General features: G+C 59.1%; 57 protein-coding genes (1 of these 57 only partly in view). 32 read left to right on the top strand and 25 right to left on the bottom strand.

The window, feature by feature from the left end; all coding sequences use genetic code 11:
* Both ACRZ94_RS07965 and ACRZ94_RS07960 read left to right on the top strand, forming a co-directional pair.
* Nucleotides 1-331 carry the 3' portion of a superoxide dismutase gene (locus tag ACRZ94_RS07965; protein ID WP_480652060.1) on the top strand. It extends 269 nt beyond the left edge of the window, so the window shows 331 of its 600 coding nt (coding positions 270-600); its start codon lies off the left edge, out of view; it ends in the stop codon at nt 329-331.
* A gap of 281 nt (nt 332-612) precedes the next feature.
* The gene (locus tag ACRZ94_RS07960; protein ID WP_480652058.1) at nt 613-1,062 is read left to right on the top strand and encodes a host attachment family protein; all 450 of its coding nucleotides are present in this window, start codon (nt 613-615) and stop codon (nt 1,060-1,062) included.
* Between the two features lie 45 nt (nt 1,063-1,107).
* Here the strand turns inward: ACRZ94_RS07960 and ACRZ94_RS07955 are convergent, their stop codons facing one another.
* Nucleotides 1,108-1,659, bottom strand: coding sequence for an LOG family protein (locus ACRZ94_RS07955; RefSeq protein WP_480797072.1), 552 nt, complete (start codon nt 1,657-1,659; stop codon nt 1,108-1,110).
* Nucleotides 1,660-1,785: 126 nt separating this feature from the next.
* On the opposite strand from ACRZ94_RS07955, the gene ACRZ94_RS07950 reads away from it, so the two are divergent.
* A complete protein-coding gene (locus tag ACRZ94_RS07950) occupies nt 1,786-3,099 on the top strand; it encodes a LysM peptidoglycan-binding domain-containing protein (RefSeq protein ID WP_480797071.1) in 1,314 nt (437 codons plus the stop codon).
* Nucleotides 3,100-3,152: 53 nt separating this feature from the next.
* Here ACRZ94_RS07950 and ACRZ94_RS07945 read toward each other — a convergent pair whose 3' ends face one another.
* Together ACRZ94_RS07945 and ACRZ94_RS07940 are read right to left on the bottom strand one after the other, a co-directional pair.
* Nucleotides 3,153-6,968: an efflux RND transporter permease subunit gene (locus tag ACRZ94_RS07945; protein ID WP_480797070.1), complete on the bottom strand. Its 3,816-nt coding sequence runs from the start codon at nt 6,966-6,968 to the stop codon at nt 3,153-3,155.
* Nucleotides 6,965-8,197, bottom strand: coding sequence for an efflux RND transporter periplasmic adaptor subunit (locus ACRZ94_RS07940; protein WP_480652050.1), 1,233 nt, complete (start codon nt 8,195-8,197; stop codon nt 6,965-6,967). The genes ACRZ94_RS07945 and ACRZ94_RS07940 overlap by 4 nt, the downstream gene beginning before the upstream one ends.
* A gap of 225 nt (nt 8,198-8,422) precedes the next feature.
* Here ACRZ94_RS07940 and ACRZ94_RS07935 point away from each other — a divergent pair, with 225 nt between their 5' ends.
* From ACRZ94_RS07935 to ACRZ94_RS07915, 5 genes are all read left to right on the top strand, one after another.
* Nucleotides 8,423-9,094, top strand: coding sequence for a hypothetical protein (locus ACRZ94_RS07935; RefSeq protein WP_480652048.1), 672 nt, complete (start codon nt 8,423-8,425; stop codon nt 9,092-9,094).
* Between the two features lie 37 nt (nt 9,095-9,131).
* Complete coding sequence (locus ACRZ94_RS07930; protein ID WP_480652047.1) at nt 9,132-10,454, top strand: PQQ-like beta-propeller repeat protein; 1,323 nt, start codon at nt 9,132-9,134, stop codon at nt 10,452-10,454.
* 48 nt (nt 10,455-10,502) lie between these two features.
* The gene (gene der / locus ACRZ94_RS07925) at nt 10,503-11,966 is read left to right on the top strand and encodes a ribosome biogenesis GTPase Der (protein WP_480797069.1); all 1,464 of its coding nucleotides are present in this window, start codon (nt 10,503-10,505) and stop codon (nt 11,964-11,966) included.
* Between the two features lie 164 nt (nt 11,967-12,130).
* Nucleotides 12,131-13,117, top strand: coding sequence for a fatty acid desaturase (locus tag ACRZ94_RS07920; protein WP_480797068.1), 987 nt, complete (start codon nt 12,131-12,133; stop codon nt 13,115-13,117).
* A 66-nt stretch (nt 13,118-13,183) separates the two neighbouring features.
* Nucleotides 13,184-13,768, top strand: coding sequence for a helix-hairpin-helix domain-containing protein (locus tag ACRZ94_RS07915; RefSeq protein WP_480797067.1), 585 nt, complete (start codon nt 13,184-13,186; stop codon nt 13,766-13,768).
* 53 nt (nt 13,769-13,821) lie between these two features.
* Here ACRZ94_RS07915 and serS read toward each other — a convergent pair whose 3' ends face one another.
* Together serS and ACRZ94_RS07905 are read right to left on the bottom strand one after the other, a co-directional pair.
* The gene (gene serS, locus ACRZ94_RS07910) at nt 13,822-15,114 is read right to left on the bottom strand and encodes a serine--tRNA ligase (protein ID WP_480797066.1); all 1,293 of its coding nucleotides are present in this window, start codon (nt 15,112-15,114) and stop codon (nt 13,822-13,824) included.
* 72 nt (nt 15,115-15,186) lie between these two features.
* Nucleotides 15,187-16,851: a mechanosensitive ion channel family protein gene (locus tag ACRZ94_RS07905; protein ID WP_480797065.1), complete on the bottom strand. Its 1,665-nt coding sequence runs from the start codon at nt 16,849-16,851 to the stop codon at nt 15,187-15,189.
* A 204-nt stretch (nt 16,852-17,055) separates the two neighbouring features.
* Here ACRZ94_RS07905 and yajC point away from each other — a divergent pair, with 204 nt between their 5' ends.
* The 10 genes from yajC to ACRZ94_RS07855 all read left to right on the top strand — a co-directional run bounded on the left by yajC (nt 17,056) and on the right by ACRZ94_RS07855 (nt 24,044).
* Nucleotides 17,056-17,343, top strand: a complete 288-nt coding sequence (yajC, locus tag ACRZ94_RS07900; protein WP_170325331.1) for a preprotein translocase subunit YajC — start codon at nt 17,056-17,058, stop codon at nt 17,341-17,343.
* Nucleotides 17,344-17,376: 33 nt separating this feature from the next.
* Entirely contained in the window at nt 17,377-19,038 is a 1,662-nt protein-coding gene (gene secD, locus ACRZ94_RS07895; RefSeq protein ID WP_480652034.1) for a protein translocase subunit SecD, read from the top strand.
* A 2-nt stretch (nt 19,039-19,040) separates the two neighbouring features.
* Entirely contained in the window at nt 19,041-20,009 is a 969-nt protein-coding gene (secF, locus tag ACRZ94_RS07890) for a protein translocase subunit SecF (RefSeq protein ID WP_480652032.1), read from the top strand.
* Nucleotides 19,990-20,748, top strand: a complete 759-nt coding sequence (locus tag ACRZ94_RS07885; protein ID WP_480652030.1) for a TSUP family transporter — start codon at nt 19,990-19,992, stop codon at nt 20,746-20,748. Before secF ends, ACRZ94_RS07885 begins: the two co-directional genes overlap by 20 nt.
* Nucleotides 20,749-20,756: 8 nt before the next feature.
* The gene (locus ACRZ94_RS07880; RefSeq protein ID WP_480652028.1) at nt 20,757-21,110 is read left to right on the top strand and encodes an Mth938-like domain-containing protein; all 354 of its coding nucleotides are present in this window, start codon (nt 20,757-20,759) and stop codon (nt 21,108-21,110) included.
* A 144-nt stretch (nt 21,111-21,254) separates the two neighbouring features.
* On the top strand, nt 21,255-21,869 hold the full coding sequence (gene ccmA / locus ACRZ94_RS07875; protein WP_480797064.1) for a heme ABC exporter ATP-binding protein CcmA: 615 nt from the start codon (nt 21,255-21,257) through the stop codon (nt 21,867-21,869).
* Entirely contained in the window at nt 21,866-22,522 is a 657-nt protein-coding gene (ccmB, locus tag ACRZ94_RS07870) for a heme exporter protein CcmB (protein ID WP_480797063.1), read from the top strand. Before ccmA ends, ccmB begins: the two co-directional genes overlap by 4 nt.
* A gap of 61 nt (nt 22,523-22,583) precedes the next feature.
* Complete coding sequence (locus tag ACRZ94_RS07865; protein WP_480652022.1) at nt 22,584-23,357, top strand: heme ABC transporter permease; 774 nt, start codon at nt 22,584-22,586, stop codon at nt 23,355-23,357.
* Nucleotides 23,354-23,512, top strand: coding sequence for a heme exporter protein CcmD (gene ccmD, locus ACRZ94_RS07860; protein WP_480652020.1), 159 nt, complete (start codon nt 23,354-23,356; stop codon nt 23,510-23,512). The genes ACRZ94_RS07865 and ccmD overlap by 4 nt, the downstream gene beginning before the upstream one ends.
* Nucleotides 23,505-24,044, top strand: coding sequence for a DsbE family thiol:disulfide interchange protein (locus tag ACRZ94_RS07855; protein WP_480652018.1), 540 nt, complete (start codon nt 23,505-23,507; stop codon nt 24,042-24,044). Before ccmD ends, ACRZ94_RS07855 begins: the two co-directional genes overlap by 8 nt.
* Nucleotides 24,045-24,177: 133 nt before the next feature.
* Here ACRZ94_RS07855 and ACRZ94_RS07850 read toward each other — a convergent pair whose 3' ends face one another.
* Together ACRZ94_RS07850 and acnA are read right to left on the bottom strand one after the other, a co-directional pair.
* Complete coding sequence (locus ACRZ94_RS07850; protein ID WP_480797062.1) at nt 24,178-24,513, bottom strand: TM2 domain-containing protein; 336 nt, start codon at nt 24,511-24,513, stop codon at nt 24,178-24,180.
* A gap of 121 nt (nt 24,514-24,634) precedes the next feature.
* On the bottom strand, nt 24,635-27,325 hold the full coding sequence (acnA, locus tag ACRZ94_RS07845; protein ID WP_480797061.1) for an aconitate hydratase AcnA: 2,691 nt from the start codon (nt 27,323-27,325) through the stop codon (nt 24,635-24,637).
* 241 nt (nt 27,326-27,566) lie between these two features.
* Between acnA and ACRZ94_RS07840 the strand changes: the two genes are divergently transcribed.
* A complete protein-coding gene (locus tag ACRZ94_RS07840) occupies nt 27,567-28,268 on the top strand; it encodes a DUF1223 domain-containing protein (protein ID WP_480652013.1) in 702 nt (233 codons plus the stop codon).
* Here ACRZ94_RS07840 and ACRZ94_RS07835 read toward each other — a convergent pair whose 3' ends face one another.
* The 4 genes from ACRZ94_RS07835 to purB all read right to left on the bottom strand — a co-directional run bounded on the left by ACRZ94_RS07835 (nt 28,269) and on the right by purB (nt 32,471).
* Nucleotides 28,269-29,192 carry a lysophospholipid acyltransferase family protein gene (locus ACRZ94_RS07835; RefSeq protein WP_480652010.1) on the bottom strand — a complete coding sequence of 308 codons (924 nt, stop codon included), beginning with the start codon at nt 29,190-29,192 and terminating at the stop codon, nt 28,269-28,271.
* Nucleotides 29,193-29,273: 81 nt separating this feature from the next.
* On the bottom strand, nt 29,274-30,362 hold the full coding sequence (locus tag ACRZ94_RS07830) for a flagellar motor switch protein FliG (RefSeq protein ID WP_480797060.1): 1,089 nt from the start codon (nt 30,360-30,362) through the stop codon (nt 29,274-29,276).
* A 68-nt stretch (nt 30,363-30,430) separates the two neighbouring features.
* Nucleotides 30,431-30,973 (bottom strand): tetratricopeptide repeat protein, encoded by a 543-nt coding sequence (locus tag ACRZ94_RS07825; protein ID WP_480652006.1) that lies wholly within the window; start codon nt 30,971-30,973, stop codon nt 30,431-30,433.
* Between the two features lie 193 nt (nt 30,974-31,166).
* Nucleotides 31,167-32,471, bottom strand: a complete 1,305-nt coding sequence (gene purB, locus ACRZ94_RS07820; protein WP_480797059.1) for an adenylosuccinate lyase — start codon at nt 32,469-32,471, stop codon at nt 31,167-31,169.
* An 89-nt stretch (nt 32,472-32,560) separates the two neighbouring features.
* Here purB and ACRZ94_RS07815 point away from each other — a divergent pair, with 89 nt between their 5' ends.
* The 5 genes from ACRZ94_RS07815 to ACRZ94_RS07795 all read left to right on the top strand — a co-directional run bounded on the left by ACRZ94_RS07815 (nt 32,561) and on the right by ACRZ94_RS07795 (nt 35,053).
* Nucleotides 32,561-32,893 (top strand): hypothetical protein, encoded by a 333-nt coding sequence (locus tag ACRZ94_RS07815; RefSeq protein ID WP_480652002.1) that lies wholly within the window; start codon nt 32,561-32,563, stop codon nt 32,891-32,893.
* Nucleotides 32,890-33,312: a DUF6314 family protein gene (locus tag ACRZ94_RS07810; RefSeq protein ID WP_480797058.1), complete on the top strand. Its 423-nt coding sequence runs from the start codon at nt 32,890-32,892 to the stop codon at nt 33,310-33,312. Before ACRZ94_RS07815 ends, ACRZ94_RS07810 begins: the two co-directional genes overlap by 4 nt.
* Before the next feature lie 76 nt (nt 33,313-33,388).
* On the top strand, nt 33,389-33,976 hold the full coding sequence (locus tag ACRZ94_RS07805) for a biotin transporter BioY (RefSeq protein WP_480651998.1): 588 nt from the start codon (nt 33,389-33,391) through the stop codon (nt 33,974-33,976).
* Nucleotides 33,977-34,117: 141 nt separating this feature from the next.
* Nucleotides 34,118-34,678: a hypothetical protein gene (locus ACRZ94_RS07800; RefSeq protein WP_480651996.1), complete on the top strand. Its 561-nt coding sequence runs from the start codon at nt 34,118-34,120 to the stop codon at nt 34,676-34,678.
* A 12-nt stretch (nt 34,679-34,690) separates the two neighbouring features.
* Entirely contained in the window at nt 34,691-35,053 is a 363-nt protein-coding gene (locus ACRZ94_RS07795) for a hypothetical protein (RefSeq protein ID WP_480651994.1), read from the top strand.
* Nucleotides 35,054-35,057: 4 nt separating this feature from the next.
* On the opposite strand, the gene ACRZ94_RS07790 is transcribed toward ACRZ94_RS07795, so the two are convergent.
* A complete protein-coding gene (locus ACRZ94_RS07790) occupies nt 35,058-36,272 on the bottom strand; it encodes a bifunctional alpha/beta hydrolase/OsmC family protein (RefSeq protein ID WP_480797057.1) in 1,215 nt (404 codons plus the stop codon).
* A 235-nt stretch (nt 36,273-36,507) separates the two neighbouring features.
* Here ACRZ94_RS07790 and ACRZ94_RS07785 point away from each other — a divergent pair, with 235 nt between their 5' ends.
* Nucleotides 36,508-36,699, top strand: coding sequence for a hypothetical protein (locus ACRZ94_RS07785; protein ID WP_480797056.1), 192 nt, complete (start codon nt 36,508-36,510; stop codon nt 36,697-36,699).
* A 5-nt stretch (nt 36,700-36,704) separates the two neighbouring features.
* On the opposite strand, the gene dddP is transcribed toward ACRZ94_RS07785, so the two are convergent.
* A complete protein-coding gene (gene dddP, locus ACRZ94_RS07780; protein ID WP_480797055.1) occupies nt 36,705-38,048 on the bottom strand; it encodes a dimethylsulfonioproprionate lyase DddP in 1,344 nt (447 codons plus the stop codon).
* Between the two features lie 121 nt (nt 38,049-38,169).
* Between dddP and ACRZ94_RS07775 the strand changes: the two genes are divergently transcribed.
* A complete protein-coding gene (locus ACRZ94_RS07775) occupies nt 38,170-38,910 on the top strand; it encodes a heme-dependent oxidative N-demethylase family protein (RefSeq protein ID WP_480797054.1) in 741 nt (246 codons plus the stop codon).
* A 36-nt stretch (nt 38,911-38,946) separates the two neighbouring features.
* On the opposite strand, the gene ACRZ94_RS07770 is transcribed toward ACRZ94_RS07775, so the two are convergent.
* The 5 genes from ACRZ94_RS07770 to ACRZ94_RS07750 all read right to left on the bottom strand — a co-directional run bounded on the left by ACRZ94_RS07770 (nt 38,947) and on the right by ACRZ94_RS07750 (nt 43,419).
* Entirely contained in the window at nt 38,947-39,861 is a 915-nt protein-coding gene (locus ACRZ94_RS07770) for a hypothetical protein (protein WP_480797053.1), read from the bottom strand.
* 198 nt (nt 39,862-40,059) lie between these two features.
* A complete protein-coding gene (locus ACRZ94_RS07765; protein ID WP_480651982.1) occupies nt 40,060-40,848 on the bottom strand; it encodes a lytic murein transglycosylase in 789 nt (262 codons plus the stop codon).
* Nucleotides 40,849-40,914: 66 nt separating this feature from the next.
* The gene (locus ACRZ94_RS07760) at nt 40,915-41,544 is read right to left on the bottom strand and encodes an MSMEG_1061 family FMN-dependent PPOX-type flavoprotein (RefSeq protein WP_480651980.1); all 630 of its coding nucleotides are present in this window, start codon (nt 41,542-41,544) and stop codon (nt 40,915-40,917) included.
* A 99-nt stretch (nt 41,545-41,643) separates the two neighbouring features.
* On the bottom strand, nt 41,644-43,050 hold the full coding sequence (gene glnA, locus ACRZ94_RS07755; protein WP_170354533.1) for a type I glutamate--ammonia ligase: 1,407 nt from the start codon (nt 43,048-43,050) through the stop codon (nt 41,644-41,646).
* Between the two features lie 30 nt (nt 43,051-43,080).
* Complete coding sequence (locus tag ACRZ94_RS07750; protein ID WP_050602105.1) at nt 43,081-43,419, bottom strand: P-II family nitrogen regulator; 339 nt, start codon at nt 43,417-43,419, stop codon at nt 43,081-43,083.
* 168 nt (nt 43,420-43,587) lie between these two features.
* Between ACRZ94_RS07750 and ACRZ94_RS07745 the strand changes: the two genes are divergently transcribed.
* The 3 genes from ACRZ94_RS07745 to tig all read left to right on the top strand — a co-directional run bounded on the left by ACRZ94_RS07745 (nt 43,588) and on the right by tig (nt 48,196).
* Nucleotides 43,588-45,255 carry an NAD(P)H-hydrate dehydratase gene (locus ACRZ94_RS07745; RefSeq protein WP_480797052.1) on the top strand — a complete coding sequence of 556 codons (1,668 nt, stop codon included), beginning with the start codon at nt 43,588-43,590 and terminating at the stop codon, nt 45,253-45,255.
* 301 nt (nt 45,256-45,556) lie between these two features.
* Nucleotides 45,557-46,681 (top strand): porin, encoded by a 1,125-nt coding sequence (locus tag ACRZ94_RS07740; protein WP_480797051.1) that lies wholly within the window; start codon nt 45,557-45,559, stop codon nt 46,679-46,681.
* 183 nt (nt 46,682-46,864) lie between these two features.
* On the top strand, nt 46,865-48,196 hold the full coding sequence (gene tig / locus ACRZ94_RS07735; protein ID WP_480797050.1) for a trigger factor: 1,332 nt from the start codon (nt 46,865-46,867) through the stop codon (nt 48,194-48,196).
* Nucleotides 48,197-48,293: 97 nt separating this feature from the next.
* On the opposite strand, the gene ACRZ94_RS07730 is transcribed toward tig, so the two are convergent.
* The 6 genes from ACRZ94_RS07730 to rpsF form a co-directional block, all read right to left on the bottom strand.
* Nucleotides 48,294-49,142 (bottom strand): acyl-homoserine-lactone synthase, encoded by an 849-nt coding sequence (locus ACRZ94_RS07730; RefSeq protein ID WP_480797049.1) that lies wholly within the window; start codon nt 49,140-49,142, stop codon nt 48,294-48,296.
* A gap of 96 nt (nt 49,143-49,238) precedes the next feature.
* Nucleotides 49,239-49,940: a helix-turn-helix transcriptional regulator gene (locus tag ACRZ94_RS07725; protein WP_480651973.1), complete on the bottom strand. Its 702-nt coding sequence runs from the start codon at nt 49,938-49,940 to the stop codon at nt 49,239-49,241.
* A 236-nt stretch (nt 49,941-50,176) separates the two neighbouring features.
* On the bottom strand, nt 50,177-50,653 hold the full coding sequence (locus ACRZ94_RS07720; protein ID WP_480651971.1) for a transglycosylase SLT domain-containing protein: 477 nt from the start codon (nt 50,651-50,653) through the stop codon (nt 50,177-50,179).
* 153 nt (nt 50,654-50,806) lie between these two features.
* Nucleotides 50,807-51,430, bottom strand: a complete 624-nt coding sequence (rplI, locus tag ACRZ94_RS07715; RefSeq protein ID WP_480651969.1) for a 50S ribosomal protein L9 — start codon at nt 51,428-51,430, stop codon at nt 50,807-50,809.
* 12 nt (nt 51,431-51,442) lie between these two features.
* Nucleotides 51,443-51,670: a 30S ribosomal protein S18 gene (gene rpsR, locus ACRZ94_RS07710; protein WP_005982441.1), complete on the bottom strand. Its 228-nt coding sequence runs from the start codon at nt 51,668-51,670 to the stop codon at nt 51,443-51,445.
* Between the two features lie 27 nt (nt 51,671-51,697).
* Complete coding sequence (rpsF, locus tag ACRZ94_RS07705; RefSeq protein WP_155151103.1) at nt 51,698-52,051, bottom strand: 30S ribosomal protein S6; 354 nt, start codon at nt 52,049-52,051, stop codon at nt 51,698-51,700.
* Between the two features lie 285 nt (nt 52,052-52,336).
* Here rpsF and ACRZ94_RS07700 point away from each other — a divergent pair, with 285 nt between their 5' ends.
* Together ACRZ94_RS07700 and ACRZ94_RS07695 are read left to right on the top strand one after the other, a co-directional pair.
* Nucleotides 52,337-52,855: a hypothetical protein gene (locus ACRZ94_RS07700; protein WP_480651966.1), complete on the top strand. Its 519-nt coding sequence runs from the start codon at nt 52,337-52,339 to the stop codon at nt 52,853-52,855.
* A gap of 126 nt (nt 52,856-52,981) precedes the next feature.
* Nucleotides 52,982-53,554, top strand: a complete 573-nt coding sequence (locus tag ACRZ94_RS07695) for a YceI family protein (protein ID WP_480797048.1) — start codon at nt 52,982-52,984, stop codon at nt 53,552-53,554.
* Nucleotides 53,555-53,608: 54 nt separating this feature from the next.
* Here ACRZ94_RS07695 and ACRZ94_RS07690 read toward each other — a convergent pair whose 3' ends face one another.
* On the bottom strand, nt 53,609-54,835 hold the full coding sequence (locus ACRZ94_RS07690) for a cytochrome b/b6 domain-containing protein (protein WP_480797047.1): 1,227 nt from the start codon (nt 54,833-54,835) through the stop codon (nt 53,609-53,611).
* Between the two features lie 171 nt (nt 54,836-55,006).
* Here ACRZ94_RS07690 and fabD point away from each other — a divergent pair, with 171 nt between their 5' ends.
* On the top strand, nt 55,007-55,945 hold the full coding sequence (gene fabD / locus ACRZ94_RS07685; protein ID WP_480651960.1) for an ACP S-malonyltransferase: 939 nt from the start codon (nt 55,007-55,009) through the stop codon (nt 55,943-55,945).
* Nucleotides 55,946-55,986: the final 41 nt, after the last annotated feature.

Below are 55,986 nucleotides of genomic sequence, written 5' to 3'. Positions count from 1 at the left end.
CCCCGGCGCAAATGCCATGCCCGGTGAGCTGGAAAAGGCTCTGGTTGAAAGCTTTGGCTCGGTTGACGAATTCAAGTCGCAGTTCAGCGCCGCTGGTGCCGGTCAGTTCGGCTCGGGCTGGGCGTGGCTGGTCAAGAACGCGGACGGCTCGCTGGCTGTGACCAAGACCGAAAACGGCGTGAACCCGCTGTGCTTTGGTCAGACCGCTCTGCTGGGCTGTGACGTGTGGGAGCATTCCTATTACATCGATTTCCGCAATAAGCGTCCCGCCTACCTGACCAACTTCCTGGACAATCTGGTCAACTGGGAAAACGTTGCTTCGCGCATGTAATTCCTGAACCTATCAGGGTTTTTTGGGCCTGCTGGCGGCAACGCTGGCGGGCCCTTTTCTGTTTGCGCCGAGACCGGAGAAAACCCGCCTATTGCCGAAGTTTCAACCTGAGATGGGATTGTACCCGGCCCGGCAGTGCTTACCTTAGGTAGGGCGGAGGGAGAGAGCCGCCAATCAAAAGAATGCACTCAGGCAACGCGCCGGTTTGGTCCAGGCGCGTCACAGCACAGATGTGCCTGATGGAACAGGGATAGCCACAATAGTAACAACAGGAGAACATGATGGTCGCACTTGAACAGGGAACTTGGGTTGTCATTGCCGATGGCGAAAAGGCGCTGGTTGTCGAGAACATCACCGATGCAGAAGATCCAAACCTCGTGGTTGTTTCCGTGGAAGAGCACGACGCCCCGCTGCGTCCAACCGACAGGGCAGGGCGGCGCTTTGACGGCGGGCCAAGCCAGAAGTCAGCGGTGGAAGAACCGAACTGGAAGGCGCACGCGAAATCTCTGTTTGTGCAGGACGTTGCCAATCTATTGAACCGCAAGGGGCTGAAGGGGGCGTATAACCGTCTGGTGCTGGTCGCCAGCCCGCATGTTCTGGGCTTGCTTCGTCGCAGGCTGCACAGCGAAGTTCTGTCCAAGGTGGTGGCCGAGGTCGACAAGACCCTGACCAATCATCCGCTGAACAAGGTGGAATCCATGCTTAAGGCAAGGTTTGCGAAACCCGCTTAACCTGGCAGAACCATGGCGCGGGCGGCGCTTGCGGCCCGCAGCCTCTCAGGTCAGAAGACCCCGCAGCCGGGTCATCGCGCCCTTTGGGTTATCGACCCAGGTGACAAAGTCCCCCAGCGAGGCATCTGCAAAACCCCGGTCGATCACCTGATCCAGCAGCGTTTTCAGCCCGTCCCAATAGCCGTTCACATTCATCACCAGGATCGGTTTGTCGTGCAGGCCCAGTTGTCGCCAGGTCAGCGCCTCGAACAGCTCATCCAGCGACCCCGGGCCGCCGGGCAGGACCACGACAGCATCCGCATTCATGATCATCACCTTTTTGCGTTCGTGCATGGTTTCGGTGATCACAAAATGGGTCAGGTCGGTTTTCCCAACCTCACGTTGCAGAAGGTGAACCGGTATCACACCAAACGTATCGCCACCGGCGACTTGGGCGGCGCGGGCAACCTCGCCCATCAGGCCCACATCCCCTGCACCGTAGACCAGCCGCCAGCCTTCCTTCGCCAACAGCGTGCCAAAGGTGCGCGCGGCTTCGGGATATGCGGAATCGGCCCCATTTCGTGACCCGCAATACACACAAACGGATTTCTGAGACATTGTGATCGCGCTCCGGGGTTGTGCCTGAGGTTTTGACCCCTGATAGCGGGATTGATAGGTTGGCTCAACCGTCAGGCAGAATGTGTTTTAGCCAAAGCACTTGCGCTGTGAAGTGAAGGGGAAAAAATGGCCGAGTCGGGAAGTGGAAGGTCCGGAGGTGCGCTGTGGGGCGCAATTGCTGGTATCGTGGTCTTGGCCGTAGCGGGCGGGGTTTATCTGTTTGGCACCAACACAGAGGCACCGCAAACGACCGCCCCACAGGATGAAGTTGCTGATCAGGCCCCGCAGGAAAACACCGAGGACGTCACCGTTTCCGAAGACGCGGCCGAAACCCCGGATACCGCGTCAACGTCAGATACGGAAACTGCGGCAGCAGAACCCGAACCGCCCAAGGCGCCCGCGCTGGACCAGATTTTTGTCGAACCCGATGGCAATGCTGTCTTGTCCGGCTCGGCTGAGCCGGGATCGCAGGTTAATGTGCTGCTGGACGGCGAACCCGTACACCGTTTCACCGTAGATCCCAGCGGCAAATTTGCTGAATTCATCTCAATCCCATTTGCCAATGCCGCGCGGGGGCTGACGCTCGAGACACATGGCGAAGATCCAGTGCGCTCGGACGATTATGTGATCGCGGCTCTGCCAGAGCCTGAACCCGAGGTCGAGCCGACCCCCCCGATCGAAACGGCGGAGGCACAGCCCGAGCCCGCTCAGGATACCCCGGTTGAGGCCGAGGAGGGCGCGCCGCAGGACGAAACTGCTGAGGCTGCGGCTGAAGAGGCTCAGGCCCCTTCGACCGGCGCCGAAGAAACCCCGGCACCAGATGTGGTAGCGTCGGCTGAGCCTGAGGCTGCGCAAGAAGAAGAGAGCGCAAGCACAGGCCAGAACGTGGCGGTCCTGCGCTCGGGTGAGGATGGGGTTGAGCTGGTTCAGGCCCCGACGGCGCAGCCGCAAGACCCCGAAGAGGTCGCGCTGGATACAATTGGCTATTCCGACACGGGCGATGTTGAGCTGACGGGCCGTGTGCCGGACGGGTCCGTTGTTCGCCTGTATCTGGACAATAAGCTGGTGGCCGACCTGACCCCGGCTGAGGACGGCAAATGGCGGGGCGAATTGGATGGGGTTGATCCCGGTGTCTATACCCTGCGTGTGGACGAGGTCGGCGTGGATGGCACGGTGGTCAGCCGCCTTGAAACACCGTTCAAACGCGAGCCGGTTGAGGTTCTGCGCGCCGCCGAAGCCCCCGCTGAAACCGATCAGGTCAGCGATGCGCCGCCGCCGATCCGGTCCGTGACCGTGCAAGAGGGCGATACATTATGGGCGATCTCGCGCGACCGTTTTGGTGATGGCGTTTTGTATGTGCGTCTCTTTGAGGCCAACCGGGACGCGATCCGCGATCCCGATCTGATCTATCCCGGTCAGGTTTTCACGATCCCCGAGTAAGATCACGGTTCGGGCGGGTAAGAAAAAAGGCGGGCCAATCAGCCCGCCTTGTTTTATTCGGCCGCTTTCAGAGGAGAGGAGGGCGGACGCCCCGGTTCAGATTGCGCGCTAGACGAGAAGGCGTCGTCGGTCCAGAGAACCTCGTTGGCTTGTACCTGGCGCGCAGCTTTGCCGATGGCCATGTCCTGCGCGATCTGGCTGGACCGGCCCGAAGTCACGCTGGCCAACAGTCTTCCCAGCCAGATGATGTAGGTCGATAGCCAGACCCGCAGTGCCAGGAACGAAGGCGTTACGATCAGCGTCAGGATCGTCGCAACCCCCAGGCCAAAAACCACCGCCGTGGCCAGCTGTTTCCACCACAGCGCTGTCGGGCTGTTGATCGAATAACCGCCATTGATGAAGTCCAGCGACAGGCCGAACATCATTGGCGCCAGACCGGCCATCGTGGTCAGCGTGGTCAGCAGAACTGGGCGAATACGCGCCTCGGCCGTGCGGATAATCGCCTCGATCCGGGGCATATAGCGGCTGTATTCCTGATAGGTGTCGATCAGAACGATATTGTTGTTAACCACGATCCCCGCCAGCGCCACGATACCCGTGCCTGTCATGATGATCGAAAAGGGCTGGCCCATGATGATCATCCCGATCAGAACGCCGGTCGTCGACAGCACCACCGCCAGCAGAACCAGCACCGAGTTATAGAGCGAGTTGAACTGTGCCAGCAGGATCACGAACATCAGACCCAGGGCCCCCATGAACGCGCTGACCAGGAAGGCGCCAGATTCCTCCTGATCTTCCTGATCTCCGGTCCATTCCCAGCTGATCGCGTTCGAGAAAGGATCAGTGTTCAACCACTCGGTCAGAACAGCGATACGCTCATTCGCGTTGATCAACGCAAAACGCGCATCCCCATCGTCAATCGATGTGCGCAGATCGTCCAGCGATGGCGCGCCGGTCAATTGGAACAGCTCATAGTCGGTTCCGTCGGGCCCCGTGATCACTGCGCCCCTTGGCGTTGCGTCTTCTTCCAGCGTGCGGACAATGGCCAGACGCTGTTCTGTGCCGTCAGGGCCATCGACCACCACCTTTGACAGGCCCGGTTCAACATCGGCCTTGATGTCGTAATAGCGCTGCTGGTCGACCCGGTCGATCTCGGCCAGTTTGGCCACCGGTTGACGGGTGACAAAATTCGACAGGGGCACCAACCCGTCCGGTGTCCGCACCTTAAGCGAATCCAGGGTCGACAGCACGCGGTCTTCCTCGGGCAGGCGCACGCGGATTTCGACCTCTTCATCGGTGGTGTCGGGGCGCATCTCACCCAGCAGGATACCGCGCGTGACCAGCTGCACCATCGCGCCAACCGTCGCCACATCGGCGCCGAACCGCCCCGCCTTGGCGACATCCACGTCAATCTGCCAGTCGATGCCGGGCAGGGGCATCGTGTCTTCGATCTTGATCAGGCCCGGAGTTTCTTCAAACGCCGCACGTGCGGATTCGGCGGCGGCGGTCAATTCCTCCCACCCGTCGCCTTTGACGCGCAGATGTACAGGCTTGGCTGATGCCGGGCCCTGTTCCAGCGCGCGAATTTCGACCACAAATCCCGGCAGTTGGGCCAGCTCTGCGCTGAGCTGTTCCAGAACGTAATCACCATCATATTCCGGGTCGATGATCTGACGTTCGAACAACCCGAAAAAGGCGGGTTCCGACAGATTCGGGCGGTCTTCCCAAGGGGTGATTTCAAACTGAATGCGGCCTACGGTGTCTGACGGCGAACCTGCCCCGCCATCATTCTGATCCAGCCCGCCTTCACCGGCGAAAGCAAATACGTTCGTGACAGCCGGGTGGGCGCCGATCACTGCCTCGGCCGAGCGGACCATCGCGTCCTTTTCGGTCAGCGACAGGTTCCCTCGGGCGCGGACAAAGGCAGTGGCTTGTTCCGGTTCGGTCTCGACGAAGAATTCACTGCCGTTGTGGTTTGCGGTAAAGGGCTGGTACCCTAGGAAACTGATGCCCGTGTAAAACAGGAAAACATGGAGTACGAAGAGAAATACACCAGCAATCGTTACGAGAGGCATCACCGGATTGGCGACAAGCAGTTTTATCGTAGAACCAAACCAAGTGTGTTCGCGGGCCGAATGAACGCGCTCTTCGCGGTGGCGTTCGATCTTGGCCGCGCTCAGTGTGACCGAACCGGCAAAGCCACCGAGCACGAACAGCAGCGCGCCAAAGATCACCCCGCCCGAGCCGCCTTGCGGCAGCAGGTAGTCGGGGTTCAGCATCTGCATTGCGCCAAGGAAGATCATGTAAAGCGATGGCGGCACCAGCGCCGCGCGCACCCACCACGGGGTCAGGCTGCGCAGCCAGGTGGATGTGCGATCAAAGCTGCGGCTCAGGCGACCCGACACGCCGCCCACAACGGGCAGATAGATCAGGGCAACGATCAGCGAGGAAGACAGAACAAAGATCAGCGTGATCGGCAGCATCTTCATGAATTCACCGGGAACGCCCGGCCAGAACAGCATGGGCAGGAAGGCACACAGCGTCGTCGCAGTGGACGATACGATGGGCCAGAACATCCGCTGCGCTGCCTCGACATAGGCGTGCATGGGGCCGATGCCTTCTTTGATGCGTTTGTCGGCATATTCAACCACCACGATGGCGCCATCGACCAGCATTCCAACGGCCAGGATCAGGCCGAACATCACCATGTTCGAAATGGTCACACCCATGACCGCCAGAAACGCAAAGCTGAGAAGGAAAGAGGTTGGGATGGCAAAACCTACCAACAAGGCGGCGCGCGTCCCCAATGAGGCCAGAACGACGATCATCACCAGTGCGATGGCGGTCAGGACTGAGCCTTCAAGCTGTCGCACCATCGAGGCGACGATGCGGCTTTGATCGTTCGACGTTCCGACATCCACCGCCGCGCGCAGCTCGGCTGGCCATTTTTCCTGTGCGGTGGCAATGGTCTCTTTCACCTGCGCGACGGTGTCGATCAGGTTAAAGCCCTTGCGCTTGACCACCTGCAGGGCAACAGTGGCCTGATTGTCGAACCGCGCCGTGCCTTCGCGATCTTCGAACGTATAGTTGATCTGCGCCAGCTCACCCATGGTGACCACTCGGTCGCCATTGACCTTGACGGGCAGGCTATAGACGTCCTCGGCGGTTTTGAAAGACGAGGGGATCTTGACCGAGAAGGTGCCCTGCGCCGTATCAACCTCACCCGCTGCGATCAGCTGGTTGTTGTTTTGCACCACGCTGATCAGCTCATCCGCCGACACGTTGTAGGCCTCCAGCCGCAGCGGGTCGATGATCACCTCAAGCAGCTCGTCGCGATTGCCTGCGATACCGGCTTCAAGCACTGAATCCAGGGCCTCAAGGTCGTCCTGCAAGTCTTTGGCAAGCCGCGCCATTGTGCGTTCTGGTACCGCGCCTGTCAGGTTAACGATGACAATCGGAAACTCTGACAGATTCACTTCGTTGAGCGAATATTGCTCGGCCCCGTCGGGGAAGTCCGCCTGCGCGCTGTTCATGGCATCCCGCACGTCGGCGGTGATGGCGGTCTTGTCCCAGCCGAAATCGAATTCGAGCAGAATTCCGGCATAGCCTTCGGCCGCGGTGGCCACCATCTCTTTCAGGCCATCCAGATCAGCCAGCTCGGTTTCCATCGGCTTGATCAACAGGTTCTCGGAATCTTCTGCCGAGATGCCGGGGAACTGGACTGACACGAACAGGACCGGAACCTCGATATCCGGTTCACCTTCTTTCGGAAGGCCCACATAGGCAAACCCGCCAACCGTCAGCGAGATTGCAATGAAAGCCAGAACCATTCGGGCCCGTGTGGCGGCCCATGCAACCAATCCTGTCATTGTGCAGCTTCCCGATAGGTGGGTCGGACGGTCACGCCCTGCATGACAAATTCCTGTCCGACGACGATGACATTCACGGTTTCCGGCAACCCATCGATCCAGACACCTTCGGCGGTGTCGCGCAATAGGCGCACGGGCATGAAGTTCACGATGTTTCCGTCTCCGACCGTGCGCACGCCTACTTGGCCCTGGTTGTTCAGGGTCAGCGCAGACTGGGGCAACAGATGCGCCTTGGCCCCTGCCGCCGAGATACGGATATCTGCGGTCTGCCCGTCGCGGATAGAGAGGTCGGAGTTCGGAACAGTGATCTCAACCTCGAAGGTGCGGGTCGTTTCATCTGCCGACCGGCTGAGGAAGGTGACGCGCCCGCCGACCTCAAGCCCAGTGACCAGTCGGGCCGACGCCTCGGAACCGACGATGATCTTGTTCACATCGGTTTCGGGCACAAAACCCACCAGCTTGATCGGGTCCAGCTGAATGACCGTGGCACACAGCGAACCCGGCTGCATCAGACTGCCCAGTTCTGCGGTGTCACTTTCCAGCAGCCCGGTGAACGGGGCCTCGATGGTTTGACGCCCGACCTCGCGCTCGGCGGCGTGGACCTCGGCTTTCGCGGCTTCGATACCCGCGCGCGTGGCCTCCAGCCCCGCCTCGGCGGTTTTCACACCGGCTTCGGCCGAACGCATAGCTGCCTCGCTGGAAATCCGGCGGGTCTCTGACCCAAAGCCCGTTTCAGACAGCCGCTGCGCCGCGGTCAGGTTGATTTCGGCCTCAGCCACAAGCGCATGTGCCTCGTCAAGGCGGGCTTCAGCTTCGGGGATGCGGCTTTCGGCTTCCAACTGGGCTGCCTTGGCTTCGGCCAGGCTGGCAGGGCGGGTGCCGGGGTCAAGTTCGCACAGCAAGTCGCCGGGTTCGACAAAAGTCCCCTTGCGCTTGGGTTCAGAGATCACGGTCGACGTAGTTTCGGCCAGAACCTCGACCTGACGGTTGGCTTTGGTTTGCCCGCGCAGCAGCACCGCGCTGTCAATTTCACGCGCGACCGAGCGCAGCGCCACGACCCCGATACCGGTCTGATCCTCGGGCGAGTCGGCTGCGGCCTCGGCGGTTGACGTCGCGTCTGCCTCGGTATCTCCGCGTCCGGCAAAGGCGAACAGCGCGTCGCGCTCAAACACCAGCAAGAACAACGCTGCAATCACAAGCAGTGCATTCACGAGTGAAATCAATCGCATACAGGGTGTCTCCCAGAGTTTTTTGCCGATTTCTTAAGGGCGTATATGCCAGAAAGTGGGGCCAGACTTATATCATTTCTACACTAAACTGGATAGTTCGGATCACTTTTTTGCGCAAGATACGTCAGCTGCTTTGAAAATGTGCAAATTCCGGCCCTTGGCTTGGCAAAGGCGGCGGGGTATGACATTGCGCCATACGAACACGTCAAACCCCGGGGAGCAGGGATGAGCGACACCGACAGTTTTATTGAAGAGGTGACCGAAGAGGTCCGCCGCGATCGCCTTTTCCTGCTGCTGCGCCGCTGGGGTTGGGTTGGTGTTCTGGCCGTGGTCCTGATCGTCGGTGGTGCCGCGTTCAATGAGATTCGCAAGGCCCGCACGACCGGGCAGGCGCAGGCGCTGGGGGATGACATCCTGACCGCGCTGGCGCAGAACGACTCGGGTCAACGGGCGTCCAGCCTGGCCAGCATTGAAACTGTCTCGCCGGGCGGGGATGCGGTTGTGAACATGCTGCTCTCGTCCTCGCAGATTGAGGCGGGGTCGCGGGATGAGGCTGTGAACAGTCTGAACGCAATCGCCGTTCAGGGTGACCTGCCCGAGATTTACCGTGCCATCGCGGCCTTCAAAGCGCTGCTGCTGCAAAGCGACACACTGCCAGCCGCAGATCGGCGCGTGCAGTTTGAGGCGCTGGCGGCACCGGGTGCCCCCTTGCGTCTGCTGGCCGAAGAACAACTGGCCCTGATCGATGTGTCCGAGGGCAATGTCGATGCGGCCATTGAACGGCTGCAAGCCATGCGTCAGGATGCCGAGATCGGTGTCGACCAACAGCAGCGCGCGGCGCAACTGATTATCGCCCTTGGCGGCGAACCGGAACCGTTGGTGGCCCAGCAGGGCTGATCCACGGCAGAAAAATGACAGGCGAGTTCAGAGCATCATGGTGACAAGTCTTTTCTCACGCATAGGATTGTCGGTCGCGACCCTTTCGCTCACGGTGCTGGCGGCCTGCGAAGAGCCCGAGATCATCCTGCCCGGTCTGCGTGAAGACATCCGCCCCGCGTCGGACAACGAAGCGGTTGTGACACAGGGCTCGAAACCCATCAGCCTGCCGGCGCAGAGCGCGAATGCCACCTGGTCGCAAAGCGCGGGAACGCCCGCCTATCGCACCACCAACGCAGCGCTGCGCGCGGCACCTCAGCGCGTCTGGTCAGCCTCGATCGGTGAGGGGGATTCACGCAAGAAGCGCATCACGGCAGAACCTGTTGTGGGCGGTGGCCTGATCTATACGCTGGACGCGGGTGCCACTGTTTCGGCGGTAAACCCGCAAGGGCAGGTGGTCTGGAGCACGGACCTGATCCCGCCCAATGACGGCGACACGGACGCAACCGGCGGCGGGCTCGCCTATGCCAATGGCGCGCTTTATGTGTCGTCCGGGTTTGGCCGCCTGACCGCTTTGGATGCCACATCCGGCGGGATCAGATGGCAAAAGCGCCTGAATGCCACCGGCAGCGGCGCGCCTTTGGTCAATGACGGGTTGCTGTATCTGGTCGCGGGCGATGAAACCGGCTGGGCGGTGAACACCAAGGATGGCCGGATCGCTTGGCAAATTCAGGGCACGCCGAGCGTAGGCAATGTTCTGGGCGCTCCGGCGCCGGTGATTGCATCGGAATTTGCAGTGTTTGCTTTCGGATCCGGCGACGTTGCTGCAACTTTCCGCAAGGGCGGCATTCGCCGCTGGAACGCATCCGTGGCCGGTGGCCGCCGGGGTCGCGCCGCCGCGCAGATCGTGGACGTGACCGGCGGGCCGATGGTGGTGGGCGACACAATCTATATCGGCAACCACTCGGGCCGCACGGTCGCATTCGATTCAAACTCTGGCGAGCGGATCTGGACTGCGGGCGAAGGTGCCGTGGATACGGTCTGGCCTGCGGGTGACAGCCTGTTCCTGATCAGCGACCGCAGCCAGCTGGTGCGGCTTAGCCGGGCGGATGGGTCGGTAATCTGGGCGCAGGACCTTCCGGGTTTTGTGAAAGACAAACCCAGACGCCGTGGTCCGATCGTGGCCCATTACGGCCCGATCCTTGCGGGCGGTCGCATTGTCGTCGCCTCAAATGACGGGTTCCTGCGGTTCTTCAACCCGGTCGATGGCACGCTGGTCAATCAGATCGAAGTCCCCGGCGGTGCCACCACGGCTCCGGTTGTGGCGGGTCAGACGCTGTACGTGGTGTCGACCAAAGGTGATTTGCACGCTTTCCGTTGACCGCAAGATGCGCTAAAGGGCGCGTCTGAGTCTTGAAAGTTGAGTATCATGTCGCTGACCCTCGCCATCGTGGGGCGCCCGAATGTGGGCAAATCCACCCTGTTCAACCGCCTTGTGGGCAAACGTCTGGCGCTGGTCGACGACCAGCCCGGCGTGACGCGCGACCTGCGCGAGGGCGAAGGGCGGTTGGCCGATCTGCGGTTTACCGTTATCGATACGGCGGGTCTTGAGGACGCAACCGACGACAGCCTGCAGGGCCGCATGCGCCGTTTGACCGAACGTGCTGTGGACATGGCCGATGTGTGCCTGTTCATGATCGACGCGCGGGTGGGGGTAACCCCGACCGATGAGCTGTTTGCCGAGATTCTGCGCAAACGGTCCAAGAATGTGATTCTAGCGGCCAACAAGGCCGAAGGCAGCGCCGCCGATGCCGGTGTGCTTGAGGCGTATAATCTGGGTCTTGGCGAACCCGTGCGCCTGTCGGGTGAGCATGGCGAGGGGATGACGGACCTGTACGCGCAACTGATGCCTCTGGCGGATGCGGCGGCAGAGAAGGCCGTTGAAGAAGCCCCCGAGACGGATATTGAACTGGACGAGGATGGCGAGGGCGAAACGCCTTTGATCACCGACGCCAAGCCGTTGCAGGTGGCGGTTGTGGGTCGTCCGAATGCGGGGAAATCCACGCTGATCAACAAGATCATGGGCGAGGACCGTCTGCTGACCGGTCCCGAGGCCGGGATTACCCGCGATGCGATCAGCCTGCGGGTCGATTGGGCCGACCCTGACGGCGACAGCACACCGATGCGGATTTTTGACACCGCAGGCATGCGCAAAAAGGCCAAGGTTCAGAAAAAGCTGGAAAAGCTCTCCGTATCGGACGGCCTGCGTGCGGTGAAATTTGCCGAGGTTGTGGTGGTGCTGTTGGATGCGGCCATTCCGTTTGAGCAGCAGGACCTGCGCATCGCCGATTTGGCTGAGCGTGAAGGCCGCGCGGTCGTTGTCGCGGTGAACAAGTGGGACATCGAAGAGGACAAGCAGGAAAAGCTGCGTGATCTCAAAGAGTCCTTTGAGCGTCTGCTGCCGCAATTGCGGGGCGCACCGCTGATCACTGTTTCGGCCAAAACCGGTCGCGGGCTGGAACGTCTGCGCGCCGCGATCCTGCGCGCCCATGATGTCTGGAACCGGCGCGTGCCGACCGCTGCCCTGAACCGCTGGTTGACTGCGATGCTGGAACAGCACCCGCCGCCAGCGCCGCAAGGCCGCCGGATCAAGCTGCGCTATATGACTCAGGCCAAAACCCGTCCACCGGGATTTGTGGTCATGTGCTCGCATCCCGACAAGATGCCGGAAAGCTATAACCGTTATCTGGTCAACGGCCTGCGCGAAGATTTCGACATGCCGGGCACCCCCATTCGCCTGACATTGCGCGGGCAGGGCGACAAGAACCCCTATAAGGGGCGGCGCAAGAAAAACGCCGGCGCATTGGCCAAACATCTGAAGGGTCGCGCGTAACTGCGCCAATTTTCAGCATTTTAAGTGGAAGGGCGTGACAGCCCGGTTGCCGCAGGCTAGCATTCGCTTGTGCGCATGTGTTTTCGTGCGTGCTGCTTGAATATCCGAAAGATGCAAATAGTTTCAAATTGAAATTGACTTGGCCAAGCGTAGGGACAGGCTGAATGAATTTGCGGGAATATACACGACAATACGCGGTGCAGGACAATCGGTTGGCTGCACTCAGCTATTTTGGAACCTTCGCCGTCTATTTTGCCTCGCTTGCGCTGGCTATCGCAAATGCAGATCGGTGGTATGTGATGATCCCTGCCGGGATCGTTTTCGCCTTTTCCGCTGTGCGGCTTTATGTGCTTCAGCATGATTGCGGTCACCATTCCCTGTTTGAAACGCGTCAGCAGAATGAATGGGCCGGTCACGGGCTATCGCCTTTCACCTTTGCACCGTTTGAGGTGATGAAGCAGAACCACAACCTGCACCACGCGGGGATCGGCAATCTTGAGCATCGCGAAACCGGCGAAATCCACACCATGACCCTGCGCGAATGGAAACAGGCAGATTGGAAAACGCGCCTGTTCTACCGCCTGTATCGCAACCCTTTCATCCTGGTGCCGGTGGGGGCCTTGTTCACCTATTTCATCCGATACCGCTGGCCCAAGAACACGATGCGATTCGGAGTGTGGGGCGTTGTGTTGCACAACTTGTCGATCGTGGTGTTCCTTGGGTTGCTGTACCTGATCGCGGGTGCAACGGGCATTCTGGTCTGGTTGGTCTTTTCGCTATTGGGCGGGATGCTGGGTGTCTTCCTTGTCTATTTGCAGCATAACTTTGAGGACACCTATTGGGATCGCCGCCCGGACCTTGATCCACAGCTGGCGGCGTTGCAGGGGTCCTCGGCGCTGGATTTCGGGTGGTGGTTTGACAATGCCGTGGCCTGCATCACCTTGCATGACATCCATCACTTCAACGCCCGTATCCCGTCTTATCGGCTGCGGGCATGCCACTATAACCTGCCACCGAAATACACGCCGCGCCGGATCAAGTTCCCCGAGGCGCTGGCGGCACTGAACCTCAAGCTGTGGGATGAGGATGCCAAGCGGCTTGTCCCTTTCCCCGCAAAGGGCGGAACAGGAACGGTGGCGCAGGGGACGTAAACGGGTTGTGGATGTGTATATCCTTGGTATATACAAGGCCGTGCAGGGAGACAGAAAGGACAACGAATGACCGCAGTGACAGAAGTTAAGGGCGTAGGTGAGGCGATGGCGCAAGCGCTGAGCGCCAACGGTTTCAAGACCGCCGAAGCCATAGCCAAGGCCAGCCCCGCAGACCTGATCAAGGTCCCCCGAATTGGGGCGGCGCGGGCTCCGCTTCTGATTGCTGCTGCGAAAGAGGCGATTGCCGCCAAACCGGCTGCGGCCAAACCGGCGGCCCGAAAATCCGCCGCGGGAAAACCTGCTGCGGCTAAGACCGCAACACGCCGTGCACCGGCCCGCAAACCGGCCACACGCCGGGCTGCACCGCGCAAGACGGTCGCTGCCGCAGCCGCCGAGAAACGCGCCGAAGAGGCCGCGCGCAAGGCAGCTGAGGAAAAAGCCGCAGCGGCAGCCGCCGAAGCAAAGGCACGCAAAAAGGCAAAAGCCAAGGCTAAGGCCGAAAAAGCCGCCAAAAAGCTGCAAGAGATGGAGGCTGTCTTCTCAAAGGCCAAGGACAAGGTAAAGGCCAAGGCCAAAAAGGACAAAAAGTCTGATAAAAAATCGGACAAGAAAAAAGACAAAAAGAAGGATAAGAAAAAGGCGAAGAAGTAAGCCTCCCTCGCCTTCGAGTGTTTGAAACCGGCGGCCTTGGCGCGCCGGTTTTCTTATGCCAGCGTGCCGTCCGTTTGCAGGGTCAGCTTGCCGCCCAGGTAAGGACTAAGTACTTCGGGCAGAGTGACCGTGCCATCAGCGTTCTGGCCGTTTTCCAGCACCGCAATCAGGCAGCGCCCAACGGCCAGACCTGAGCCGTTCAGGGTGTGAACATATTCCGGCTTACCACCGCCCTCGGGCCGAAAGCGCGCATTCATGCGGCGGGCCTGAAAGTCACCACAGGTCGAGACCGAGCTGATCTCACGATAGGTGTCCTGACCGGGCAGCCAGGCTTCGATGTCATAGGTGCGGCGCGCGCCAAACCCCATGTCACCAGTGCACAGGATCACGGTGCGATAAGGCACGCCCAGTTTCTCCAAAATCCCCTCGGCGCAGCGCAGCATGCGTTTCTGTTCCGCGTCCGAATTGTCGGGATGCGTGACCGAGACCATCTCGACCTTTTCGAACTGGTGCTGACGCAGCATGCCGCGCGTGTCTTTGCCCGCGCTGCCCGCCTCGGACCGGAAGCACAGCGAATGCGCGGTATAGCGGCGGGGCAGGTAGCTTTCCTCGATAAGCGTGTCATTCACGATATTGGTCAGCGAGACCTCAGACGTTGGGATCAGCCACCAGCCTTCGCGGGTCTGATAGCTGTCTTCGCCGAATTTCGGCAGTTGGCCGGTGCCCTGCATCATCTCGGACAGAACCAGAACCGGGCCGTTGACCTCGGTCAGGTCGTTTTCGTTGATATGCGTGTCCAGCATGAACTGTGCCAGCGCGCGGTGGATGCGCGCAACGCCACCAGACAGCAGCACAAAGCGCGAGCCGGACAGCTTGGCGGCGGTTTCGAAATCCATACCGTTTTGGACGGCGTCGATCTCAAAATGCTCTTTCGGTGCAAAGTCCAGTTCACGCGGGGTGCCCCAGCGGTTGACCTCGACATTGTCGTTTTCATCGGCCCCTTCGGGCACGTCCTCGGCGGGCAGGTTGGCGATGCGGATCAGTTGATCCGTAAGCAGGGCGTCCAGATCCTTGGCCTCGGTCTGCATTTGCGCGATCTCGGCCTTTTTCTCGGCGACCAATGCGCGCAGGCGCTCGAACTCGGCCTCATCACCGCGTCCTTTTGCGGCGCCAACCTCTTTGCTGGCCTTGTTCTGCTCGGCCTGCGCGGTCTCGGCGGCCAGAATCTTGGCGCGGCGGCTTTCGTCCAGCCTCAGCAGATCTGACGACACCGGCGCGTCCCCACGGCGCGCAAGAGCGGCGTCGAAGGCGGCTGGGTTTTCGCGAATGGCGCGGATGTCGTGCATGGTTCAGATCCTTAAATGCGTGAATCACTGAACCCGCTTATGCACCATCTGATTGGCAGGGTGTAGCACCGGTTACGCTTTATCCACGCCCCCGTGTGTTTCATGCGCCAGATGACCATCCCAATCCTCGGTCGGGATTTTCGGTTCGGGCGGGTCGGCGATGTAAGACGGGGTCATGATCTGAACGCCGTTTTCGTTGAACACCGCCACGATATTGCGATGCAGGTCCGAGCGGATCTTGGGGATGATACTGCCGCGCGTGGTGTAGCCGTTGATCTGGTAATTGATCGCGTAATCGGCCAAAGCGGTCCATAAAACAAAGGGTTCCGGCTTGGCCTTGATGCCCTTGGTGCGGTCTGCGGCCTCGATCAGCATGGCCTCGATCTTCTCGGGCGGTTCTTCATAGCCGATGCCGACGGTGGTGTGCAGCAACAGCCCGCTACCATCGGTTTTCTTGGAAAAATTCACCACGTCCGAATTCATCAACTGCGCATTGGGGATCGAGATCAGCTCGTTCTTGATGGATTTCAGATGGGTCTCCATCAGCTTGATCTGCACAACGTCACCGATGTGATCCCCGATCTGAATACGGTCCCCGATCGAGGTAGAGCGGCGGTAGATCACGAACAGACCGGCCAGCATGTTCGACACGACCGAGTTCGCGCCCAGCGACAACATGGCGCCCACCAGAATGGTCAGCCCCTGAAACGCAGCCGAATCCGATCCGGGGATGTAGGGGACGGCAAAGACCAGCGCGATCAGGATGACGACCACACGGGCGATGTTGAAGGTTGGGTTGACCCAGTGTTTTTCGAAATCGCCCAGATCGAAGGACCCGGCCTCGACCGCGTCAAAGAACACGCGCATGCCCCGGATGATATACAGCGTGACCCAGGTGATCAGCCCCAGCATGATCATGTTCGGGATATAGCTGAGGATGCCCCGGAAGATGACCAGAACCGGTTCCGTCAAGTAGGTCAGAAGCAGCTGCGCGAAATAGCGCGTCTCGGCAAAGGCCAGCAGAACGAAGGACAGGTAGTAGTAGAAGCCCAGAAAGAACACCACCAACAGCACGAAATTCAGACCATAGCGGACCAAAGCGGCAATCGCCTCGGCCTGAACGCTTTTGGCGGTGGCGGTTTCCACGTCTTTCAGATGGCGGGTGACGAATTCCAGCGTTTTGCGCCTGATCCGACGGTGCAGCCACAAGATGGCAAAGATGAAGACAGCAAAGCCCAGCGTCCAGGCGCCGGCCTCGATTGCGCCGGACACGCGTGCCTGGTCGGTTCGGTTGGCGCGGTATGAGAGGATCGCGGTTTCAATCGCCCGACCATGCAGAAAACTGAGAACGTCCAGCTCCATCTGCTCAAGCTCGGCATCGGCCTCGGTGACGACAGAGACCGAGGTGCCATCCACCAGAATGCGCGTGCCCAGATCGATGTCTTCGTAGGTGACGACCACCTCTGATGCTTCCGACGCTTCAGCGACGTCAATGATCGCGGTCTGAACCGTCTCGGCGCGTTCCGAAGCGGGCAGGGCAGTTGAACCGCGCAGGAAAAACAACATGTCGCCGTCTACGATGACTGGCGCTCTAAAAACTTCCGAGTTGGCGATCTCGGGTTGCTCCAGTTCTGTCGGTGCCTCTTGCGCCGCCAACGGCAGGGATAGAAAGGCAAAGACGATACCCGCGCGCAGCAGATGCACCACAAGATGGAAGGGGTTGAAGTTTCTTGTCATTTGGCCTCCTTACCCCAGAGTACAGCCAACGCAACAGATGTTTCTAGGACATATCTGCAACGCTGGCGAACATCCTTGATGCAGTGTGGGGTCTGCCACAACATTCCGGTGCCGCCTTTGCTTGCAAACAGTCGGTGCAGAGCATAGGTTCTCGCAAAATTTGCGGAGCCCTTTCGCAAAACACCAAACCAAAAGGAATGTCCCATGGAAGGTGGCGCAATCGCCCAGTTTCTCCCGCTGATCCTGATCTTTGCGATCATGTATTTCCTGCTGATCCGTCCGCAGCAGAAGAAGATGAAGGAACATCAGGCCATGGTCGAGGCCGTGCGCCGGGGCGATCAGGTGGTCACCCAGGGGGGTCTGATCGGCAAAGTGTCGAAGGTCAAGGAAGGCGAGAACGAGATCGAGGTCGAACTGGCCGAGAACGTCAAGGTTCGTGTGGTCAAGTCGACCATCGCTCAGGTGCTGAACAAGACCGAACCGGCGAAGTAACTTCGCGCGACACTTCGTTGAAAAGGCAGGGTAATGCTGCAAATTGATACCTGGAAGCGGGTTCTGATCTGGCTGGTCTGTGTGACGGGCCTGCTGATGGCCCTGCCGAATGCGTTCTATACGCGCGTCGAGCAATCCAACGACGCCAAAGCCGCGATTGAGCTTGGCGTCGACACTCCCGAGATGCAGGCCGAAGCGGCGCAATGGCCCAACTGGCTGCCGTCTTCGCTGGTCAATCTTGGCCTCGATCTGCGCGGCGGCGCACATCTGCTGGCCGAGGTGAAGGTTCAGGACGTCTACGAATCCCGCATGGATGCCATGTGGCCCGAGATCCGCGACGCGCTGCGTGATGAGCGCGCGACCGTGGGCACGATCCGCCGTCAGGACTCGGCCCCCGATGAGATTCGCGTTCGCATCAGCCAGCCCGAGGGCATGCCCCGCGCGCTGGAGGTTGTGCGCGGTCTGGCCCGTCAGGTGCAAACCCTGACCGGGGTCGGGGCCACCGACATTGAGGCCCGCGCCGAGGGCGACACCATCGTCGTGCAACTGTCCGAGGCGGAAAAGCTGGCCTCAGACGACCGCACCGTGCGTCAGTCACTGGAAATCATCCGCCGCCGGATCGATGAGGTCGGAACGCGTGAGCCGACCATTCAACGTCAGGGTGCCGACCGTATCCTGATTCAGGTACCGGGCATCGGCAGTGCAGGTGAACTGAAAGAGATCATCGGCACCACCGCGCAGCTGACATTCAACCCCGTCGGTGGCCGCACCACGGACCCGGATACCGCGCCGGGCATCGGACAAGAGGTCGTGCCGTCAATCGATGAAGAGGGTGTGTATTACATCATCGATTCCGCGCCCGTCGTCACGGGTGAAGAGCTGGTGGACGCGCAACCCTCGTTCGATCAGAGCGGGCGTCCGGCGGTCAGCTTCCGGTTCAACACCTCTGGCGCGCGCAAATTCGGTGACTACACGCTTGAAAATATTGGCGCGCCCTTTGCCATCGTTCTGGATGATGAGGTGATCTCGGCCCCCGTGATCCAAAGTCATATCCCGGGCGGATCGGGCATCATCACCGGCAATTTCACGGTTGAGGAGAGCACCAATCTGGCTGTTCTGCTGCGCGCAGGGGCCCTGCCTGCGGGGCTGGAATTCCTCGAAGAACGCACCATCGGACCCGAGTTGGGACAGGACAGCATCGACGCGGGTAAAATCGCCACCATCGTGGCCTTTGTCGCGGTGCTCAGCTTCATGGCGCTCAGCTATGGTTTGTTCGGGGTGTTCGCCAATATCGCGCTGATCATGAACGTGGGGCTTCTGTTTGGCCTGCTCTCGCTGATCGGGGCCACGCTGACCCTGCCGGGTATTGCGGGGATCGTTCTGACGGTGGGTATGGCGGTGGACGCGAACGTGCTGATCTTTGAACGTATCCGCGAGGAACTGAAATCCGCCAGAGGGCCAGCGCGTGCGATTGAGCTGGGCTATGAAAAGGCGCTGTCGGCTATCGTCGACGCCAACGTCACCACCTTCATCACCGCCGTGATCCTGTTTGCCATGGGCAGCGGTCCGGTGCGCGGCTTTGCGATCACGCTGGGTCTGGGCATCCTGACCTCGGCCTTCACCGCGATCTTCGTCACACGCCTGATGGTTGTGATGTGGTTCGAACGCCGCCGTCCGAAAACGATCGAGGTTTGATCATGAGACTGAAACTTGTCCCCCAGAACACCTCGTTCGATTTCTTCAGCCGCTGGAAGGTCTGGCTGGGTATCTCCGGCCTGATGATGGTGATTGCCTTCACGTCCTTCATGTTGCAGGGCCTGAACTTTGGCATCGATTTCCGGGGCGGGACCACCATCCGGACCCAATCCGCGCAAGAGATCGACATCGGCGTCTACCGCGACGCCATCGCTCCGCTAGAGCTGGGCGATGTCACGATCACCGAGATTTTCGATCCCACCTTTGGCGAAGATGAAAACGTCGCCATGATCCGCATTCAGGCGCAGGCCGATGCCGAGGCAGTCGAAGCCGCGACCATTACCGCAGTCGAAGCCGCCTTGCAGGGCGTGGTGCCGGACATTCAATTCGTGTCCGTGGAATCTGTAGGCCCCAAAGTGTCAGGGGAGTTGATTCAGACAGCGGTCATCGCCGTGGCCTTGGCTATCGGTGCGGTGCTTGTCTATATCTGGCTGCGGTTCGAATGGCAGTTTGCGCTGGGGGCGGTTGCGGCCCTTGTGCATGACGTGATTCTGACCATCGGCATCTTCTCGGAACTGCAAATCCGCTTCGATCTGGCCATCATCGCGGCCTTGCTGACTATCGTGGGCTATTCGCTGAACGACACGGTGGTTGTCTTCGACCGGGTGCGCGAGAACCTGCGGAAGTACAAAAAGAAGGACCTGAAAGAGGTTCTGAACATCTCGATCAATGAAACCCTCAGCCGGACGGTTATGACCTCGGTCACCACGCTGCTGGCGCTGATCTCGCTCTATGTTCTGGGCGGGGATGTGATCCGCGGCTTCGTCTTCGCGATGATCTGGGGCGTGATCGTGGGGACCTATTCGTCGGTCTTTGTGGCCTCGACCATCCTGTTGTGGCTTGGGGTCAAGCGCGACTGGTCCAAGCCGTCGAACACGTCGGGCAATCAGTTTGCCAATATCGACGCCTGAGTTATTCGGCCAGTCCCCCACGGGGCTGGCCGTTATCCTTTTCGCGGCCTTTCTTGGCGGAGTGGTGCGCGGCTTCTCGGGCTTTGGTACCGCGCTGATATTTCTGCCCATCGCGACACCCTATCTCGGGCCCTTCGGTGCGTTGATCGGCCTGACCATCATGGACATATTCGGCCCGCTGCCGAACCTGCGCAGAGCTTGGCGTGCCGTGGACAGGGGGGACCTGACCCGGCTGGCCATCGGATGCGGGGTCATGCTGCCGGTCGGGCTATGGCTGCTGACAATGGTGCAGCCCGAAGTGTTCCGTTACGCGGTCAGCCTATTGGCGATCTTCATGCTGGCCGTGCTGATCCTTGGTCTGCGCTATCACGGCCATGTCGGTCGCGCGATGGTTGCGGGTATCGGGGCGGCGGCCGGGTTTCTGGGTGGTGTCGCGGGCCTGCCGGGACCGGCGGTGATCCTGTTCTATATGTCGCGGCCTCTGCCGGTCGAAACGATCCGCGCCACGATCCTGCTGTTCCTGTTCGTATTCGATTTCCTTCTTCTTGGTTACCTAACGGGTATGGGCCGAGTTACCTGGCCCGCAGTTGCGCTGGGTTTGGCGCTTGCACTTCCGAATCTGTTGGGCAACTGGATCGGCGGCTGGCTGTTCCGGCCCGAGTACGAGCGGCTCTATCGCGGCGCAGCCTATCTGGCGATTGCGGTTGCGGCCTTGTCGGGCCTGCCCCTTTGGGGCTAGAAAACCCCATGCGCCTGAATGAAATCTCATACAACAACTCCGCCCCGGTCGACGGCTATGGCCCCGGCTTTTTCCGCATTGGTGGGCAGGTCTATCACGGACCCGTCCTGACCGGCCCCGCCGGAACATCGGATTGGGGCGGATATGCTGACACCGCCCCTTTGCTGGCTCTGTCGGATGCGGTGGATGTCCTGTTTATCGGCACCGGTGAGGCAATTGGGCATATCCCCGCCGACCTGCGCACCGCGCTCGAAGGGGCAGGGCTGGGGGTGGAAATCATGAACTCCCCGGCCGCCTGTCGTACCTATAACGTGTTGCTTTCCGAAGGCCGCCGCGTCGCGCTTGCCCTGATCCCTGTCTAAAGGATCCTCTTCATCTGTCCAAAAATATCCCGGGGAGCGCGAGGGGCTGGCCCCTCGCTCCCTCACTATCCACGTGAACAACACCAAACACCCTGCGGCAAATCTCGCCTTTTGCCCCTGACAGCAATCAGATAAGCGGGTCCCATGACTTTGACTGTGACCGATCTGGCCATCACCCGGGGTAGCGTTCCCGTCCTTGAGGGCCTGAGCTTTACGCTGCATCCGGGCAAGGCACTGATCCTGCGCGGGCCCAACGGGATTGGCAAAACCACCTTGCTGCGGACTTTGGCCGGGCTTCAGCCGCCCATGACCGGGCAGATCGAAGGGGCCGAGGATCAGATCGCCTATGCCTCTCATTCCGACGGGTTGAAGCCCACGCTTACGGTGGTTGAAAACCTGAGCTTCTGGGCCTCGGTCTTTGGCACACAGGGCATTCAACCCGCGCTGGACGCTTTTGCCCTGAATGATCTGGCCGACCGCCATGCGGGCAACCTGTCGGCAGGGCAGAAACGGCGGCTGGGGCTGGCGCGGATGCTGGTGACGGGGCGACCGATCTGGATGCTGGACGAACCCACCGTTTCGCTGGACAAAAACGCCGTGCAGATGTTTGCCGACGCGGTGCGCGCCCATCTGGGGCAGGGCGGGTCAGCCCTGATCGCCACCCATATTGACCTTGGTCTGGATGGCGAGGTGCTGGACGTGGGGCCCAACAAGGCCAAACCCAAACCTATCGAAGATTTCGACGGAGGCTTCCTGTGATCGCCCTTTTGATGCGGGACCTGAAACTGGCCCTCCGCGCAGGCGGGGGCTTTGGCCTTGGGCTGGCGTTCTTTCTGATCGTCACCGTGCTGGTGCCCTTTTCCGTGGGGCCGCAATCCTCACTGCTGTCGACCATTGCACCGGGTATCCTGTGGCTGGGCGCGCTGCTGGCCTGCCTATTGTCGCTGGACCGCCTGCTGGCGCTGGATTGGGAGGATGGCTCGCTGGACTTGTTAGCCACCGCGCCTTTGCCGTTGGAGGCTGTGGTCTCGGTCAAGGCGCTGGCCCATTGGCTGACCACCGGCCTACCTCTGGTTCTGGCCGCGCCGTTCCTTGGCGTGCTGCTGAACCTGCCGGTGCCGGGGTTTTTCTGGCTGGTGATCTCGCTGCTGATCGGCACCCCGGCGATGAGCGTCATCGGCACATTCGGTGCCGCCCTGACCGTCGGCTTGAAACGCGGCGGCTTGCTGCTATCGCTGCTGGTCCTACCGCTTTATGTCCCCACGCTGATCTTCGGTGCCGAAGTGGCCCGCCGTGGCGCCACGGGGATGGAGACTCAGACCCCGCTGCTCATGCTGGCTGGGATCACTACTGCGACAATTGCATTACTGCCTTTTGCCAGCGCCGCCGTTTTACGCATCAACCTTCGGTGACGTGCTCAGACTTTGACCAAGGTCAATTGAGAACACACCCGACTCGGACTAGATAAAACACATGTCTATCGCAGCCAAAGCCAACGCCCTCTGGGAATATGCCAACCCGCGCAAGTTCCTTGCGACCAGCGAACGTGTGATGCCGTTTTTCTGGATCACATCAATCGCCTGCATCGTTGTCGGTCTGGTCTGGGGGTTCTTCTTCACGCCGGACGACTACAAACAGGGCTCGACCGTCAAGATCATATACCTGCACGTTCCTGCGGCGCTGATGGCGATCAATTGCTGGCTGATGATGCTGGCGACCTCGCTGGTCTGGCTGGTGCGTCGCCACCATGTCAGCGCGCTGGCCGCGCGGGCCGCCGCGCCGATTGGTATCGTCATGACGCTGATCGCGCTGGCCACCGGGGCGATCTGGGGGCAGCCGATGTGGGGCACTTGGTGGGCCTGGGACCCGCGTCTGACTTCATTCCTGATCCTATTCCTGTTTTACCTGGGCTATGTCGCCCTGTGGGAAGCGATCGAAGACCCCGATACGGCGGCTGATCTGACCTCGGTCCTCTGTCTGGTGGGGTCGGTCTTTGCGATCCTCAGCCGCTATGCGGTGAATTTCTGGAATCAGGGCCTGCATCAGGGCGCGTCCGTGATGCGCGCTGCGGCTGTCACCGGTGCGGATACCGAGGAAAAGGTCAGCAATATCTATTTCTATCCGCTGCTGCTGTGCATGATCGGGTTTGTCCTGCTGTTCATCGCATTGGTCCTGTATCGCACGGGCACAGAAATTCGCGCACGCCGGATTCAGGCGTTGCTGGCGCGGGAAAGGGTGAACGGATGATACCTGACCTGGGAAAGTATGCCGACACGGTCATGTGGTCCTATGTGGTCTCGATCGGCTTGCTGGTTGCGCTGGTCGCACTCAGCGTGATGCGCGGCCGCAAGGTCCGGGCCGAGATGGAGAAGGTCGAACAAAGGATGACGCGCAATGGCTAAGATCTCGCCCCTGATGCTGGCGCCGCCGCTGATCTTTGGCGCGTTTGCCGTACTGGCTGGCATTGGCATGTTTCGCGACGACCCTGATGCCTTGCCTTCAGCCCGTCAGGGCCAACCGGCACCGCCCGTTGTTCTGACGGAGTTCCCGGGCAAGGCGCTGTTTGACGATGCAACCCTGCGCGATGGTGAGGTCAAGCTGGTCAACTACTGGGCCAGCTGGTGCGCCCCGTGCCGCGCGGAACATCCCAACCTTGAGGCCCTTTCGGATGAGGGCATCCCGGTCTACGGCATCAACTATAAAGACCCGCTGGGCAATGCCGAATCCTTTCTGACGGAGCTGGGTGACCCCTACGCTGCTATCGGCCGGGATGAGCAGGGCCGCATGGCGCTGGACTGGGGCCTCTACGGTGTGCCCGAGACCTATGTTGTGGACGGCGAGGGAACGATCATCCTGCGCTTTGCCGGGCCGATCACCCAGCGCGTGATCGAAAGCACGATCCGCCCCGCATTGGAAAAGGCGGCTGGCAACTGACGCCGGGTTTCACATCCCTCAAATGCCACAAAGCGCGCGGCAGAGCTGCGCAACAAAAAAGGACGCCGCTTGGGCGTCCTTTTGCGTTTTCGATCAAACAGGTGCCGGGCTTTAATCAAACCCGATGCCTGTTTCATTTGGCGATGGTGTTCGCAGCAACCTCGTTGGCGATCAATGTGCGTTTCGCACTGTCATCCTGAGCAATCATGCCGGGGATCAGGAAGGCGTCGACCAGCATCCAGATGCCCAGAGGGATCAGCAGAACCAAACCAACCAGAAACGCGACCGTGGCCCAGCCGATGATGAACATCAGCAGCATCGCGACGGCGGTGCCTGTGCGGCCAAGATAAAAACGGTGCGCGCCAAAACCGCCCAGAAAGAACCACAGCAGATAGGCGACCACGGTTGATTTCTTTTCGTTGGTCAGGCGTTGCTCGATCAGCATTTGCTGTTCTGTGGAAAGTGCCATTTGACGTACCCTTTTCAATTATCTTTTTGAGATGTGAATCACCTATAAGATGAGCATCCGGAACAAGAAAACCCCGCCAGAGGCGGGGTTTGTGAAAGCTTTGTAAATTGTGGCTTTTTCGTCAGCCAGCCTTGGCAAGATTGCGCAGCACGTATTGCAGCACGCCGCCGTTTTCAATGTATTCAATCTCGGGCGCTGTATCGATGCGGCATTTGAGGGTGATGGTTGCCTCGCGCCCGTCCGCATAGGTGATCGTGCAGGGCACCTCTTGTAGGGGTTCCACACTGTCCAGACCGTGGATCGAAACCGTCTCATCCCCGGTCAGACCCAGTGACTTGCGGCTGTCGCCCCCTGTGAATTCCAGCGGAATGACTCCCATACCCACAAGGTTCGACCGGTGAATACGCTCAAAGCTTTCGGCGATCACGGCTTTCACGCCCAGCAGCGCGGTGCCTTTGGCCGCCCAGTCACGGGACGAGCCTGCGCCATATTGCTCACCGCCAAAGACAACCAGCGGAGTGCCCTGCGCCTGATAGGCCATCGACGCCTCATAGACCGAGGTCTGCTGCCCGTCCGGGCCCTTGGTATAGCCGCCTTCGACGCCGTCCAGCATTTCGTTCCTGATGCGGATATTGGCGAAAGTGCCGCGCATCATGACCTCGTGATTGCCGCGGCGCGACCCATAGGAATTGAACTCGCGCGGCTGCACCTGTCGGTCGATCAAGTACTGCCCCGCAGGCGTTTGCGTGGCAAACGACCCCGCAGGTGAGATGTGGTCGGTCGTCACCATATCCCCCAGAATCAACAGAACCTTGGCCCCGTCGATATTCGAGATTGTCCCCGGTTCCGGCCCCATGCCCTGAAAATAGGGTGGGTTCTGGATATAGGTCGAGGTCGGCGGCCAGTTATAAGTCTCCTGTTGCGGAACTTCGACGTCCTGCCATTTCTCATCACCCTTGAAGACATCGGCATATTTCGACTGGAACGCCTCGCGGGTGACGGTTTGCTGCACCAGTTCGGCAATCTCGCTTTGCGTGGGCCAGATGTCTTTCATGAAGACGTCATTGCCGTCCTTGTCCTGACCAATCGGTTCCGAGGTCAGGTCGATATCCATCGTGCCTGCCAGCGCATAGACGACCACCAGCGGCGGTGAGGCCAGATAGTTGGCGCGCACATCGGGCGAAATCCGGCCCTCAAAGTTGCGGTTGCCCGACAGAACCGAGGTGGCGACCAGATCGCCTTCGGAAATCGCCTCGCTGATTTCCTTCTGGATGGGGCCTGAGTTGCCGATACAGGTGGTGCAGCCATAGCCCACAAGGTTGAAGCCAATGGCATCCAGATGCTGTTGCAGGCCAGCGGCCTCAAGATATTCCGACACCACCTGTGAACCGGGCGCGAGCGAGGTCTTGACCCAGGGCTGGCGGTTCAGCCCCAGCTCATGCGCCTTTTTCGCGACCAAGCCAGCGCCGATCATCACATAAGGGTTCGAGGTATTGGTGCAGGAGGTGATCGAGGCGATCACGACCTTGCCCGATTCCATGCCGTATTCTTCGCCTTTGACCTCAACCTGCTTGCCCATGGGGCGTTTGAACGTCTCGGCCATTTCGCGGGTAAAGGCCGCTTTGGCGTTGGTCAGCGCCACATAATCCTGCGGACGTTTCGGCCCCGAGATGGCAGGTACGATGGTGCTCATATCCAGCGTCAGCGTGTCGGTGTAGATCGGCGCATAGTTCTCATCGCGCCAGAACCCGTTTTCCTTGGCGTAGGCTTCGACCAGTGCCAGACGATCCTCATCCCGGCCGGTATTGCGCATGTAGCGCAGGGTTTCGCCATCGATCGGGAAGAAGCCACAGGTCGCCCCATATTCGGGGGCCATATTCGCAATGGTCGCCCGGTCGGCCAAGGGCAGACGGTCCAGACCTTCGCCATAAAACTCGACGAACTTGCCGACCACGCCCTTTTCGCGCAGCATTTCAACGACCTTCAGCACCAGATCGGTGCCGGTGGTGCCCTCGACCATCGCGCCGGTCAGTTCAAAGCCCACAACCTCGGGGATCAGCATCGAGATCGGCTGACCCAGCATCGCGGCCTCGGCCTCGATCCCGCCGACGCCCCAGCCCAGAACCGCCATGCCGTTCACCATGGTGGTGTGGCTGTCAGTGCCGACCAGCGTGTCGGGATAGGCGACCTCATCCCCGTTCTGGTCAGTATCTGTCCAGACGGTTTGGGCCAGATACTCAAGGTTCACCTGATGGCAGATGCCAGTGCCGGGGGGCACAACGCGGAAGTTGTTAAAGGCCGACTGGCCCCATTTCAGGAACTGGTAGCGTTCCATATTGCGTTCGTATTCGCGATCCACGTTCATCTGAAACGCGCGCGGGTTGCCGAATTCGTCAATCATGACTGAATGGTCGATGACCAAGTCCACAGGGTTCAGCGGGTTGATCTTTTGCGCATCACCTCCAAGGCCCTTGATCCCGTCGCGCATCGCGGCTAGGTCGACCACCGCCGGAACACCGGTGAAATCCTGCATCAACACCCGGGCAGGGCGATAGGCGATCTCACGCGGGTTCTTGCCGCCATTGTTGGCCCATTCCCCAAACGCCTTGATGTCATCGACGGAAACGGAAAAGCCGTCATCCTCGAACCTGAGCATGTTCTCCAGCACCACTTTCAGCGCGGCGGGCAGGCGTGAGAAATCGCCCAGACCGGCCTCTTGCGCGGCGGGGATGGAATAATAGGAAATGGATTTGCCATTCACGCTCAGGCTGCGGCGTGTCTTGGCGGTGTCCTGTCCAACTTTAATGGGCATGTACTGGCCTCCCTCTCAAATACTTGGATGTTGGGATTCGCTATGAGTTTTCTGTCGCATGATTGCGGTTGGTTCAAGGTTAAGGTGCCTTGCTCTTGATTTGTATGCAAAAGTATACAAATCAAGAGCAAGTAACATAAAGTCTCAAGAAACCTTGATTGGTGGGTGAAGCGGAAAGCGGTTACACCATTCAGGCATCTTATAGGTTTCAGACAGAAAAGTTATCAGCCCGAGGTCACACATGATCAGATCCGCCGCCATCGCAACTGCGCTTTCTCTTGCCCTGACTGCCCCGGTAGCAGCAGAAAGTGATCCCGTGGTGATCGAGCTGTTTACGTCACAAGGGTGTTCATCCTGCCCGCCAGCGGACAAGCTTATGCACGAATTGGCCAAGCGTGACGATGTGATCGGACTGGCCCTGCATGTGGATTATTGGGACTATATCGGGTGGGAGGATGAATACGCCAAACCCTCTCATACCCAGCGCCAACGCGCCTATGCGCGGCAGGGCGGGCGGTCGATGATCTATACGCCACAGATGGTGATCAATGGTCAGCAAGACGTGGTCGGCGCGCAATCGCAAGAGCTTGAACGTATCATTGATGCCCATCTGACTGCGGCCCCCGAGGCCGAGGTCACGGCCTCACGCTCTGGCAACGAGGTGACGGTTGAGGTCACGCCGGTTGAGCTGCCTGAGGGGGCGACATTCGAAGTGCGCGTGGTTCAGTATTCGCCCATGCGCCATGCCTCGATCCGCCGGGGCGAGCTGGCGGGGCATGAGTTGGACTATGCTAATGTCGTCGAATCCTGGCAGGTGGCAGGGCAGTGGGACGGCGCTGCTCCGCAAGCGTTTTCTGCCGAGCTCAACTCGGACCTGCCAGCTGTTGTTCTGGTGCAAAAGGTCGGGCATGGCCCGATTGTTGCCGCCACTAAGGTCAAGTGATCAGGGCATATCCTCGGGCTGAACCCCCAGCCCGTTCCATGCCTTCCACCGGCGGTGAATCCAGAACCACTGACCCATATGCTGCCGAACCATGGCCTCAAGATCATCATTTGTGAATTGGGTCATGGTTTTGGGATCGGTATGCTCCACCGGGTCATGCAGAACGATCTCAAAATCGATGCCGTTGGGCTGACGCACCGCATAGCAGGGGATCAGGACCGCATTGTACTTGATCGCCAGTTCGGCATTCAGAACCGAGGTGACGGCGGGTTTGCCGAAAAAGGTCAGCTCTTCCCCGCCATGGGCATGCAGGTCTGACACGATGGCAATAATGCCGCCCTTTTTCAGGGACCGGACCATTTCCACCATGCCGCGGCGCCCCTGTTCGAACATGGGTGCGCCGGTTTTGTAGAACGCCTCGACATAGGCGTCGTTGAAATAGGGGTTGGCCATGCGACGGTACAGGCAACCGATGGGCTGGCCGCTGCGGGCTTGCAGGGCGATCCGGGCGGCCAGGTAATGCCCGAAATGGGCGGTGATCATCATCACCGGGCGTCCTTCTGCCAAAGCGGCATCAAATGCTGCGATGCCCGGGCCTGAGACCTTGGCCGTGCTTTGACGTTCCGTGAACCCTTCGGGCGAGAAATGCTCCATGATCGCGCGCCCCGCATTGTCGGGGACATCGCGGCAGATGCGCTTGACCTCAGCATCGGACAATTCGGGGCAGGTCAGTTTCAGGTTCTTGCGCACGCGCTCGGTAAAGCCGACCAATGGCGCAAGAGAGCGCACAATAGCCCCCATCGCAGCGATCCGACGTTCATAGGGCAACAGGCGCATCGCCCCGATCACGCCCTTCAGAAACAGGCCGGTGACATAGTATTTCCGAAGCGCCCCGCGGCTGAGCTCCGACTTTTCGACGGGCATGATCTGGTCTCACCGGCTGTTGATGTTCGGAGGCCAGACATACAAGGCGCATTCCCCGATCACAAGCGCTCCAATGGTATGTCAGTCTTCCCCGTCTTCGTCGACCAGCGTGATGGTTCCGTCATCCACAAGGGTGCGAATGGCCCCGACGATCAGCGTCATGGCGACTTCGGCGTCTGATTGTTTGACCTTACCGCGCTCGCCGATCTCTTCCCGCAAATTGTCGGCCATGCGGGTGGACATGTTGGACAGCAGGAATTCCGTCGCGGCCTGATCATCCTCGGCCGATGAGCCCGCCAAGGCCGTCACCAGATCCGCCTGATCCACACCGCGCAGAATTGCCGGGACGTCGCGCGGCAAAATCCGAGCCGGAATATGCGCATAGGTAAAGATCGAGCGGCGCACGACGCTGGCGAAATCCGAATCCTCTTCGTCCAGCGCAGACAGAACACCGTCGCGGGTCGAGGCGGCGGATTGATTCAGGATCGATCCAAGCCGCGCACCGGGCCCATCGGCAAAGGCAAGCGAGGGCCTTTGGTCCAGTTGCGCAGCCAAGGACCAGCCAATCCGTTCCACGGCTTCGGGCGTGACATTGGCGGTTTTGGAAACGGCATAGGTGATCCGGCGCGCGATGGGGCCGGGCAGATGCCCCAAAAGCTCAGCCGCCTTGGCGGTGTCCAGTTTCGACAGCATGACGGCAGCAATTTCGGTGCTTTCGGCCTGAGCCATCGCGGCCAGATCTTCGGCGGGGATATCGCGCAGTCGTTGCCAAGGATCACCGATTTGCCGCACACCGGCCACCTTGCGCAACCGCGCGGCTGTGGCGGGTGCGATCTTGCCATCCACCGCATCCAGCGCCCCGGCAAGACCATGGGGAAAAGACAGCCCGATTCCATCCAGCGCCTCGGCAAATTCATGGGCCACGGCGTCCAGCGTAATCCGATCGACCAGCCCCATCTGCCCCAGTTGATGGGTCAATTTTTCCTGCAGCTCGTCAGGCAGTTCTTCCAGTGGGATGTCAGCGCCTTCGTTCAGCAACAGCCGGACAACGACCGCAGCCTTTTGCCGATTGCTGAGCGCGCGGGGTACGACACGGGGGGCGTCGTCTTTGAGATCGTGTACCGGAGCTGCCCCCGGTGCCACCTGTACCAATGAATGTGTGTCCTGCATCTGCCTGTGGTGCCAAAGTTCTGTTCCACAGGCAGATTACGGAGAGTCGGGTAAAGAAAGGCTGAAGCTTAGTAGTTAAAGGTCAGCCCGGTGCGGATAGCCTCGCGCAGCGACGCCTCGGCCCAAGTGCCTTCTCCACCGCGGGCCTTGATCTCGCGCCATTGTTCGATGGCCAGATCGGTTTTGCCCTCGGTCACGAAACCCTGACCCATATAGCTGCGGGCAAGGATGTTGTCGGGGTTGGCTTCGATGGCGTTGTTGTAGAAGACATTCGCCAGCTCAAGCTCACCCATTTTGCGGTAGGTAAAGCCCCAATAGGTCAGAACGCGATCGTCGTCCTGATCCATGATACGCAGAATGTTCTGCGCGTTCTCAAGCTGTCCGTCATAGGCCAGCTCGCGGACGGCCTCATAGAGTTCGTCTTGGGAAAAGTTGGTTTTGTCCGGCTTGACGCACCGCCCGGCCTCTTTGTCATAAACGCGGCCAAACAGGCATTTCTTGGTTGTATTGGTTGGCTTCGGGGCGGTGCTGCCACCGCCGCCTGCGGCATAGACGGCCGGGGTGAAGACAAGGGCCTGAAGGGCAATGGCAGAAGCTAGTACGAGACGCATTTTCCTACTCCGTTCTCTGGGCTGCTTAGACCAAGCATAGCGTGATCCGATAAAAAGCTAACAACCGCAGGCTCGCTTTTATTCACAAGTAGGAAAAATTTTCGTCTTTTCTGTTTCTTTCGCGCGGGTTTCGCACCCGGCCCAAGATTTTTCGACGAAAAATCTTTGCGAAGGGCCGGGGCGGTCGCTCGGGTTACTCGCCGAAGACGCGGGCAAAGATCGTGTCGACATGCTTGGTGTGATAACCAAGGTCGAATTTCTCTTCGATTTCTGCAGGGCTGAGGGCGGCGGTAACATCGGCGTCGGCCAAAAGCTCCTGTTTGAAATCGGTGCGGTGTTCCCAGACCTTCAGCGCGTTGCGCTGAACCATGGCGTACGCATCCTCGCGGCTGACACCGGCTTGGGTCAGCGCCAGAAGCACCCGCTGGCTCATGACCAGACCAGGGAATTTATTCATGTTTTCAAGCATGTTCTCGGGAAAGATCAACATCTTGTCGATCACACCGGTGAGACGGGCCAGCGCAAAATCCAGAGTGATCGTGGCGTCCGGCCCAATCATGCGTTCCACCGAGGAATGCGAGATGTCACGTTCGTGCCACAGCGCCACGTTCTCCATCGCCGGGATCACCGCTGCACGCACCATGCGCGCTAGACCGGTCAGGTTCTCGGTCAGGACCGGGTTCTTCTTGTGCGGCATGGCAGACGAGCCCTTTTGGCCCATCGAGAAGAACTCGGCCCCTTCCAGCACCTCGGTCCGCTGCATGTGGCGGATTTCGATGGCGATGTTTTCGATGCTGCTGGCGATGACACCCAGCGTCGCAAAGAAGGCTGCGTGACGGTCGCGCGGGATGACCTGCGTGCTGATCGGCTCGGGCACGAGGCCCAGCTTGTCGCAAACATGTTCTTCGACCGCCGGATCGATATTGGCGAAGGTGCCAACCGCGCCGCTGATTGCGCCAGTGGCAATTTCGGCCCGCGCGTCGCGCATGCGGGACAGGTTGCGGTCCATCTCGGCGTAAAAACGGGCGAAGGTGAGACCCATGGTGGTGGGCTCGGCGTGGATGCCGTGGCTGCGGCCGATGCGGACAGTATCTTTGTGTTCGATCGCACGGCGTTTCAGGGCGGCCAGCAGACCTTCTAGATCGGCAATCAGCAGGTCGGCGGCACGGGTCAATTGCACATTCAGGCAGGTGTCCAGCACGTCCGATGAAGTCATGCCCTGATGGACAAAGCGCGCCTCTTCGCTGCCGACATGCTCAGCCAGATGGGTCAGAAAGGCGATGACGTCGTGCTTGGTGACGGCCTCGATCTCATCAATACGCGCCACGTCGAATTCCACATCCTTGGCCTTCCACACGGCCTCAGCGTTTTCGCGCGGGATCACGCCCAGATCGGCCATCGCGTCGCAGGCATGGGCCTCAATCTCGTACCAGATGCGGAACTTGCTTTCGGGCGACCAGATGGCAACCATCTCGGGGCGGGAATAACGTGGAATCATTGGCGGCGGGACCTTATTGTGATTTGGCAGAGATCGATGCGGCGCGGTTTAAACCTGACCCGCCACAGGAACAAGGTGTGAGTGTGCATATGAGACGGTTTGCCCTGATTTTAGCGCTTTTCCCCGGTTTTCTGGCAGCGGAAGAGTTTCGACCGCTGAGCGGGGATGAGATTCAGCAGGCGTTGACCGGGCGCAAGCTGGGTTATGGCGCGGATGTCTGGCAGACATTTGATGCCTCAGGGGTGACCGACTATTTCTCGGGCGGTCCAAGCGCCGGACGTTGGGCGGTGCGGGGGGAGCAGTATTGCTCGGTCTGGCCGCCATCGTCGCTGTGGGCTTGCTATGATGTGCAGCGATCGGGCGATGTCATCCGGTTCATAGACAATCAGGGTGCTCGAACAGACGGTGCGTTTACGGAATGACCCTGCCGCAAACCCTGTCAGATTTCGAAGGACGCTGGTCCCTGACACGCACCATACGCGACGCGCGGGCAGGGCAGGTTGTGCAGGCCGATGGGGTCGCTCATCTGCACCGCACGGACGATGGGTTGATCTATGACGAAGAGGTCATCCTGCGCATCCCCGGACAGGCCGAGATGAAGGGCACCCGACGCTACCTGTGGCGTGGCGCGGGGGATCGGATCGCGGTCCATTTCGATGACGGGCGCTACTTTCACGGCCTGAAACTGGGATCGGATCGGGCCACTGACCATCATGATTGCGCCCCCGACAGCTATGATGCCGAGTATGATTTCTCGGGCTGGCCCCGCTGGAGCGTGCGCTGGATCGTCTCGGGGCCGCGTAAATCCTATGAAATGGACACGGAATTTGTTCTAAGATAGCGTAATCAACTTGAAGTGAGTGCCCTTAAAGGGCATTGCTTTCACAAAATTCCGTTCCGAATGGGGAGAAGTGAAAATGAATGCAAACGTACTGGCCAACGCCTTTGGCCCGCGCGAGGGCACTGCACTGCGCGTCAAGCAAGCGGCTCTGGTCGCACTGGGCATTGTTGTTCTGGCCGTTGCTGCGAAGATCAAAGTGCCGATGTGGCCTGTTCCGATTACGATGGGCACCTTTGCCGTTCTGACCATCGGCACAGCCTATGGTGCACGCCTTGGTCTGGTGACGATGCTGGGCTACCTGTTGGTCGGCGCGCTGGGCTTTGACGTGTTCGCGGGCTCTTCGGCCGAGAAATTTGGCCTGACCTACATGATGGGCGGCACCGGCGGTTACCTGGTGGGTTACCTGATGGCAACTGTCCTGCTGGGTGCGCTGGCAGCGCGTGGCTGGGACCGTTCGGTTGGCAAATTGGCGCTGGCGCTGGTTCTGGCAAACGTTTTGATCTATGTCCCCGGCCTGCTGTGGCTGGGTCAGCTGTATGGCTGGGACAAACCGATCCTGGAATGGGGTCTGACACCGTTCCTGCTGGGGGATGCGATCAAGCTGGCTCTGGCCGCGCTGCTGATCCCTGCAGTCTGGAAACTGATCGGTGACGCCCGGACCTGATTTCCGATAATTCTGTTCAGACAAACCCGCGCCCGGAGCGATCCCGGCGCGGGTTTTTTGTTGCAAGATGAATGAGATACTGGACAACACTGACCCAAACCGGGCAATCTGATGTCAAACAAATCATCAGGTTATTGAGATATGCGTATTTTATCTGGCCCAACCCTGGCGTCCTGCGCGGCGCTTTGGATTGGTGCAACCGCACCCGCCTTGGCTGAGACGCCGGTCACTTATACAGATGCAGGCCGTGTGCTTTTCAGCTTTGCGGTTCCGGACTTCTGGGCGGTGCGCACAGGCGGCCCGCGTGAGATTGAGGATACAGAGCTTGGCGATCTGCGCGCGGTGGCGCGGGTCATGGGGATCAAACCGGTCACGGATGACAATGTCTGGATGGGATTCGTTTCGCCCGCAGGGGTCGCGTCGATCGAGGGCGGGCTGCGGTATCTCGGCGATATCGACAAGTTCCTTGTTCAGGAACCGACTGTGACGGGTACGTCGGACACGCGCATCGGGGGACTGCCTGCCAAGGTGATCCGTGGCACCGGTACGCGTGACGGGCGCGGGATCAACTTTACCGCCACGGTTATCGACCTTCCCAATAACCGCGTCGCAGTGGTGGTCGCCATCCTGCGCGAAGGGGCCGATCCGGCGTATGTCGATGTTCTGAATGACGTTTTCACGTCGTTTCGGGCCCAGCGGTAAGGAAACATGCAGATGGTAACCAAACCTATCAAACGTCTGGTGCTTACTTTGGGCCTTGGTGCGGCAAGCTTTTCTTTGACGGCCTGTGACGGTGTCACGGTGGGTGTCGGGTACGGGTATGATCCGTTCTACGACTCGATGCTGTGGAACGACTATTACCACGATGTCGACGTGGATATTGACGTGGACCGCCCGGTGCGTCCCAGACCACCCGAAGGACGCCCCCCGGCGCGGCCAAATCCCCCTGTGGGCAAGCCGCCCGCGCGGCCAAAACCGCCGGTAGCGAAACCGCCCGCACGACCACGTCCTCCGGTCGCCCGACCCCCGGCGGCGCGTCCGCCGATCCATCGCCCGGCAGGACGCCCGCGCCGGTAAGGGGTCAGGTCAACAGCTCGGTTGTGATATGGGCAGATCCCTCAAGCGTTTTGTGAACCGGGCATTTGTCGGCGATTTCCAACAGCCGGTCCCGCTGTTCCTGATCCAGCGGACCCTCAAGGCGTATCTTGCGTCGGAACTGGTCGATTTTGCCCTCGCCGACAAGGCCAGCATCCTGCGCGTGGACCTTGTTGTGGCAGACATCCACGGTAACACCGGTCAGCGGCCATCTTTTGCGCCGGGCATACATGCGGATCGTCATTGATGTGCACGCGCCCAGTCCCGAAGAGACGAACCCATAAGGCGACATACCTTTGTCCGTGCCGCCGTAGGATTCAGGTTCATCCGCAACCGCGTGGTGACGGGGGCCGGATTGAATATCCTGCAGGAACCCTGCCGCATCCGCCTCGGTCACGCGCACGACGCCTTCGGGTGCGCCCGGAGGCGGGGCCGGAGGGCACAGAGGGATATAACGCCCGACCCAGGCCGCAATCACATCCGCCGCATACTCCGCGTCTGCGGCGCGCGTGATCAGATGATCGGCGTCGTCCAGTGTCACAAAGCTTTTGGGATGCTTGGCCGCCAGAAAGATCGTGCTGGCATTGTCGATGCTGACGGTCTCATCACGTGGTGCATGCAGGATCAGAAGCGCAGCCTTGAGATCGGCAATCGCAGGTGTCAGGGCGGATTCCGAAATATCGTCGACAAAAGCCTTGCCGATGCGGAAGGGACGACCGCCCAACATCACCTCGGCCGATCCCTCCTGCTCGATCTCGGGCAGGGCGTCCGCAAAATGATGGGATACGTGACCGGGATCGGCGGGCGCACCCAGTGTCACCACGGCCTTTACGCTGGGGATGCCCGCGCGTGCGCGTAAAACGGCAGCTCCGCCCAGCGAGTGGCCGATCAGTAGCGACGGGGCCATGTCGCGGCCTGCCAGATACTGCGCAGCGGCAATCAGGTCATCGACATTTGACGTAAATGTAGTGTTGGCAAACTCACCCCCCGAATGACCCAGTCCGGTAAAGTCAAACCGCAGCACCGCGATGCCCATCGCAGCAAGGCGCGCCGCGACCCGACGGGCCGCTGGAATATCCTTGGAACAGGTAAAGCAGTGCGCAAACAACGCAGTAGACAGAACCGGCCCATCCGGCAGATCAAGGCGCGCAGCCAGTTGGTTGCCGTCGTGACCGGCAAAAGTAATGCGTTCGGTGGGCATGGCCATTCCTTACGTGTCGGGATGAGTGTAATAGTGTTTATTTCCGGCTGGTTGCTCAACCCCAATGTAGGATGCGTCACGGGAAGGTGAGTGGAAACTACACATTTTAATCAATGAGACCGCGAGTATAAATGTTCAAATTTGGTGATGAATACACACTCAAATATTCGTTTTAATTATTTTAAATCAGGCCCCATCTTGTCGCTATCACACCTGACGAGCCAAGGAGGCCCCAATGTCCCATACCGCATCCGCCCCGCGTGGCGTTGTTTTCCGCCCTGATCTGCTGATCATCATTGCCCTGACCGGAGTGCTTGGCTTTGCCCTGGGGCATGAATGGAAAATGGCAGTCCCGACCGAAATCGAGGCTGCCATTCAATCCGAAGACTGGCACGGGAATGTCCGGCGTTCAACCTGGCCGGACTAGGCCGCTTATTCCTGACCCATAAGTTGCGGGTCGAACGGATAGGTGGTGAGGTTTTCATACCCATCCTCGGTGATCAGAACCTGATCTTCCAGCTTAATCGAGAAGTCGCCGCCAACCTCGCCGACGGCGGCTTCGACACACAGAATCATGCCGGGTTCCAGCGCATAGTCGTACGATCCCGCGACCGCCTGATCCGGATAGGCAACCAGCGGCCATTCATCACACAGACCAACACCGTGCATCAGGCAGCCATATTTCTGCGCCTGAAACTTGTCGTCCAGCTTATGCGCATTGGCGGTCAGTTCGGGGATGGTAACGCCGGGTTTCAGCATCTCCATGTTAGCCATGATATGTTCATGCGCGTGCTGCATGGCATAGACCATATCGGCGCGGGGCTTCTGATCCCCGATCCACCAGGTGCGCGAGATGTCGATGCAGATCCCGTATGAGCCGATCAGGTCGGTATCAAAGGCAATGATCTCATTTTGTTGCGTGATCCGTGGACCGCATTCCTGAAACCACGGGTTAGTGCGCTGACCCGAGGCCAGCAGGCGGGTTTCGATCCACTCACCACCGCGGCGGATGTTTTCAGCGTGCAGAACGGCCCAGATGTCATCTTCGGACGTCTTGCCGTCACCCACATTGGCGCGGGCAAACTTCTCCATCTCGGCAACGGCGGTTTCGCAGGCGTGGCTGGCGCAGCGCATGGCCAGAATCTCGTCCGGGCCTTTGATGGCGCGGGTCTTTTCGGTGACCTCTTCGCCCTCCATGATCTCGAACCCTTGCGCCTCAAGCGCGCGCAGGCCGTGCAGCATGATCTTGTCAACCGCCAGACGTTTGTTGCCGCCGCTATGTTCTTCGATCAGCACGCGCACTTCGTTCGAGAAGACATCCGCCGCCACGTCGACCTTGTCGCCCCGGTCGAAATAGAACAGGTCCGCGCCCGAGCGCTGCTCGCGCACCAGCGGGTTGAACGTCGACAGGAAGGGCGAGTTCTTATAGTCCCAGATAACCATGTAGCCGTCAGCACACAGCAGCACCGCGCGGAACGGATTATGGGTGTTCCACAGCTGCATATTGGTGCTGTCGGTGGCGTACCGGATGTTGAGCGGGTCAAACATCAGCAACCCGCCATAGCCACGATCCACAATGGCCTGCGTCAGGCGCTTCCAACGGTGCTCGCGCATGCGGGCCAGATCGGGAAGGACCAGACCCGCGGCCTCCCATTCTGCAAAGGCCAGCTGGGTCGGACCGATTTCAATCCGGTCATTTTCGTTCGGAGTACCGTCGCCAAGTGTCTCGCCCCTGGACGGGTCGATTTTGCGGGTGTCACGGTAATGTTGATTCATAGTGGGTCTCCCTGCCTGAGCGGCAGAATGAAGAATCAGCGGCTGGTTGTCCCGAGAATATGCGACAGCGCGCCGGTCGTTTTCGACCCACGACGCGGCGGCGAAATGCTATACATCCCTCATGAAGATTCTCCAGAAAACCATCCCCTATGATCCGCGAAACCCGCGCCCTTTGCCCGGCATCCAACCGGCCAATATGAAGGATTGGTTGCACCGCGATGACGCCTTTGCCGGGCAGATGCAAAGGCGCGAAGACATTCTGCGGGCTCATCGCAAAGACGTTCTGGCAATGGATTCACGGGCTGAACCCGCCGCGCAAGAGCTGTTGGCGCTTGTGTTGGAGTGCGCCTATGGGGGTGCAACCGATCACGTGGTGCGGCCCGATGGTCGGCGCATTCAGATCGACCGGGATCAGCCGCTAGAGACGCTGTGCCTGCTTGTGCAAGAGGATTTCTGCATTCTTCAGAAACAAGGGGAGGAACATGTTCTGACCGGGGCAATCCTGTGCTTTCCAGCCAGTTGGCGCCTGTCGGAAAAATTCATGCGGCCGCTTATCGGCATACATGATCGGGTGGACAGTTATGACCCCAATATCGCACGCCGTGTGCAACGTCTGTTCGACGGGATACAGCCGGAGCGCCCGCTGTGGCGATTCAATGCGCTGTGGTACGAGGACGCTGAACTGTATCAACCCCGCAGTGCCAGTGATCCGCGCGACATCAGTGACCTGAGGGCCGCGCAATACATGCGCAGCGAACGTCAAACCCTGCTGCGCTTACCGCAGACACAAGCGGTAGTATTTTCGATCCATACATATGTTTTGCAGGCTGAAGACTTGCCCAAAATGGAAAACCCCGCCTGATGGCGGGGCCTCCAAGGAGGGTCTTAGGGTTCAGTGCTACATGCCCAACACGCTGGCGACGCCGGCAAATGCTCCGCTTGTGCTGAGAGCGGAGATTGCAACAGTGTAGGCAAGTACCTGAGTGTTCAGGCGAAAATCTTCACCCTTTATCAGGTTCACAGCGGCCACAGAGACCGCGATGGGCACGGACACGCTGGCCACGGCACCGGTCAATCCCCAACTGGTCAGTCGCAGGATATCGCTGGGCTTATCGTGGTCGAGGGGAGGCGTGTCTTCGTCCTCATCCTTAGGCTGCTCGATAGGTTCCGTCCGAAAAGCGATGCTGAGCAACTGCTCATCAGACAGCTGGATCGGCCGGGCTGCTGGTGTCAGCGCCTGTTTTTGTGCCTCATCCAGGTCTTCTGTTTCAGTGATGTCCAGCCCCGCGAAGGGGCCTGTCACTGCCTCGAAAATCTGTTTTCTGTCTCGTGGTTTTGAAGGCGTCAGCGTGTTGAACGCGCTCATGAATTGTTCGGTGGTCAGTACGGTGTTGGGCGACAGCCACTCAATACGACGCGTGGCGCAGATATCGACCATCCGGTACAGCATGACCACAAGCATCAGCTCGGAAATCTCGCTGTCATCCAACAGGGGAGAGACGGGAGAGATTGTGACGGTCAGTCGGTTTTTGGGCAGGGTGGCGACCTGCTTTTGCATGGTTTTCAGACCTGCGGCGCGATCCATGCGCTCAAACCGGTCGCCCGAGCCGGGAACCTGCGTGTCAAGGGTCAGGCGAACCAGGTACTGGCTGCAGACAATGCTGGCTTCGGTGTCGCTCAGCATGCTTTTGCGTTCGACCAGATGCCCGTAATCCTGCAGGGTCGCGGCTACGATGCTGCCGAACCGTTCGATTTCGCCATCGGTTTCACCGTCGAACTGAAGACCACCATGATAGTTGTGCTTCGGGCTCACTGCGCTGTCCTTTGTCGTAGCTTGTCTGAGAAACAGGTTAACGACCGAGTTGGGGCAGATTTTGGCGAAAATGGAAAAAAATCAAAAATCGAAGGGATTGATTACACTATGGAAACCTAGACATTTTAGGGGCCACTTAATGTCTGTGGCAGAAATGTGTCGGTATTGAGGTCCATTGCCGCCGAAAACTGGCGTAGATCAGCCGTCGATTCGGGTTGCCATAATCGCAATGGACTGCTGGTAGACCGTGGCGGCATTCCATTCCTGAATAACCGTGAAATTCGGTTGCCCGGGCTGATAGCCACGGCCCGGTTTCCAGCCTTTTTGCCGCAGAAAATTGGCGGTTGAGGCCAGCGCGTCCGTCATGTTGTAGAAATCCACCTGACCGTCGCCCGTAGCATCGACGCCAAAGGCCAGCGCATTGCCGGGCAGGAACTGAGTATGCCCCAATTCGCCATGCTTGGCCCCCTTGGTTGCGGTCGTAATGCTGCCTTGATCCACCAGTTTCAACGCCCCGATGGCATGGGGGATAAAGAACTCGGATCGGCGACAATCATAGGCCAGAGTGGTTATTGCTGACACAACCTGACTGTCGCCCATGAAGTTCCCAAAGCCGGTTTCCATTCCGTGGATCGCAATCAGAATCCCGCTTGGCACTCCATATTGACGCTCAAGCGCGGCGTAGAATTGCGGGTTGCGCGCCTTACGCTTGCGCCCCTGCGCGACGATCGTGTCGGCCCCGCGCACACGCATGAATTTGTCTAGCGAGTACTTGAAGCTCTTCTGATTACGGTCCGCTGCAATGGTGCGGGTGGCATATTGCGTCTGCGCCAGCGCCTGCAGTCCCTTTTTCTTAACACCCGCCCGTCGCGCCTGTTTCGCGAAATCCTGTTTCCAAGCTTCAAACCCGCTGCTGGTGTTTCCGCAGGGGGCGGCGGCTGCAAGTGTCGGCAGGGAAAAGGCAAGGATCAGTGCAAAACGTAACATCGGTGAAATCCGTTCAAATGAACTGCTGGAATCAGGGTACGCCGCATCCCACAATGTTCAAAGCCGTTAATACAGATCCAGTTCGCCCGTCCCTTTCAGGCTTTCGAACCATTCGTCCGGCGTTTTGTTGATCTTGGCATGCTTGACCATCATCGCATTCATGTTCGGCAGCTGTGATGAGTCTGGCCATGCGTCCGGTTGCCAAAGGTTTGCGCGGATGACGCATTTTGGACAATGGGCAAAGACCGTGTCGACCCGAACCAGCAGGGCCAGTTTGGGCGCGTGTTTCTGGATTGCCATTTCGTTCAACAGTTTCGGATCAGCGCAGATCCGGGCGGTTCCGCGAATGCGCAGGGTCTCCATCTTGCCTGGAACGAAAAAGATCAGACTGACGCGGGGGTCCTCAAGGACGTTGTGAAACGTATCGACACGCTTGTTTCCGGGCCGATCCGGAATCGCGATCAGCGTGTCCGAGAGCACCTCAACAAACCCTGCCGGGTCGCCGCGCGGCGAGATGTCCAGGTGGCCGCCGGGATTGGCCGAGGCGATCAGGCAAAAGGGCGAAGCAGCGATGAAGTCGCGGCACATCTGATCCAGCGCAGGCAGTTCCTTGGCGATGATTTGGGGCAGGGGCGCGCCGGTGAGACGTTCCAGGTCTTCGGCGGTGGTCACGAAGTTCGAGAATTCTGTGTCCATGCGATCTCCTCCTGAGGTTAACTGTGGAAGATCGGTCCGAACGAAACAAGGGCGCCCGATTGGGCGCCCTAGAAAGAATTTTCGTCGAAAATTCTTGGATCAGCAGCTGTAGTACATGCCGTATTCTACAGGGTGCGGCGTGTGCTCGTAGGTTTCGACCTCTTCCATCTTCAGCGCAATGTAGCCGTCGATCTGGTCTTTGGTGAACACGTCGCCCTGCAGCAGGAAGTCGTGATCGGATGCCAGAGCTTCCAGAGCTTCGCGCAGCGAACCACATACGGTCGGGATGTCGGCCAGTTCTTCGGCCGGCAGATCGTACAGGTTCTTGTCCATGGCTTCGCCCGGATCGATCTTGTTCTTGATGCCGTCCAGACCAGCCATCAGCAGAGCTGCAAACGCCAGGTAGGGGTTCGCTGCCGGATCGGGGAAGCGGGCCTCAACGCGCTTGGCTTTCGGGCTTTCGGTCCACGGAATACGGACACAACCCGAACGGTTACGGGCCGAATAGGCGCGCAGAACAGGGGCTTCGAAACCCGGGATCAGACGCTTATAGCTGTTGGTCGACGGGTTGGTGAAGGCGTTCAGGGTCTTGGCGTGCTTCAGGATGCCGCCAATGAAGTAGATCGCTTCGTCCGACAGGTCGGCATATTTGTCGCCAGCGAACAGCGGCTTGCCGTCTTTCCAGATCGACATGTTTACGTGCATGCCGGTGCCGTTGTCACCCGCGATCGGCTTCGGCATGAAGGTGGCCGATTTGCCGTAGGCGTGCGCCACGTTGTGGATGACGTACTTGTACTTCTGCAGCTCGTCGGCCTGTTTGGTCAGGCTGTCAAAGATCAGGCCCAGCTCGTGCTGACAAGATGCAACCTCGTGGTGGTGCTTGTCGACCTTCATGCCCAGACGCTTCATGGTCGACAGCATTTCCGAACGCAGGTCCTGCGCTTCGTCAACGGGGTTCACCGGGAAGTAGCCACCCTTGACGCCCGGACGATGGCCCATGTTGCCCATCTCGTATTCGGTGTCGGTGTTCCACGACGCGTCGGTTGCGTCAACTTCGTAGGATACCTTGTTGATGCTGTTCGAGAAGCGGACGTCGTCAAACAGGAAGAACTCAGCCTCGGGGCCCATGTAGGCAACGTCGCCGATGCCGGATGCCTTCAGGTAGGCTTCGGCTTTCTGCGCCGTACCGCGCGGGTCACGCTCATAGGCTTCGCCAGTGTCGGGCTCAACGATCGAGCAGTGCAGGCAGATGGTTTTCTCTGCATAGAACGGATCGACATAAGCGCTTTCGGTGTCGGGCATCAGTTTCATGTCTGAGGCTTCGATCGACTTCCAGCCTGCGATCGACGAGCCGTCGAACATGAAGCCTTCTTCCAGGAAGTCTTCGTCAACCTGATCAGACATGATGGTGACGTGCTGAAGCTTGCCGCGCGGGTCGGTGAAGCGGATGTCGACGTATTCCGCGTCTTCGTCGCGGATCAGCTGAAGAACTGCGTCCTTGCTCATACTCTCTATTCCTCTACTTGGAGTGTTCGATTACAGCGCGTCCGAGCCGGTTTCACCGGTCCGAATGCGAATGGCTTGTTCAACGGGCGACACAAAGATTTTGCCGTCGCCGATTTTGTCGGTTTTCGCGGCCGAAACGATGGCCTCGATTGCGGCGTCGACCTGATCGTCATCCAGAACGACCTCGACCTTTACCTTGGGCAGAAAGTCGACGACATATTCCGCGCCGCGATAGAGTTCCGTGTGGCCTTTCTGACGGCCAAACCCTTTGACCTCGATCACGCTGAGGCCCTGGACACCCACGTCCTGCAGCGCCTCTTTCACTTCGTCCAGTTTGAACGGTTTGATGATCGCTTCGATCTTCTTCATCCCGGGCTCCTATAACACTTGTCAGGGTCGGACTGATCACGTCTAAGATCGGCGGGCAATCTGATAGCGAAAACCGAGGCAGGCGCGTGCCGAGAAAAGAGGCGTTGGATTAAATTTTGACCGACTTGCATAAAAAGTAATCAGAATTGAATCGCGAGGGGATTTGAGATGACGGAATTGCTGACAGCCGCGCAAATGCGGGCCATCGAACAGGCCGCGATTGAGTCCGGTGAGGTAACCGGGCTGGAGCTGATGGAGCGGGCCGGGCGCGGCGTTGTCGATGCGATCTATGAGGAGTGGCCCGAGTTCAAGGATCGAGGGGCCAGCCCCTCGAACTCCCCGGGATATTTGGGGCCAGATGAAGGGGATCCGCTGCGCGCTGTGGTGCTGTGCGGGCCGGGGAATAATGGTGGGGATGGGTTTGTTGTTGCGCGCCTGTTGCTTGGGCTGGGGTGGCAGGTTGAGGTTTTTCTGTATGGAGATGCAGAAAAGCTGCCGCCGGATGCGCGGGTGAATTATGAGCGGTGGGTGGAGTTGGGGAGTGTGCTGCCGTTGCCTGAAGGGATGTGGTTGCCACGCTGCGATTTGCATGTTGATGCGCTGTTTGGCACTGGTTTGACACGTCCGATTTCCCATGCTGTTTCATATTCCCTTTCCTATTTGCACAAACGCCACCCGCACTTTGTTTCTGTTGCCGTCGATATTTCTTCCGGCCTGTGTTCCGACAGCGGACGTCCTATCGGAATTTCTGGCAAGGCGGATTTGACGGTCACCTTTCACAGGGCAAAGAGAGGTCATTTCTTGGCGGAAGGTATTGCGCGTAGTGGTAAGATAAGGATCGTAGATATTGGCTTGCCGACAAAAAAGTTTTGCACGACCGAGGATTTAGTGGCTTCAATAAACGATCCAGCGCGCGCGATCATGGGGCCTGATGAAATTGAAAAACTCAATATAGAAGCAGCGCGAGAGTTCGGGTCAAAGGTAAGGCTGGCGGTGCCAGTACATTCTTTGGAGAAATCTGAGCCGCAACACAAATACTCCCACGGCCACGCTCTCATCCTCTCGGGCGGTCCGGCCAAGACCGGCGCGGCGCGGTTGGCGGCGCGGGGGGCTTTGCGGATTGGGGCAGGGCTGGTGACGCTGGGGGTGCCTCCGTCGGCGCAGATGGAGGTGGTGGCGCAGGTGACCGCCATCATGGTGCAGCGGGTTGATGGGGCCGAGGGGCTTGCGGATGTGCTGGGCGATGAGCGGCTGAATGCGCTGTGTCTGGGGCCTGGACTGGGCATAGAGCGCGCGCGGGAGTTGGTGCCGGTGGCGCTGCAGGCCAAGCGGGCGACCGTGTTGGACGCCGATGCGCTGACGGCGTTTGGGGATGATCCAGAAGCCTTGTTCCAGCAGCTTCATGAGGCGTGTGTTCTGACCCCGCATGGGGGCGAATTTGCGCGCCTCTTTCCTGATATTGCCGAGAAATTGGCGGCTATTCCGACCAAAGGACCAGCTTATTCCAAGGTGGATGCGACGCGTGAGGCCGCAAAACGGGCAGGCTGTGTGGTGCTTTTCAAGGGGCCGGACACGGTCATCGCCGCCCCAAATGGGATGTGCGCGATCAATGCGGCCATGTATGAGCGGTCCGCCCCCTGGCTTGCCACGGCAGGATCGGGTGATGTGCTGGCCGGGTTCATCACGGGATTGCTGGCGCGTGGGTTCAGCCCGATGCAGGCAGCTGAGACGGGGGCCTGGCTGCATGTGGAATGTGCGCTGCAATTCGGGCCGGGGCTGATCGCCGAGGATTTGCCTGAGCAATTGCCCAGTGTTTTTACAAAACTGAATATATGATTTTATAGGCGAATCTTGGCCGACTTGCGACCTCTTCGGCGGCAATTGGCCGAGCGGTTGGCGCGGGTGGAGCAACGAGTGTTTGCCACCGACCCAACACCACGCCAGACTTTGCTTGGAGGGGAACTCCGACTGCACGGTGTTGCGGTTAATCCGTTGAAAAAAATGTAATTACGTCCGGCTTTTTACTGGCCAAACAAGTGTAATTAACTCCACCTGTCGTGCCGACCGGGGTCGCCGAACCCAACGGTCAGACGGGAAAAAATGAGGGCCGAAAGCCGGGTCATTCAAGGTGAGCGAAATGACCCAGAACTCTAAAGTGACTTCAATCCTCGCGGTCTTGGCCGCGTCCGCAGCAAGTACCGCTGCCGCCGATTTGAAATATGAGAACAACAGCGGCGGCTATGTTGAACTCTATGGTCAGCTTGACCCGGTTATCGTTTCTGTCGACGACGGAGAGGAAACCGAAACGCGATTGCTGGACAACGATCTGTCCAACAGCCGCGTGGGTCTGCGTCTGATGCAGCCCTATGGCAGCAATGAGTTCATGTTCCGCTTTGAGACGGGGTTGGGTCTTCCGGGGACCGGAACAGCCAATCAGGACGGAACCAACACCAATGGCTGGACCCGTGAAGATATCCGTCATGTCGATTTCTCGTTGAAAGGGGGATACGGCAAGTTTTCGGCCGGGCAGGGGAGTATGGCCTCGGACGGGGCAGCCGAGACTGACCTGTCTTATGTCGGAACGGCGCTCTATTCCTTTACCAATGATGAAAACGGGGCCTTTTTCTATCGCGGCGCCGACGGCGTTCTGAGTGACATCACCGTGGGCGATTCCTCAAGCAACTTTGACGGCAGCCGCAGGGGCCGCATCCGCTATGACACGCCCGATTTCAACGGGTTTTCGGGGTCGATCGCCTATGGCCAGAACATACTGTCGAGCAGCGACGACGATGATTATTACGACATCGCGGTTTACTACCGGAATACCTTTGCCAACGGCATCGCCTTTGCGGCCAGCGCGGCCTACGCGGTGCGCGACTTCGATGACGGCTCGGGCGAGCGGCGGGATGTGATCGGCTCAGCCTCGGTCCTGTGGCCCAGCGGGTTCAGCTTTACGGCGGCTTTGGGCGCGCGTGACGATACGGCGGCGGGGGCCAGTGATCCGGATTATTGGTACACCAAACTGGCCTATGAGGGCGATTGGGTGTCCTGGGGGAAAACCGGAATCGGTATCGATTACTTTGACGGAGCGGATTTCGAGAATGACGGATCCAGCACGAAATCCTGGGGCATTGCGGTTGTCCAGCGGATCGACAGCATCAACACCGATGCCTATCTGAAATACCGCAATCACGACTTTGACGACATGGTCGATTTCGACAAGAACGAAGCCTGGGTGCTGGGCGCGCTTTGGAAGTTCTGATCTAGGGATTGGGGTCATGGGGCGCCCTGGGCCTGTCCGGGGTGCTTTTTTGTTCAAAACACCGGCAAAACAAGACTGATCCGGGCTTTGCCCTCTTGCACGCGGGCGGCTGGGCAAATAGAAGGCGTCAAATTTGCCCGGCGCGCCGTTTTGCGCGCCCCGAATCCTATGGGGACTACCATAATGCAGGTTACCGAGACGCTGAACGAAGGTCTGAAACGCGGCTACAACATTGTCGTTTCCGCGGCTGAGTTGGACGACAAAGTGAATGAAAAGCTGGTCGAAGCGCAGCCTGAGATTGAGATGAAGGGCTTCCGCAAAGGCAAGGTGCCGATGGCGCTGCTGAAAAAGCAGTTCGGCCAGCGTCTGCTGGGCGAAGCGATGCAGGAAAGCATCGACGGTGCGATGAACCAGCACTTTGAAGACAGCGGCGACCGTCCGGCACTGCAGCCGCAGGTCAAGATGACCAACGAAGACTGGAAAGAAGGCGACGACGTCCATGTCGAGATGTCTTATGAGGCACTGCCTGCGATCCCCGAAGTTGACCTGAAATCGGTCGAGCTGGAAAAGCTGGTTGTCAAAGCGGATGACGCAGCCATCGAAGAGGCGCTGAACAATCTGGCCGAAACCGCGCAGGATTTCAAAGCGCGCCGCAAGGGTTCGAAAGCAAAAGACGGCGATCAGATCGTGTTCGACTTTGTCGGCAAAGTTGACGGCGAAGAGTTCGAAGGCGGCGCAGCCGAAGACTATCCGCTGGTTCTGGGTTCCAACAGCTTTATCCCTGGCTTTGAAGAGCAGCTGGTCGGCGTGAAAGCCGAGGAAGAAAAAGACGTCACCGTCACCTTCCCCGAAGAATACGGTGCTGAGCATCTGGCCGGCAAAGAAGCCGTTTTCACCTGCACCGTGAAAGAAGTGAAAGAGCCTGTCGCTGCTGAGATCAATGATGAGCTTGCCACCAAATTTGGTGCCGAAGATCTGGCCGGTCTGAAAGGTCAAATCGCTGAGCGTCTGGAAGCCGAATATAACGGTGCCTCGCGTGCCGTCATGAAGCGGGCCTTGTTGGACGTTCTGGACGAGAAGGTGTCGTTCGACCTGCCGCCGTCGCTGGTAGAAGCCGAAGCCAAGCAGATCGCACACCAGTTGTTCCACGAGGAAAACCCCGACGTCGAAGGCCACGACCACGGTGAGATTGAGCCGACCGACGAGCACAACAAATTGGCTGAGCGCCGCGTGCGTCTGGGCCTGTTGCTGGCCGAGCTGGGCCAGAAGGCCGAGGTTGAAGTGACCGACGCCGAGATGACTCAGGCGATCATGAACCAGGCACGTCAGTACCCGGGGCAGGAGCGTCAGTTCTTTGAATTCGTACAGCAGAACGCTCAGATGCAGCAGCAGCTGCGTGCGCCGATTTTTGAGGACAAAGTCATCGACTACATCGTCGAACTGGCACAGGTTGCAGACAAAGAAGTCAGCAAAGACGACCTGCAAAAAGCCGTTGAGGCACTGGAAGAGGAGTAATCCTCTTCCGCCCATGACCCGTGGGCACAAAAAAGCGGAGCCGTCTGACAATCAGACGGCTCCGGTGGGTGGCTTTTGAACTTATGAGGTGAGGGGGTCAGGCCTCATGAGCAAAAGCACGGGGGGTTCTTAACAGAGCGAGTTTCTGCTCTGGTGTGAAGCGATCCGAGAGCGCTTCGATCAATTTCAGCACATCGTTGACCTCTTCCTTCGTTCGGGCGGAATGCATCTGTTCAACGAAGTATTTTTCAAGCTCGGTCAGTGGTTGGTGATCGACATTTGCAGGTGTCTCGACCGGAGTGCCGGCAAAACGTTCCAACGCCTGCTCTTCGGTCAGGAAGACGTCATGCTCGATCCCGGCATAGTCGCGGATACCCGCGATACGTTCATCCGAACAGTCCATCAGCGCGGCCATGGCTACAACTTTGCCCATTGGTTTCGCTGTGCCCAGATAATCATAGGGCGCATTGCCTGATCGTTGCAGCACGCGGTTCATGATCGGATCGATCACGGCGATCGAGTCCAGAACACCGGCAGCTTTTGCATATTCGAAAGATCCGATCATCACCTCACTGGTGACATAGGATACAGAGTTCTTGCCACGACCGCGGCCAAGTTTCTTGGTGTCGACGCAAAAGCGGGTCGCTTCCCAAATCTGCGCGCTGCGCAGCGGTGGTTCCCCGTCCAGGATCGAATGAAAGACGTCGGACAACATGTGCGGCCCTGTTGTCTGCAGCAGGCGCATGCACCCAACGACGTCCCCCTCGTCGCTGATGCTGACCACATGTGCAGGATTTAGGTCGTCAAACATGTCGCGCTCGCGACCGTCCTGAATATTCACTTCCCATCCCAAACGATCCCCGAACACGCGCGCGCGGAGTTGATACATTTCGTCCAAGACGTCTTTAAACTTATGTTGGTTGATACCATCAATTACGATGATCATTTCCATCCCCCTACAGTCTGGTTACCGTGAACCCAGAGTTAACCAACTCGTGAATTGAGACTATTGGGGGTTTCCCGTAATTTTGCGGTTTTTTGCTTACCCGGGGGCGATTAACCCTAGACCAATGGCCCGGCCAATGGCCTGAGGTGTGGTCAATGCACCGAGTTTTTCCCGCCCGGAACGCACATGTACTTCAACCGTGCGGTGGGAAATGGACAAAATGTCGCCGATATCCTGCTGAGATTTACCCTCGGCCACCCATTGCAGGATCTCTTTTTCGCGGGTCGAAAGCGAGGGCAGATACAGCGCCTTTGCAAGAACGCCGGACTGCATAACCGTATCATGCGCATTCACGGCCGCCATTTGCAGATCGCCCATGACGTGCTTTTTGAGCTTTTCCCACTCAGCGTCTGAACAATCGCGCGTCACGCTGAGGATACCGCATTCCCCATAGGGCCCGCGAACCGGAACCGTCAGACCACGCGGCGTGATCCCGAAATCATGGGCGTCGCGGAACACCGCATTGAATTTCTCGTCATGGTTAAAGCGGCTCCAATCTACCGGAGCGATACTGAGCACTGACTGATAGATCGTAGGATCGAAATGGTGAAAGCCCTGGCTGCCGTAATGAATCTTCCATTCATCGGGATAGTTGGCATAGCCCTGCACATCACCTTTGACAGGATTCATGGTGGCGTAAGACGCGTAGTCAAAGCCAAGTTCCTCGCAGACCGAGTTGATTATGTCAGCGGTCGACTTCTCCTGTTGGTCGAGCGCGGCCAAGTCTATGAGTTTCACCTGTCCAACCCTTATATGGCTCCCTTCATCCCCAAGAGCGCCAAGCCTGTTCGCATTTCGTACTACGTTGCGTTAACTTATACGCTGAATTCAAGGCAATAGTTCAATTCACGCATACATATTGCGTACTTCGCGCAACAGAACCTGTCGAATTTGGCCCATTTCGGCGGAATTCCTCTCACTTTGACGCTAAATCGCGTCGAAAGTCCATGGTTTTTGCGTTTTGCGATCGCGCGTCATTCGGGGACAAGACCAGTTTCTACCAGCATGCCGCGTGCTTTTGCTTCGGGCCAATAACCTTTGGCATAGAGGAAAATAGCGCGTTGTTGATCTCCGTCAGACAACAGCCAAGCGCCGCGCAGGTATTTCCCGGCAAATTCCAGGTTCGTGTCTGCGTCCAGAAGACCTTGCGGGTTTCCGGTGTATCCCATCGAGCGCGCCGTGGCGGGCAGGATCTGCAGCAAGCCGTAATAAGGGCGGTTTACGGCCCATGGGCGGTGTGTGCTTTCCCGGATGGCCAGCTTGTGGACCAATTCCCGCGGCACCTCATAGTGATCGGCCCATTTGTTGATCGAGGCCCGCAGTTCGGGGGTTTCGTTGGGATAGAGCGGGGGATCAAACGCGGCTTGGGTCGGTGTGTCCGGGCCACCGCATGCGGCAAAGGGGATTAGCAGCAACATGGCCAGAACGCTGCGGCGCAGGAAGGATGTCATCTATATACTCCGGTCGTCTGGGTGCGATGATAGAAGGCGAAAACGCACCGGCAAGCCTAGGTGTGAAATCTGGCTGAATTTTGCCCGTTCTGCGTGTGCAACGAAAAAAGGCCGCACGAGTCGCGCGGCCTTTTCTTGTTCAAATCAGCCAGATCAGGCTTTGGCTTCGTCTTCTTCCGCAGCCGGTGCGTCTTCGGCAACCAGGTCGTCGTCGTCGGACGCAGCCGAACCGATATCGTCGAACAGTTCGGCGATTTCGAATTCTGCAGCTGCTTCTTCTTCAGCGGCCAGTTCCTGGATGGATTTGCCCGACGCCTGCAGTTCGGCTTCTTCTTCCGAACGGGCGACGTTCATCTGGATTTCAACTTCAACCTCGGGGTGAAGTTTAACCGCCAGCGAGTGCAGACCCAGTTCCTTGATCGGAGCGATCAGGGCAATCTGTTTTTTGTCGACGGTGAAACCAGCCTCGGTTGCGGCATCTGCGGCGTCACGCGGTGTGACCGAACCGTACAGAGCACCGGCGTCCGATGCCGAGCGAATCACGATGAACTGCTGACCGTCCAGCTTTTCAGCCAGAGCTTCAGCTTCTTTCTTGGTTTCCAGGTTGCGGGCTTCCAGCTGCGCTTTCTGGGCTTCGAACGACGCGATGTTGGCGTTCGAGGCGCTCAGGGCTTTGCCCTGGGGCAGCAGGAAGTTGCGGGCGTAGCCGGGCTTGACGTCAACGACGTCGCCCATCTGACCCAGTTTCGCAACGCGTTCCAGCAGGATAACTTGCATGTCAGTCTCTCCTTACTTCACAGCGTAGGGCAGCAGGGCGAGGAAGCGGGCGCGCTTGATAGCACGGGCCAGTTCACGCTGCTTTTTCGCCGAAACGGCGGTGATGCGCGAGGGAACGATCTTGCCACGCTCAGAGATGTAGCGCTGCAGCAGACGGGTGTCTTTATAGTCGATCTTCGGCGCGTTATCGCCCGAGAACGGGCAGACCTTGCGGCGGCGGAAAAATGGTTTTGCGGCCATGGTTTATGTCCTTTCGTCAGGCGTTGATCAGCGGCGCTCGCGGCGGCCTTCGCGCTCATCGCGCTTCTGCATCTGGACCGAGGGGCCCTCGGCATGCTCGTCGACCTTGATGGTCAGAACGCGCATAACGTCGTCATGCAGGCGCATCAGGCGTTCCATTTCCTGAACGGCGCCAGCGGGGGCGTCGGTCTTCAGGAAGGCATAGTGGCCTTTGCGGTTCTTGTTGATCTTGTAAGCCATCGTCTTGACGCCCCAGTACTCGCTTTCGACGACGTTGCCGCCGTTGTCAGCCAGAACGGTGCCGAAATGTTCGACAAGGCTTTCTGCCTGCGCGTTGGACAGGTCCTGACGCGCGATCATTACATGCTCATACAGTGGCATGTGCACTCCTGTTTATATCAAGGCGCATTTCATAGGCGGGGCCATCTGGTCCTTCGCGACCCTGCCACGAGAGGCTGCGCGATTCATACGATGTGCGAAGGATGGCCCCGTATACACGTTTATGGGGGCGGGGCAAGCCCCGTCACATATGCCTTGGTGAAGTCGTGCTATTTCCACTGCACCGCCCAATTCCTGACGCTTTTCGGCTCAAAGTTGTTTTCAATACCGGGGACTAGCCGGACAGCCAGATCCCACACGGACAACCTGAAAACCAGGGTGAGAGATATGACCGCGACGAACACGAATACATTCGAAGATTCCGCAAATGCAGCCGGCTATGACAAGGCCGTACCTGTCTTGATCGCATTCGAGGCGAATTGGAAGGTTCGCATGGTTCTGGCCCGCGTTTTGGGTGCCTTTCTGATCGTCATGGCCTTTTCGATGTGGCTGGTGGCCGGTTCCACAATGGCTGCCGAAGTCTGGCCAATCAAACTGGCGGCGTCGCTGGTGTTCCTGCTGATCGGTGTTAGCCTTCTGACGATTCAAATTTTGGATGCGCGCCCCGACGCTTATTTTGATCCGATCCGCCGCGAGGTGCGCGTGCTGCAAAAGAACGAAAACGGCCGCCCTCAAACGGTTCTGCGCCGCAGCTATGATACGCTGGGCGGAGCACGCTTCGAGGAAGATCAGGTTGAGCTGTTCGACGTGGATGGCAGCCTGCTGATGAAGCTGCCGCTGCAGTCGGCGGATATCAGCCGAGCGCTGAAAGGCCAGTTGAGCGGAAGTGTAACAATCTTCGCCTGAATTTTATTCTGTTCATATAGGAACAGAAGTTGTGAGCTAATAATACTTGTGTGCTGCCCTTGGGCAGCACATTTTCGTTATTGAGCAACCCAATCGGTTTGCATCCACATAATTGCGGAGTTTGTCATGAAATCCACCCTTCTTGCTGCTGCACTGGCCGTCACGGCAACTTCGGCGTTTGCCAGCGCCGAGAAATACGTTCTGGACCCCAGCCACAGCCAGGTCATCTTCAACTATAACCACCTTGGTTTCTCGACCACCTACGGCATGTTCTCGGGCTTTGAAGGCGAGATCATGTTCGATCAGGAAAACCCGGCAGATTCGAGCGTCAGCGTTTCGATGCCCGTGATCGAGATGTTCACCGGCTGGCAGCCGCGCGAAGATCACTTTATGACCGAAGACTTCTTTGGCGCAGCCGAGGGCGATCTGGTCACGTTCAACTCGACCAGCATCGAAGTTACCGGTGAAAATACCGCCAACATCACTGGCGATCTGACCATGAACGGCGTGACCAAATCGGTCGTTCTGGACGCTAAGCTGAACCAGGTGGGCGAACATCCCATGGCGGGCAAGCCCTGGGCCGGTTTCGATGCAACCACCACCCTGATCCGCAGCGATTTCGATCTGGGCCAATTCGCCCCCTTCGTCAGCGACGAAGTTGAGGTGCGTATTTCGGTCGAAGCGCAAAAAGCCGACTAAACCGATTCAATCGGTCTGAAACGAAACCGCCGGGGGTGACCCCGGCGGTTTTTCTTATGCGCCACGCTCGGCCGTCAGTTGGACGTCAACAGTCACCCCAAATCCCAATGACGCCTCGGTTGGCTGGGATGTGCCGACCTCAAAATCCATCCGGTTCAGGTCCAACTGGCCTGACATGGTTGCGGTGTTGTCCTGCAGATCAAGGGTGAACGGCAGGACCACCTCCACAGATTTGTCGCGGATCGTCAGCGGGCCGCGCGCTTCGTATCCGGTGTCTGTTTTGTAGATGTCGGCCTTGAACTGCGCGGTGGGGAATTGGGCGCTGTCAAAGAAATCGGCACCCATGGCCTGATCTGTCACCGTTCCAAGGCTGAGCGATGCGATGGCAATCGTCACGTCGACCGAGCCGGCCAGACCCGGCTCGGCAGGGTCCTCAAAGGCGATTGCGGCGGTCCAATCGGCAAAGCTGCCGGTCACCGGGCTGCCCAGTTGGGCAATGGTGATGGCCAAGGTGCCGTCCTGAACGGTCCAGTCCGACTGCACCTCGGTCAACTCGGCGGTGTCGGTCGCGGCAGCAGAGTGGTCAGAGAACAGGCCAATCGACCACCCGCCAACCAGAACAGCGCCCCAAACCGCAAGCGCGGCAACGGCTGGAATGGCTGAGTGGTGCTGTGCCGGAGGTTCAGGCGCATCCGACGGTCCGGGCAGCATGCGGCGCAGGGTGCTGTCCTTATCGATCACGTGGTGTTTCAGTGCTCCGGCGATATGCAAAGCCAGCGAACCGGCCAGAACCCAGATGAACAGCCAGTGCAGATTGGCGGTCAGTTCGGCCAGATGGGCGGATTTCGGCACAAAAGGCAAGTTTTGCCCAAAGGGCCACAGGATCGGCGCAAACCCTTCGGCGGCTGCGTGGTGCACCCAGCCCGTCAGCGGCACCAGCACCAATGAGGCATACAGCATCCAGTGTACGGTTTCGGCGGCAAAGGCTTCGGGTTTGTTCTCGGCATTCAGCAGGCCGGGTTTAGTTTGCCCAAAGGCCCACAGGATGCGGGCAAGAGCCACAAAGAACACCGTGACGCCCACTGTTTTATGCAGCGAGAACAGGCGAGCGGCGCGGGCGATGTCTTCTTCGGTGGTTGGGATTGCGGGGTCATAGATCGCGTGGGCCAGGTTATTGGCGAACCATCCCAACGGAATGGCGGTAAAGATCAACAGGGCCGTCAGCCAGTGAAACGTCTTGGTTACGCTGCCATAGCTGGAAAACGTATTGGTAGAAGGCATAGGTTGCTCCGGGGCTGGGGTCGCTGGTTCCAACCTAAAGCCATGGGGTCAGGACACAATAGCGGGATGCGCACAGCTCAGGTGCCTGTGTGCAGAGGTGAGGCAGTGCTTGTGCCGCGCGCACACTCGGTTTACACCCCCCGGCAACCTAACGTCATCCAAGAGGTCGCAATGACACGCGCATTCGTTTTTCCGGGGCAGGGTGCCCAAACCATCGGGATGGGCAAGGCTTTGGCCGAGGCTTATCCGGCTGCGAAAGCTGTGTTCGACGAGGTCGATGAAGCCCTTGGGGAAAAGCTGAGCGATCTGATCTGGGACGGCGATATTGCCGATCTGACGCTGACGCAGAATGCGCAGCCTGCACTGATGGCCACGTCAATCGCTGCCATGCGCGCGCTTGAGGCCGAGGGCGTCTCGATCACGGACGCCGCTTTTGTGGCTGGGCATTCGCTGGGTGAATACTCGGCCCTGGCCGCTGCGGGGGCCTTGTCTGTTGCGGACACTGCGCGCCTGCTGCGCACCCGGGGTCAGGCCATGCAAAGCGCCGTGCCCGTGGGTGAAGGCGCGATGGCCGCTATTCTGGGTCTGGATCTGGACGCTGTGCGCGCGGTGGCAGAAGAGGCCGCGCAGGGCGATGTCTGTCAGGCGGCAAATGACAATGACCCAACTCAGGTTGTTGTGTCGGGCGCAAAGGCCGCTGTCGAGCGCGCCGCCGAGATCGCCAAGGAAAAAGGGGCCAAACGCGCGGTGATGTTGCCGGTCAGCGCCCCCTTCCATTGCGCCCTGATGCAGCCTGCAGCTGATGTTATGGCAGAGGCTTTGGCCAGTGTGCAAATTCAGGCCCCTGCCGTACCTCTGGTGGCCAATGTGCGGGCCGAGGCAGTAAACGATCCTGACCTGATCCGCCAATTGCTGGTCGAGCAGGTCACAGGCTCGGTCCGGTGGCGTGAAAGCGTGCAATATATGGCCGCACAGGGTGTGACCGAAACATGGGAGATCGGCGCGGGTAAGGCCTTGTCCGGCATGATCCGTAAAATCAATCGCGACATTGCGGGTAAGGCGGTGGGCGCCCCGGAAGATGTCCAAAAAGCCGTTCAGGCCGATTCGTAATTCAATAGCGTTCAGAACAGACGCACCAAGAGGGAAACCGA

Source organism: Ruegeria sp. CH10 (assembly GCF_056537125.1).
This window is presented reverse-complemented; position numbering and strand designations above follow the sequence as displayed.

Coding starts and splice junctions, on each gene's coding strand:
- fabD (WP_480651960.1), top strand. CDS start 55,007: ATGACACGCGCATTCGTTTTTCCGGGGCAGGGTGCCCAAACCATCGGG.
- ACRZ94_RS07930 (WP_480652047.1), top strand. CDS start 9,132: ATGGTGACAAGTCTTTTCTCACGCATAGGATTGTCGGTCGCGACCCTT.
- purB (WP_480797059.1), bottom strand. CDS start 32,471: ATGATTCCACGTTATTCCCGCCCCGAGATGGTTGCCATCTGGTCGCCC.
- ACRZ94_RS07935 (WP_480652048.1), top strand. CDS start 8,423: ATGAGCGACACCGACAGTTTTATTGAAGAGGTGACCGAAGAGGTCCGC.
- secD (WP_480652034.1), top strand. CDS start 17,377: ATGCTGCAAATTGATACCTGGAAGCGGGTTCTGATCTGGCTGGTCTGT.
- ACRZ94_RS07960 (WP_480652058.1), top strand. CDS start 613: ATGGTCGCACTTGAACAGGGAACTTGGGTTGTCATTGCCGATGGCGAA.
- ACRZ94_RS07690 (WP_480797047.1), bottom strand. CDS start 54,835: ATGCCTTCTACCAATACGTTTTCCAGCTATGGCAGCGTAACCAAGACG.
- ACRZ94_RS07920 (WP_480797068.1), top strand. CDS start 12,131: ATGAATTTGCGGGAATATACACGACAATACGCGGTGCAGGACAATCGG.
- secF (WP_480652032.1), top strand. CDS start 19,041: ATGAGACTGAAACTTGTCCCCCAGAACACCTCGTTCGATTTCTTCAGC.
- ACRZ94_RS07855 (WP_480652018.1), top strand. CDS start 23,505: ATGGCTAAGATCTCGCCCCTGATGCTGGCGCCGCCGCTGATCTTTGGC.
- ACRZ94_RS07950 (WP_480797071.1), top strand. CDS start 1,786: ATGGCCGAGTCGGGAAGTGGAAGGTCCGGAGGTGCGCTGTGGGGCGCA.
- ACRZ94_RS07740 (WP_480797051.1), top strand. CDS start 45,557: ATGACCCAGAACTCTAAAGTGACTTCAATCCTCGCGGTCTTGGCCGCG.
- ACRZ94_RS07800 (WP_480651996.1), top strand. CDS start 34,118: ATGCGTATTTTATCTGGCCCAACCCTGGCGTCCTGCGCGGCGCTTTGG.
- ACRZ94_RS07785 (WP_480797056.1), top strand. CDS start 36,508: ATGTCCCATACCGCATCCGCCCCGCGTGGCGTTGTTTTCCGCCCTGAT.
- ACRZ94_RS07915 (WP_480797067.1), top strand. CDS start 13,184: ATGACCGCAGTGACAGAAGTTAAGGGCGTAGGTGAGGCGATGGCGCAA.
- ACRZ94_RS07865 (WP_480652022.1), top strand. CDS start 22,584: ATGTCTATCGCAGCCAAAGCCAACGCCCTCTGGGAATATGCCAACCCG.
- glnA (WP_170354533.1), bottom strand. CDS start 43,050: ATGAGCAAGGACGCAGTTCTTCAGCTGATCCGCGACGAAGACGCGGAA.
- ACRZ94_RS07695 (WP_480797048.1), top strand. CDS start 52,982: ATGAAATCCACCCTTCTTGCTGCTGCACTGGCCGTCACGGCAACTTCG.
- ccmD (WP_480652020.1), top strand. CDS start 23,354: ATGATACCTGACCTGGGAAAGTATGCCGACACGGTCATGTGGTCCTAT.
- ACRZ94_RS07945 (WP_480797070.1), bottom strand. CDS start 6,968: ATGACAGGATTGGTTGCATGGGCCGCCACACGGGCCCGAATGGTTCTG.
- ACRZ94_RS07850 (WP_480797062.1), bottom strand. CDS start 24,513: ATGGCACTTTCCACAGAACAGCAAATGCTGATCGAGCAACGCCTGACC.
- dddP (WP_480797055.1), bottom strand. CDS start 38,048: ATGAATCAACATTACCGTGACACCCGCAAAATCGACCCGTCCAGGGGC.
- ACRZ94_RS07750 (WP_050602105.1), bottom strand. CDS start 43,419: ATGAAGAAGATCGAAGCGATCATCAAACCGTTCAAACTGGACGAAGTG.
- ACRZ94_RS07745 (WP_480797052.1), top strand. CDS start 43,588: ATGACGGAATTGCTGACAGCCGCGCAAATGCGGGCCATCGAACAGGCC.
- ACRZ94_RS07795 (WP_480651994.1), top strand. CDS start 34,691: ATGGTAACCAAACCTATCAAACGTCTGGTGCTTACTTTGGGCCTTGGT.
- ACRZ94_RS07720 (WP_480651971.1), bottom strand. CDS start 50,653: ATGACATCCTTCCTGCGCCGCAGCGTTCTGGCCATGTTGCTGCTAATC.
- ACRZ94_RS07815 (WP_480652002.1), top strand. CDS start 32,561: ATGAGACGGTTTGCCCTGATTTTAGCGCTTTTCCCCGGTTTTCTGGCA.
- ACRZ94_RS07835 (WP_480652010.1), bottom strand. CDS start 29,192: ATGCCCGTCGAAAAGTCGGAGCTCAGCCGCGGGGCGCTTCGGAAATAC.
- ACRZ94_RS07765 (WP_480651982.1), bottom strand. CDS start 40,848: ATGTTACGTTTTGCACTGATCCTTGCCTTTTCCCTGCCGACACTTGCA.
- ACRZ94_RS07840 (WP_480652013.1), top strand. CDS start 27,567: ATGATCAGATCCGCCGCCATCGCAACTGCGCTTTCTCTTGCCCTGACT.
- ACRZ94_RS07760 (WP_480651980.1), bottom strand. CDS start 41,544: ATGGACACAGAATTCTCGAACTTCGTGACCACCGCCGAAGACCTGGAA.
- ACRZ94_RS07955 (WP_480797072.1), bottom strand. CDS start 1,659: ATGTCTCAGAAATCCGTTTGTGTGTATTGCGGGTCACGAAATGGGGCC.
- ACRZ94_RS07905 (WP_480797065.1), bottom strand. CDS start 16,851: ATGACAAGAAACTTCAACCCCTTCCATCTTGTGGTGCATCTGCTGCGC.
- ccmA (WP_480797064.1), top strand. CDS start 21,255: ATGACTTTGACTGTGACCGATCTGGCCATCACCCGGGGTAGCGTTCCC.
- ACRZ94_RS07830 (WP_480797060.1), bottom strand. CDS start 30,362: ATGCAGGACACACATTCATTGGTACAGGTGGCACCGGGGGCAGCTCCG.
- der (WP_480797069.1), top strand. CDS start 10,503: ATGTCGCTGACCCTCGCCATCGTGGGGCGCCCGAATGTGGGCAAATCC.
- ACRZ94_RS07790 (WP_480797057.1), bottom strand. CDS start 36,272: ATGCCCACCGAACGCATTACTTTTGCCGGTCACGACGGCAACCAACTG.
- ACRZ94_RS07940 (WP_480652050.1), bottom strand. CDS start 8,197: ATGCGATTGATTTCACTCGTGAATGCACTGCTTGTGATTGCAGCGTTG.
- rpsR (WP_005982441.1), bottom strand. CDS start 51,670: ATGGCCGCAAAACCATTTTTCCGCCGCCGCAAGGTCTGCCCGTTCTCG.
- rplI (WP_480651969.1), bottom strand. CDS start 51,430: ATGCAAGTTATCCTGCTGGAACGCGTTGCGAAACTGGGTCAGATGGGC.
- ACRZ94_RS07810 (WP_480797058.1), top strand. CDS start 32,890: ATGACCCTGCCGCAAACCCTGTCAGATTTCGAAGGACGCTGGTCCCTG.
- rpsF (WP_155151103.1), bottom strand. CDS start 52,051: ATGCCACTGTATGAGCATGTAATGATCGCGCGTCAGGACCTGTCCAAC.
- acnA (WP_480797061.1), bottom strand. CDS start 27,325: ATGCCCATTAAAGTTGGACAGGACACCGCCAAGACACGCCGCAGCCTG.
- ACRZ94_RS07700 (WP_480651966.1), top strand. CDS start 52,337: ATGACCGCGACGAACACGAATACATTCGAAGATTCCGCAAATGCAGCC.
- tig (WP_480797050.1), top strand. CDS start 46,865: ATGCAGGTTACCGAGACGCTGAACGAAGGTCTGAAACGCGGCTACAAC.
- ACRZ94_RS07730 (WP_480797049.1), bottom strand. CDS start 49,142: ATGATCATCGTAATTGATGGTATCAACCAACATAAGTTTAAAGACGTC.
- serS (WP_480797066.1), bottom strand. CDS start 15,114: ATGCACGACATCCGCGCCATTCGCGAAAACCCAGCCGCCTTCGACGCC.
- ACRZ94_RS07880 (WP_480652028.1), top strand. CDS start 20,757: ATGCGCCTGAATGAAATCTCATACAACAACTCCGCCCCGGTCGACGGC.
- ACRZ94_RS07775 (WP_480797054.1), top strand. CDS start 38,170: ATGAAGATTCTCCAGAAAACCATCCCCTATGATCCGCGAAACCCGCGC.
- ACRZ94_RS07805 (WP_480651998.1), top strand. CDS start 33,389: ATGAATGCAAACGTACTGGCCAACGCCTTTGGCCCGCGCGAGGGCACT.
- ACRZ94_RS07825 (WP_480652006.1), bottom strand. CDS start 30,973: ATGCGTCTCGTACTAGCTTCTGCCATTGCCCTTCAGGCCCTTGTCTTC.
- yajC (WP_170325331.1), top strand. CDS start 17,056: ATGGAAGGTGGCGCAATCGCCCAGTTTCTCCCGCTGATCCTGATCTTT.